51 protein-coding genes, 3 tRNA genes, 3 rRNA genes and 1 pseudogene (2 of these 58 only partly in view) are annotated in these 57,671 nt (G+C 52.4%); 17 read left to right on the forward strand and 41 right to left on the reverse strand.

All coding sequences use genetic code 11. The features are described 5' to 3' along the window. The 3 genes from fadE to AC3ITF_RS17895 form a co-directional block, all read left to right on the forward strand. Positions 1-1,916: the 3' portion of an acyl-CoA dehydrogenase FadE gene (gene fadE, locus AC3ITF_RS17885; protein ID WP_181625021.1), read on the forward strand. It extends 529 nt beyond the left edge of the window; only the last 1,916 of its 2,445 coding nucleotides appear in the window; the start codon falls outside the window, past its left edge; the stop codon is at positions 1,914-1,916. Positions 1,917-2,025: 109 nt separating this feature from the next. Continuing rightward, a complete protein-coding gene (locus tag AC3ITF_RS17890) occupies positions 2,026-2,793 on the forward strand; it encodes an amidohydrolase (RefSeq protein ID WP_115259360.1) in 768 nt (255 codons plus the stop codon). A 155-nt stretch (positions 2,794-2,948) separates the two neighbouring features. After that, on the forward strand, positions 2,949-3,359 hold the full coding sequence (locus AC3ITF_RS17895; protein ID WP_096758202.1) for a Spy/CpxP family protein refolding chaperone: 411 nt from the start codon (positions 2,949-2,951) through the stop codon (positions 3,357-3,359). Between the two features lie 26 nt (positions 3,360-3,385). Here the strand turns inward: AC3ITF_RS17895 and AC3ITF_RS17900 are convergent, their stop codons facing one another. The 9 genes from AC3ITF_RS17900 to AC3ITF_RS17940 all read right to left on the reverse strand — a co-directional run bounded on the left by AC3ITF_RS17900 (position 3,386) and on the right by AC3ITF_RS17940 (position 12,485). After that, positions 3,386-4,099 (reverse strand): EAL domain-containing protein, encoded by a 714-nt coding sequence (locus tag AC3ITF_RS17900; RefSeq protein WP_489175901.1) that lies wholly within the window; start codon positions 4,097-4,099, stop codon positions 3,386-3,388. Position 4,100: 1 nt separating this feature from the next. Next, on the reverse strand, positions 4,101-5,768 hold the full coding sequence (locus tag AC3ITF_RS17905; protein WP_135912545.1) for an O-antigen ligase family protein: 1,668 nt from the start codon (positions 5,766-5,768) through the stop codon (positions 4,101-4,103). 1 nt (position 5,769) lies between these two features. Further along, positions 5,770-6,312: a fimbrial protein gene (locus AC3ITF_RS17910; protein ID WP_135912546.1), complete on the reverse strand. Its 543-nt coding sequence runs from the start codon at positions 6,310-6,312 to the stop codon at positions 5,770-5,772. Positions 6,313-6,321: 9 nt separating this feature from the next. Then, a complete protein-coding gene (locus AC3ITF_RS17915; protein ID WP_117341998.1) occupies positions 6,322-7,386 on the reverse strand; it encodes a fimbrial protein in 1,065 nt (354 codons plus the stop codon). Continuing rightward, entirely contained in the window at positions 7,383-7,988 is a 606-nt protein-coding gene (locus AC3ITF_RS17920; protein WP_117341997.1) for a fimbrial protein, read from the reverse strand. Before AC3ITF_RS17920 ends, AC3ITF_RS17915 begins: the two co-directional genes overlap by 4 nt. A 13-nt stretch (positions 7,989-8,001) precedes the next feature. Continuing rightward, the gene (locus tag AC3ITF_RS17925) at positions 8,002-8,778 is read right to left on the reverse strand and encodes a fimbrial biogenesis chaperone (RefSeq protein ID WP_153879462.1); all 777 of its coding nucleotides are present in this window, start codon (positions 8,776-8,778) and stop codon (positions 8,002-8,004) included. 26 nt (positions 8,779-8,804) lie between these two features. After that, positions 8,805-11,276: a fimbria/pilus outer membrane usher protein gene (locus tag AC3ITF_RS17930; protein WP_174360526.1), complete on the reverse strand. Its 2,472-nt coding sequence runs from the start codon at positions 11,274-11,276 to the stop codon at positions 8,805-8,807. A gap of 42 nt (positions 11,277-11,318) precedes the next feature. Then, positions 11,319-11,867 carry a fimbrial protein gene (locus AC3ITF_RS17935; protein ID WP_489175902.1) on the reverse strand — a complete coding sequence of 183 codons (549 nt, stop codon included), beginning with the start codon at positions 11,865-11,867 and terminating at the stop codon, positions 11,319-11,321. Between the two features lie 69 nt (positions 11,868-11,936). Further along, positions 11,937-12,485, reverse strand: coding sequence for a fimbrial protein (locus AC3ITF_RS17940; RefSeq protein ID WP_117341993.1), 549 nt, complete (start codon positions 12,483-12,485; stop codon positions 11,937-11,939). Positions 12,486-13,134: 649 nt separating this feature from the next. On the opposite strand from AC3ITF_RS17940, the gene AC3ITF_RS17945 reads away from it, so the two are divergent. Together AC3ITF_RS17945 and AC3ITF_RS17950 are read left to right on the forward strand one after the other, a co-directional pair. Further along, the gene (locus AC3ITF_RS17945) at positions 13,135-13,923 is read left to right on the forward strand and encodes a winged helix-turn-helix domain-containing protein (protein WP_117341992.1); all 789 of its coding nucleotides are present in this window, start codon (positions 13,135-13,137) and stop codon (positions 13,921-13,923) included. Position 13,924: 1 nt separating this feature from the next. Then, positions 13,925-14,443, forward strand: coding sequence for a FidL-like protein (locus AC3ITF_RS17950; protein WP_117341991.1), 519 nt, complete (start codon positions 13,925-13,927; stop codon positions 14,441-14,443). Between the two features lie 155 nt (positions 14,444-14,598). Here the strand turns inward: AC3ITF_RS17950 and AC3ITF_RS17955 are convergent. Next, positions 14,599-14,675, reverse strand: a tRNA-Asp gene (locus AC3ITF_RS17955). Positions 14,676-14,808: 133 nt separating this feature from the next. After that, positions 14,809-15,537, reverse strand: coding sequence for a DNA polymerase III subunit epsilon (gene dnaQ, locus AC3ITF_RS17960; RefSeq protein WP_181883346.1), 729 nt, complete (start codon positions 15,535-15,537; stop codon positions 14,809-14,811). On the opposite strand from dnaQ, the pseudogene rnhA reads away from it, so the two are divergent. Then, positions 15,491-16,067 (forward strand): annotated as a pseudogene (gene rnhA, locus AC3ITF_RS17965) (ribonuclease HI). The gene dnaQ and the pseudogene rnhA sit on opposite strands and share 47 nt — an antisense overlap. Here the strand turns inward: rnhA and AC3ITF_RS17970 are convergent. Further along, positions 16,064-16,786: a class I SAM-dependent methyltransferase gene (locus AC3ITF_RS17970; RefSeq protein ID WP_135912552.1), complete on the reverse strand. Its 723-nt coding sequence runs from the start codon at positions 16,784-16,786 to the stop codon at positions 16,064-16,066. The pseudogene rnhA and the gene AC3ITF_RS17970 overlap by 4 nt on opposite strands. Before the next feature lie 33 nt (positions 16,787-16,819). Here AC3ITF_RS17970 and gloB point away from each other — a divergent pair, with 33 nt between their 5' ends. Both gloB and mltD read left to right on the forward strand, forming a co-directional pair. Then, complete coding sequence (gloB, locus tag AC3ITF_RS17975) at positions 16,820-17,575, forward strand: hydroxyacylglutathione hydrolase (RefSeq protein WP_117341990.1); 756 nt, start codon at positions 16,820-16,822, stop codon at positions 17,573-17,575. A gap of 71 nt (positions 17,576-17,646) precedes the next feature. Next, a complete protein-coding gene (gene mltD, locus AC3ITF_RS17980; RefSeq protein ID WP_174360524.1) occupies positions 17,647-19,005 on the forward strand; it encodes a murein transglycosylase D in 1,359 nt (452 codons plus the stop codon). 49 nt (positions 19,006-19,054) lie between these two features. Here the strand turns inward: mltD and AC3ITF_RS17985 are convergent, their stop codons facing one another. The 3 genes from AC3ITF_RS17985 to AC3ITF_RS17995 all read right to left on the reverse strand — a co-directional run bounded on the left by AC3ITF_RS17985 (position 19,055) and on the right by AC3ITF_RS17995 (position 22,011). After that, the gene (locus AC3ITF_RS17985; RefSeq protein WP_115259369.1) at positions 19,055-19,825 is read right to left on the reverse strand and encodes a class I SAM-dependent methyltransferase; all 771 of its coding nucleotides are present in this window, start codon (positions 19,823-19,825) and stop codon (positions 19,055-19,057) included. A gap of 78 nt (positions 19,826-19,903) precedes the next feature. Continuing rightward, the gene (locus tag AC3ITF_RS17990) at positions 19,904-20,704 is read right to left on the reverse strand and encodes an endonuclease/exonuclease/phosphatase family protein (RefSeq protein WP_115259371.1); all 801 of its coding nucleotides are present in this window, start codon (positions 20,702-20,704) and stop codon (positions 19,904-19,906) included. A gap of 131 nt (positions 20,705-20,835) precedes the next feature. Further along, the gene (locus AC3ITF_RS17995) at positions 20,836-22,011 is read right to left on the reverse strand and encodes an MFS transporter (RefSeq protein ID WP_137363201.1); all 1,176 of its coding nucleotides are present in this window, start codon (positions 22,009-22,011) and stop codon (positions 20,836-20,838) included. A gap of 105 nt (positions 22,012-22,116) precedes the next feature. Here AC3ITF_RS17995 and yafC point away from each other — a divergent pair, with 105 nt between their 5' ends. Then, positions 22,117-23,031, forward strand: coding sequence for a DNA-binding transcriptional regulator YafC (yafC, locus tag AC3ITF_RS18000; RefSeq protein WP_096758211.1), 915 nt, complete (start codon positions 22,117-22,119; stop codon positions 23,029-23,031). Between the two features lie 29 nt (positions 23,032-23,060). On the opposite strand, the gene dkgB is transcribed toward yafC, so the two are convergent. The 7 genes from dkgB to gmhB form a co-directional block, all read right to left on the reverse strand. Continuing rightward, positions 23,061-23,864 carry a 2,5-didehydrogluconate reductase DkgB gene (gene dkgB, locus AC3ITF_RS18005; protein WP_489175903.1) on the reverse strand — a complete coding sequence of 268 codons (804 nt, stop codon included), beginning with the start codon at positions 23,862-23,864 and terminating at the stop codon, positions 23,061-23,063. Positions 23,865-24,027: 163 nt separating this feature from the next. Next, a tRNA-Asp gene (locus tag AC3ITF_RS18010) sits at positions 24,028-24,104 on the reverse strand. Between the two features lie 55 nt (positions 24,105-24,159). Further along, a 5S ribosomal RNA gene (gene rrf, locus AC3ITF_RS18015) occupies positions 24,160-24,275 on the reverse strand. Positions 24,276-24,369: 94 nt separating this feature from the next. Further along, positions 24,370-27,279: ribosomal RNA gene (locus tag AC3ITF_RS18020) — 23S ribosomal RNA — on the reverse strand. Between the two features lie 217 nt (positions 27,280-27,496). Continuing rightward, positions 27,497-27,571, reverse strand: a tRNA-Glu gene (locus tag AC3ITF_RS18025). An 88-nt stretch (positions 27,572-27,659) separates the two neighbouring features. Beyond that, positions 27,660-29,201, reverse strand: a 16S ribosomal RNA gene (locus tag AC3ITF_RS18030). Together the 16S, 23S and 5S rRNA genes with 2 tRNA genes alongside form the textbook arrangement of a ribosomal RNA operon. A 367-nt stretch (positions 29,202-29,568) precedes the next feature. Further along, complete coding sequence (gmhB, locus tag AC3ITF_RS18035; RefSeq protein ID WP_115259377.1) at positions 29,569-30,135, reverse strand: D-glycero-beta-D-manno-heptose 1,7-bisphosphate 7-phosphatase; 567 nt, start codon at positions 30,133-30,135, stop codon at positions 29,569-29,571. 189 nt (positions 30,136-30,324) lie between these two features. Here gmhB and metN point away from each other — a divergent pair, with 189 nt between their 5' ends. From metN to proS, 6 genes are all read left to right on the forward strand, one after another. Further along, positions 30,325-31,356 carry a methionine ABC transporter ATP-binding protein MetN gene (gene metN / locus AC3ITF_RS18040; RefSeq protein WP_096758214.1) on the forward strand — a complete coding sequence of 344 codons (1,032 nt, stop codon included), beginning with the start codon at positions 30,325-30,327 and terminating at the stop codon, positions 31,354-31,356. Continuing rightward, the gene (locus tag AC3ITF_RS18045) at positions 31,349-32,002 is read left to right on the forward strand and encodes a methionine ABC transporter permease MetI (protein WP_003018471.1); all 654 of its coding nucleotides are present in this window, start codon (positions 31,349-31,351) and stop codon (positions 32,000-32,002) included. Before metN ends, AC3ITF_RS18045 begins: the two co-directional genes overlap by 8 nt. A gap of 45 nt (positions 32,003-32,047) precedes the next feature. After that, a complete protein-coding gene (metQ, locus tag AC3ITF_RS18050; RefSeq protein ID WP_096758215.1) occupies positions 32,048-32,863 on the forward strand; it encodes a methionine ABC transporter substrate-binding lipoprotein MetQ in 816 nt (271 codons plus the stop codon). Positions 32,864-32,979: 116 nt separating this feature from the next. Continuing rightward, complete coding sequence (gene rcsF / locus AC3ITF_RS18055) at positions 32,980-33,384, forward strand: Rcs stress response system protein RcsF (RefSeq protein ID WP_096758216.1); 405 nt, start codon at positions 32,980-32,982, stop codon at positions 33,382-33,384. Next, on the forward strand, positions 33,381-34,088 hold the full coding sequence (gene tsaA / locus AC3ITF_RS18060; protein ID WP_181688454.1) for a tRNA (N6-threonylcarbamoyladenosine(37)-N6)-methyltransferase TrmO: 708 nt from the start codon (positions 33,381-33,383) through the stop codon (positions 34,086-34,088). The genes rcsF and tsaA overlap by 4 nt, the downstream gene beginning before the upstream one ends. Positions 34,089-34,198: 110 nt before the next feature. Then, the gene (proS, locus tag AC3ITF_RS18065) at positions 34,199-35,917 is read left to right on the forward strand and encodes a proline--tRNA ligase (protein WP_181631549.1); all 1,719 of its coding nucleotides are present in this window, start codon (positions 34,199-34,201) and stop codon (positions 35,915-35,917) included. A gap of 42 nt (positions 35,918-35,959) precedes the next feature. On the opposite strand, the gene nlpE is transcribed toward proS, so the two are convergent. The 3 genes from nlpE to AC3ITF_RS18080 are packed head-to-tail and all read right to left on the reverse strand — an operon-like array spanning position 35,960 to position 37,654. After that, complete coding sequence (gene nlpE / locus AC3ITF_RS18070; protein ID WP_489176455.1) at positions 35,960-36,658, reverse strand: envelope stress response activation lipoprotein NlpE; 699 nt, start codon at positions 36,656-36,658, stop codon at positions 35,960-35,962. A gap of 31 nt (positions 36,659-36,689) precedes the next feature. Beyond that, positions 36,690-37,112: an alternative ribosome rescue aminoacyl-tRNA hydrolase ArfB gene (gene arfB, locus AC3ITF_RS18075; protein WP_096758220.1), complete on the reverse strand. Its 423-nt coding sequence runs from the start codon at positions 37,110-37,112 to the stop codon at positions 36,690-36,692. Beyond that, on the reverse strand, positions 37,112-37,654 hold the full coding sequence (locus AC3ITF_RS18080) for a YaeQ family protein (RefSeq protein WP_115259385.1): 543 nt from the start codon (positions 37,652-37,654) through the stop codon (positions 37,112-37,114). The genes arfB and AC3ITF_RS18080 overlap by 1 nt, the downstream gene beginning before the upstream one ends. 188 nt (positions 37,655-37,842) lie before the next feature. Between AC3ITF_RS18080 and AC3ITF_RS18085 the strand changes: the two genes are divergently transcribed. Continuing rightward, a complete protein-coding gene (locus AC3ITF_RS18085) occupies positions 37,843-38,043 on the forward strand; it encodes a YaeP family protein (protein WP_096758222.1) in 201 nt (66 codons plus the stop codon). Next, positions 38,030-38,290 (forward strand): Rho-binding antiterminator, encoded by a 261-nt coding sequence (rof, locus tag AC3ITF_RS18090; protein WP_096758223.1) that lies wholly within the window; start codon positions 38,030-38,032, stop codon positions 38,288-38,290. The genes AC3ITF_RS18085 and rof overlap by 14 nt, the downstream gene beginning before the upstream one ends. Before the next feature lie 83 nt (positions 38,291-38,373). On the opposite strand, the gene tilS is transcribed toward rof, so the two are convergent. The 16 genes from tilS to ispC all read right to left on the reverse strand — a co-directional run. Beyond that, positions 38,374-39,666, reverse strand: a complete 1,293-nt coding sequence (gene tilS / locus AC3ITF_RS18095) for a tRNA lysidine(34) synthetase TilS (RefSeq protein WP_135912559.1) — start codon at positions 39,664-39,666, stop codon at positions 38,374-38,376. 61 nt (positions 39,667-39,727) lie between these two features. Further along, positions 39,728-40,117 carry a VOC family protein gene (locus tag AC3ITF_RS18100; RefSeq protein ID WP_135912560.1) on the reverse strand — a complete coding sequence of 130 codons (390 nt, stop codon included), beginning with the start codon at positions 40,115-40,117 and terminating at the stop codon, positions 39,728-39,730. Between the two features lie 53 nt (positions 40,118-40,170). Beyond that, positions 40,171-42,321: a lysine decarboxylase LdcC gene (gene ldcC / locus AC3ITF_RS18105; protein ID WP_135912561.1), complete on the reverse strand. Its 2,151-nt coding sequence runs from the start codon at positions 42,319-42,321 to the stop codon at positions 40,171-40,173. A 100-nt stretch (positions 42,322-42,421) separates the two neighbouring features. Continuing rightward, complete coding sequence (gene accA / locus AC3ITF_RS18110; protein ID WP_096758227.1) at positions 42,422-43,381, reverse strand: acetyl-CoA carboxylase carboxyl transferase subunit alpha; 960 nt, start codon at positions 43,379-43,381, stop codon at positions 42,422-42,424. Positions 43,382-43,393: 12 nt separating this feature from the next. Beyond that, complete coding sequence (gene dnaE / locus AC3ITF_RS18115) at positions 43,394-46,876, reverse strand: DNA polymerase III subunit alpha (protein ID WP_096758228.1); 3,483 nt, start codon at positions 46,874-46,876, stop codon at positions 43,394-43,396. A 36-nt stretch (positions 46,877-46,912) separates the two neighbouring features. Then, positions 46,913-47,509 carry a ribonuclease HII gene (gene rnhB / locus AC3ITF_RS18120; protein WP_115259391.1) on the reverse strand — a complete coding sequence of 199 codons (597 nt, stop codon included), beginning with the start codon at positions 47,507-47,509 and terminating at the stop codon, positions 46,913-46,915. Beyond that, positions 47,506-48,654, reverse strand: coding sequence for a lipid-A-disaccharide synthase (lpxB, locus tag AC3ITF_RS18125; protein WP_135912562.1), 1,149 nt, complete (start codon positions 48,652-48,654; stop codon positions 47,506-47,508). The genes rnhB and lpxB overlap by 4 nt, the downstream gene beginning before the upstream one ends. Beyond that, positions 48,654-49,442 carry an acyl-ACP--UDP-N-acetylglucosamine O-acyltransferase gene (gene lpxA, locus AC3ITF_RS18130; RefSeq protein WP_096758231.1) on the reverse strand — a complete coding sequence of 263 codons (789 nt, stop codon included), beginning with the start codon at positions 49,440-49,442 and terminating at the stop codon, positions 48,654-48,656. The genes lpxB and lpxA overlap by 1 nt, the downstream gene beginning before the upstream one ends. A 3-nt stretch (positions 49,443-49,445) precedes the next feature. Next, positions 49,446-49,901, reverse strand: coding sequence for a 3-hydroxyacyl-ACP dehydratase FabZ (fabZ, locus tag AC3ITF_RS18135; protein ID WP_000210739.1), 456 nt, complete (start codon positions 49,899-49,901; stop codon positions 49,446-49,448). A gap of 103 nt (positions 49,902-50,004) precedes the next feature. Continuing rightward, positions 50,005-51,030: a UDP-3-O-(3-hydroxymyristoyl)glucosamine N-acyltransferase gene (gene lpxD / locus AC3ITF_RS18140; protein WP_115259393.1), complete on the reverse strand. Its 1,026-nt coding sequence runs from the start codon at positions 51,028-51,030 to the stop codon at positions 50,005-50,007. A gap of 3 nt (positions 51,031-51,033) precedes the next feature. After that, positions 51,034-51,519 carry a molecular chaperone Skp gene (gene skp, locus AC3ITF_RS18145; RefSeq protein ID WP_115259395.1) on the reverse strand — a complete coding sequence of 162 codons (486 nt, stop codon included), beginning with the start codon at positions 51,517-51,519 and terminating at the stop codon, positions 51,034-51,036. 122 nt (positions 51,520-51,641) lie between these two features. Next, the gene (gene bamA / locus AC3ITF_RS18150) at positions 51,642-54,056 is read right to left on the reverse strand and encodes an outer membrane protein assembly factor BamA (protein WP_117342283.1); all 2,415 of its coding nucleotides are present in this window, start codon (positions 54,054-54,056) and stop codon (positions 51,642-51,644) included. Positions 54,057-54,085: 29 nt separating this feature from the next. Beyond that, entirely contained in the window at positions 54,086-55,438 is a 1,353-nt protein-coding gene (gene rseP / locus AC3ITF_RS18155; RefSeq protein ID WP_115259398.1) for a sigma E protease regulator RseP, read from the reverse strand. Between the two features lie 11 nt (positions 55,439-55,449). Further along, on the reverse strand, positions 55,450-56,307 hold the full coding sequence (gene cdsA, locus AC3ITF_RS18160) for a phosphatidate cytidylyltransferase (protein WP_115259400.1): 858 nt from the start codon (positions 56,305-56,307) through the stop codon (positions 55,450-55,452). 12 nt (positions 56,308-56,319) lie between these two features. Next, positions 56,320-57,078, reverse strand: a complete 759-nt coding sequence (ispU, locus tag AC3ITF_RS18165; protein ID WP_115259402.1) for a (2E,6E)-farnesyl-diphosphate-specific ditrans,polycis-undecaprenyl-diphosphate synthase — start codon at positions 57,076-57,078, stop codon at positions 56,320-56,322. Between the two features lie 188 nt (positions 57,079-57,266). Then, a protein-coding gene (gene ispC / locus AC3ITF_RS18170) for a 1-deoxy-D-xylulose-5-phosphate reductoisomerase (protein WP_489175904.1) crosses the window boundary here: on the reverse strand, positions 57,267-57,671 show its final stretch. It continues 792 nt past the right edge of the window; only the last 405 of its 1,197 coding nucleotides appear in the window; the start codon falls outside the window, past its right edge — the gene reads right to left on this strand; it ends in the stop codon at positions 57,267-57,269.

A 57,671-nucleotide genomic window follows, 5' to 3' on the forward strand; every position in this document is an offset into this window, starting at 1 on the left:
AATTCTCTGCTTATGCACAGGCTCGCGTACTGCAAAAACTCTCCGGCGTCTCCGGGATCCTGGCGATCACCGTTGGCGTACCTAACTCATTAGGCCCGGGTGAACTGCTGCAACATTACGGCACCGAAGAACAGAAAAACCATTATTTGCCGCGTCTGGCGCGTGGTCAGGAAATCCCTTGCTTTGCGCTGACCAGCCCGGAAGCGGGCTCCGATGCAGGGGCGATTCCGGATACCGGCGTAGTTTGCATGGGTGAATGGCAGGGTCAGCAGGTGCTGGGTATGCGCCTGACCTGGAACAAACGCTATATCACGCTGGCCCCTATCGCCACCGTGCTGGGCCTGGCGTTTAAACTCTCCGACCCGGAAAAACTGCTGGGCGGCGAGGAAGATCTGGGCATTACCTGCGCGCTGATCCCCACCTCAACACCGGGCGTAGAAATTGGTCGTCGCCACTTCCCGCTGAACGTCCCGTTCCAGAACGGTCCGACGCTGGGTAAAGATGTTTTTGTACCGATTGATTACATTATCGGTGGCCCGAAGATGGCCGGTCAGGGCTGGCGTATGCTGGTGGAATGTCTGTCTGTGGGGCGCGGCATTACGCTGCCATCTAACTCGACAGGTGGCGTGAAATCGGTTGCCATGGCAACAGGTGCCTATGCGCATATTCGTCGCCAGTTCAAAATCTCTATCGGCAAGATGGAAGGTATTGAAGAACCGCTGGCGCGTATTGCCGGTAACGCCTACGTGATGGACGCCGCGGCGTCGCTGATTACCTACGGTATTATGCTCGGCGAAAAACCAGCGGTACTTTCCGCCATCGTGAAATATCACTGTACCCACCGCGGGCAGCAGTCAATCATCGATGCGATGGATATCACTGGCGGTAAAGGCATTATGCTGGGCGAAAGCAACTTCCTGGCGCGTGCTTACCAGGGCGCCCCGATCGCCATCACCGTTGAAGGTGCCAATATTCTGACCCGTAGCATGATGATCTTCGGCCAGGGGGCAATTCGTTGCCATCCGTACGTGCTGGAAGAGATGGCGGCGGCGCAGAACAACGATGTGAATGCGTTCGATAAGCTGCTGTTTAAGCACATTGGTCACGTCGGCAGCAATAAGGTACGCAGTTTCTGGCTCGGTCTGACGCGCGGGCTTACCAGCAGCACGCCAACCGGTGATGCCACCAAACGTTACTACCAGCACCTGAACCGTCTGAGTGCCAACCTGGCATTACTCTCAGATGTCTCCATGGCCGTGCTGGGCGGTAGTCTGAAGCGTCGCGAGCGTATCTCCGCGCGTCTGGGCGATGTGTTAAGTCAGCTGTATCTGGCTTCCGCCGTGCTGAAGCGTTATGACGACGAAGGCCGCCATGAAGCCGACCTGCCGCTGGTTCACTGGGGCGTACAGGATGCGTTGTATAAAGCGGAACAGGCGATGGACGATCTGCTGCAAAACTTCCCGAACCGTTTCGTTGCCGGGCTGCTGAATGTGGTTATCTTCCCGACCGGTCGCCACTACCATGCGCCTTCTGACAAACTGGATCATAAAGTTGCCAAGATTTTGCAGGTGCCGAGCGCAACCCGTTCACGCATCGGTCGCGGTCAGTACCTGACGCCAAGCCAATACAATCCGGTCGGCTTGTTGGAAGAAGCGTTGCTGGACGTGATTGCCGCCGACCCTATCCACCAGCGTATCAGCAAAGAGCTGGGTAAAAACCTGCCGTTTACCCGCCTGGATGAACTGGCGCGTAACGCGCTGGCAAAAGGGTTGATTGATAAAGACGAAGCCGCGATTCTGGTGAAAGCGGAAGAGAGCCGTCTGCGCAGCATCAACGTGGATGATTTTGACCCTGAGGAGCTGGCGACCCAGCCGGTAAAGTTGCCAGAGAAAGTGCGTAAAGTCGAAGCGGCATAGCGATCGCGCACGACTTCCAGCCCCGCTTAACGCGGGGCTTTTTATTGCCACATTTTCGGTAATGCTCATGCTACAGTGTCAAAATGCTGTTCAACGAGGAGCCTCGATTGTGCCTGGTTTGAAAATTACCCTACTGCAACAACCACTGATCTGGATGGATGGCCCGGCTAACCTGCGCCATTTCGACCGACAGCTTGAAACCATCACCGGACGAGACGTCATTGTATTGCCCGAGATGTTTACCAGCGGCTTTGCGATGGAAGCGGCCAGCACGTCGCTTACGCAGGAAGAGGTTGTTCGCTGGATGCACGCCAAAGCGCAGCAGACAAATGCGCTAATCGCCGGCAGCGCCGCGTTACAGTCAGAACGTGGCCCGGTAAATCGTTTTTTACTGGTAGAACCCGAAGGATGCGTTCATTTTTATGATAAACGCCACCTGTTCCGCATGGCGAACGAGCACCAGTATTATCAGGCTGGAGAAGAACGCGTCATTGTTCAATGGCGCGGCTGGCGTATTTTACCGCTGGTCTGTTATGACCTGCGGTTTCCGGTATGGTCACGCAATCGCGAGGATTATGACCTGGCATTATATGTCGCAAACTGGCCTGCACCACGCTCACTGCACTGGCAGGCACTGCTGGTCGCCCGGGCAATTGAGAACCAAGCTTATGTAGCAGGATGTAACCGGGTTGGTAGCGATGGCAATGGCCATCATTATCGCGGGGACAGCCGGGTAATTAACCCGCAAGGGGAAATTATTGCCACCGCCGAGGCGCACCAGGCCACGCGGATTGATGCTGAGCTGTCGCTTACAGCATTGCGGGAGTATCGCGAGAAGTTTCCAGCCTGGCAGGATGCCGACCCGTTTACGCTATAGAGATATATCTTCTCTCCCGTTACGGAACGGTTTCCCCGTGGCGGGATTGTTTCACTCCGTAACTAACCGCAAAACAAATTCGCGTGGCGACATGCCTCAGGCAACGTATTCTGAAAATGATAATCACACGTAAATTCCCTTATCAGGATATCAAAATGAAGAAATTTGTACGCATGACTTTGCTGGCTGCTACCCTGGCGGGTGCCTCCTTTAGCACACTTGCAGCAAACGTATCCAACGTTCCGGCCCCGGCCCAGGATCCAGTGGTACAGCACCTGAAACTGAGCAATGACCAGGTGGCGCAGATTAAAAAGCTGCACCAACAGCTGGAAACCAATGTCAGCCAGATTTCGGTGAACGACGTTAAAGACGGCGTGCTGATTGACGTGATCAAGTCCGGAAAATGGGATGATGCCGCTGTTAAGAAACAGCTTGCCGCGTTCAGCAACATCGAACAGCAGGCACGTTACTACCGCGTGAAATACTACTTTGACCTGAGCAAAGTCCTCACGCCTGAGCAGCGTAAGCTGGTGCAAAAAGATATCGCACAGACGCTGGGCGAGTAATGGCATAAGCCTGAACCAGCAATGGTTCAGGCTGTCAGCTCAGGCATTATTTCTTGCGCAAACAGAAATCCCTGCACAGCATCGGCACCGCTTACGCGACAGATGGCATAATCCTCCTGCGTTTCCACCCCCTCGATCACCACCCGCTCGCCCAGCCCGCGAAACTGGTTGATGAGAACTCTCAGCTGCCACTCCGATTCTCTGAACTGATGAAACATTCCGCTTTCAATTTTGATGGCATCGAACCGAACCCCAGACAGTCGCCAGACAAAAAATAGCTCGGGCGATACATCATCCAGCCAGACGCGGAACCCGTGGCGCACCAGGGCTCTTATCGCAATACACACCGCCTGCTGTTCTGACTTTTCCAGACGCATCATGGTGCCTGGGTCCTGAATTTCGATCACAATACGCCCTTGATGCGCCCGTTTAATCAATCGTGTCACCCACGACATGCAGGTCAGCATCCGGACAGACACATTCAGGGAGTAGCTTCCCGGCAGCGCCAGTACCCGCTGCATTTGCCAAAGAAAGAGTTGCTGCTTCGCGGTTGTGGAAAGGTGCTTGAAAAAGAGATCCAGCGGTAACGACGTCCGAACCTGACTCAACACCTCACGGACATCCAGCGAGGCGTCATCAAAAAAATGAATGCGCTGTAAACGGATCCCGGTTATCCGCAGCAGCTCGGCATTGCGGGGACGTGCGGGTAGATATTGAGCCTGTTCGTTTGGTCTGTTCATGTCATTCCATTTTTTGATTAAAAGGGCGTCGGGCATCCTGCAGCCAGGGGATACGGCGATCGTTCGGGTATTCACGATAAAAGCGTGCCGCCAGACGACGTGCTGCGGGCATGTCGCGCTGCTTGAGCGCCAGCAAGATTTGGATGTAGGAGACGTTCGGGTCAGGATGAACACGTACATAGTCAGGCGCCCAGCGTTGAACGTGCGCCAGCCAGCGGGTATCCCGGGTTCGCTGATAACGTTGCACATCGCCCATTGCAACATCAAACCGGTAGCGACTGACCAGCAACCAGCCCCCTACCGGGATCGATTTGGCCAGTCGCCACTGCTCTGCCCGCCGCTCCACCATCGTCAACTGCTGCTGCGTTTGTAGCGTGAGGAGCAATACCGGTGTTAAAAGCAAAAATGTAATAAACGCGGTCACGCACATCCCTTTCGTCACCGACAGCGCCAGCCGATACGCGTTTTCCGTGCGATCCGCACAACGTAGCAGCAGGATCAGCAGCAGCCAGTGAGGCGTCGACTGCCTGACGGGATATTCAGTCAGCATATGAATCGCCACCGGCAGCGCCGCCACCATGCAGGCGCGGTGCCAGCGATCGCCACGCCGCCAGAGCCAGAACCCTCCGGCAATAAAACAGAGCGTGCCCGCCAGTCCGACCATGCCGCCTTCGACCATCCATAGCACCAGCTCGTTGTGCGGGTGCGACATGCTGCTCAGTCCCAGATGGCCCGCGCGGTCAAGAAACAGAGCGGGAAAGCTGCCGATGCCCCAGCCCGTCCACGGTCGCGCCATAAACAGGGCCAGCGACGTTTTCAATACCGTCCAGCGCACCTGCGATGACGTCAGGTGCTCGACCGTCGCAACGGACATAACATGGCGCGCGGCCGCTCCTGCTAGCATTCCGACCACCAGCGGCAGCACAAGAAGCAGTAACGTCCGCCGCCGGGCGGGGAAAATCACCAGCAGCAGCGCTTCACCGACGAACAGTGACAAATACCCGGTTTGCGACTGTGATTCATGCAGCACAAACCCCATCACACCAAGGGCAAACACCATGGCGATTCTCTTTCTGCCGCGTAGTCGCAGGGCCAACACTACCGACAGCAGGGTGCCGCAGGCGGTGAAGCTGGCCATCAGGTTAACCTGCTGAAAAATGCCGTAGGGCCGCGTACTGCGCCACCAGGCAAACTCCCAGTAGCCCACGCCCGGTAGATGCCAATACTGATAGACGAAGACGAGGCACTCGATAAGGCTGGCTCCCCATAACAGCGCCAGTAATGTCGTCAGGGTGTTCGCCGCCAGCGGAATTTGCAGCACCACCAGATAAACCAGCACACCGCCCAACAGCGCCCCAGCCACCAGCAGTGACTCAGGTTGCCAGACAGCGGGCGTCATCAGACAGAGCAACGTCAGAATAAGTGAGCCTGCGATAAACCCGACGGCAGGCAAGGTGACGCGCCAGACCTGGCGAGGGGGTCGTACGGATACGCAGCCGGCTAATACAACCGCGTAGATCCATGCCAAAATATTGAGCGGTAACGACAGGCTGCTGCCGCCATTATTCGGCCAGTAAAGGTGCATTGCCCCGCACCAGTAAAACAGGCTGAGCCCGAGAAATACTCTCTGCGCAGGCAGCGGGGCAAGGCGATTCAGTGTGTTTTTCATACTATTGATAGTTCAGCGTCCAGGTCCCACTGGCGCTAAAAGGACCGTACTCAAGGGACTGATTTTTCAACGCTGTCGGCTGGGCCTCGACCCACGCCAGAAAATTCAGCGTCATCGATCCTTTGGTAATGTCTGTCACTGACGTACTCTCATCAAGCCGGATTGCCGCGCCGTCTTCTTCGCTCATCCCTATGCCGATCCCTGATGCGCCCCCCTGCTCGTGACTATCCAGTGCCAGATGATCGGGCAGTTCCGCATCTTCAGTGCCGCCGAAGGTCACGGAGATCCCACGAAAGACATCAGGATCGCAATCACGGAGCTGAATACTGAATTTTTCCGGCTTACCGCGCCCGGCAAGATAAAGCTCCTGGGTCGCGATTTGCCCGAAATCGACCTCGATTTTGTCGCCACCCGGCGCAATACTACAGGCCAGCGCCCTGATGGTGCCGTGGAAGTGCATATCGCCGCCGACCAGTTTGGTGTCGGCCTGCACCGTACCGCCGATCAGCAGCGCGCTGAGCGTGATTAACGTCCTGAATATCATGGCATTACCTTACTGAAACTGCGCAACAACGGTGGCCGAAGCTTCAAACTCCCCCACCTTAACGCTACCCACGCCTGGCTTCGCTACCGGCGCGGCGGTGAGGTTCCAGTCGCCCTGATTCTGGTAAAAGCCCTTGACGTTATAGAACTGATTCGGCACCACAATGCTTCCACTCTCATCCTTCAGGACAATACCGAGGTCGTCGCGTTTTTCTCCGCTGCTGAGGGTGCCGAGGAAATGATCGTTAAACCCCGCCGTGCCTGAAGCCGTGGTGGTTTGTACGCCCAAATTGATGTTCAGCGCCCCTTGATCAAAACTGCCGCCTTCGCAGGACACATGAATCGGGATCGACTTGCTGAAATTGGAACCATTGAGCCGGGCGGCAGAACCGGGCAAATCGCCAAATTCGATACTGATTTTATCGCCCCGGTTAAAGGTGCATTTATCCGGCACGGTAATCAGCCCGGATTTAATCACCACGCGGGAAATCGCCGTTGTGGGTGTGGGTCCACCGCTTCCCATGCGCCCGGCGACCTCCAGCAACGACTGAGAAGTGATACTGATACCGTTAATAATGGGTTTGGTGACAATAAACGTCACTTTCCCTTTCGAACCACTTTCAACATTACTGGCGCGCACGTAGCCCTTTCGCTTTTTGCAGGTGTTGCTGTTGTTGCGGTTTGAAACATTGGTAAAGGGAGCCTGGACATATTTCTTATAGCCCCCGGCGACCCATACCTGAACATCGACATCCAGATACTCATTGAGTCGGAAACGGTTCGCCCCCTGACTTGAAGGTGGCATCGTGGTGGTGGTGGTGTAGTAAATAGGTTCTCGTGAGATATCGGCCTGCTGGCAATAAAAATTCACTACATACCAGCTCCCCAGATTCCATGGAAACGGCTCCGTTCGACCACCAACGTGGTTTTTGCTGACATCCAGCGAACTCAGTTCAATATCGTACTGATGCGGTGCCCCGCCCTCTGGTTCACCCTCTCCCTGGCTAAATGCGTGCGCCGTCAGCGGACAGCAAGCCAGCGCTGTCCAGAACAACGTTTTATGCCAAACGCTCATAGATACTCCAGCTTAAGTCTCACCAGACCGCGAAATTCACCAGCGCTGACCTCGCGCCCGATAGACTCCAGCGCGGCAAGAAAGTGAATAGCGTTATCTCCAGGTTTGAGGATCCACATGCGCTGCGGTTGGCTTAGATGGATCGGTTGCTGACGTTCGGTCATCAGCCGAATGCCTGCTCCTCGCACATTGCCATGGATCCGGGCCAGATCGCTGTTTCCCGGAGAACTGTCGGCCATCAGCGTCAGCGAGACGCCACGCTCCACCGTGCTGTGCGCCAGCTTAGGCATTTCGCTGGCCTGCCCGGGAAAATCCTGCAGGGCATGACCTGAGCCCTTTAAGCAGTCGTTCAGATACAGCGTGACCAACACCGAATCGCTACGATCGCCTCCCTGGTGAAACCGGCGGGCAGAAATATCGCCAAGGTTGATGGTTTGATCGCGCGATGCCATATCCAGCACGCACGGTGAGACATAAACACGACCGTGAAAGCGAACGTTGCCATACTCGCCGGACACATGGCTCATATCCTGACGGCCGCTTTTGGCCTGAACCATCCCGGCCACTCCCAGCATCAGCAGGGCGCAAAGCATTTTTTTCATTTACCGAGTCCTGTTACCGGGGCTGTTGCTCCATCGGCAATGCCTGACACACATTGCCTGTACAGCGGTATTTCAGTTCGGGATGGCCGCCAAAATCGTTCACGTACATCATGCTGAACTGGCTGACATCGCCCTCTTTCACGCTGAAATCGAGAGACGACTTAGGCGAGATCATTATTCCGGGGAAGTCAGTCAGCCTGCCGCCGCCCTGCGCTTCCGGCTTGCGGCTCAAGCCAATTAAGGTCACGAAGTAAGGCGTCGGGTTATTCACGGTCCAGCGGGCACCCTGCTTGTGGAACACCAGCTGGTTTTGCCATACCGCTCCGGGTGTTTCAGGCACAATTGCCGACGGACGGTAAAACAGTTTGATGCGTGACTGCATCGCCAGTTGCAGCACGTTTGGCTTATCTGGCTTAGGTGGAATCTCACGAACATTCAGATAGAACAGGCTTTCGCGATCCTGCGGCAATGCGTTAATGCCGCCGGTTTTTGTTACCCGGGCAATGCCCTTTTGCCCGCCATTAATGCGCTGCAACGGCGGCAAAACCATCAGCGGCGAGGTGATTTTTGTCCCGCTCGCGTCCTCCACCCATGACTGCGCGAGGAATGGAATGCTCGGGCTCGTATTGCTTAAGTTCGCACTAACAGAGCGCGCATCGCCGGTGATGATCAGCCGGGTACGGTCAAGCGCAATGCCCGCCCACGCGGAATGGATGTCCGCGGCAAACAGCAAACCGCAGGCGACCGGCTTCAGCCAGCGCTGCACGGAGTAAATAGCTTGGTTATTCATGGTTCGCTTCATTCAGGTAGTTAATATTATTCACAAGGCAACAGGACGTTACCTTCCGGGTTAGGTTGCAAAGGCACCGCCAGATAGCACTGCGCGCGCCCTCCCCAGGCAACGGAAAGGCGTTCGGCAGGTTTCACACCAGCAATCCAGGCCTCACCGTTTTCCATCACCATGGCGACACTCACGCCGTTGGCGTTAAACACCTCGGCGCCAAACGGTGGTACCGAGCCATCTTTCATACGCAGTTGGGCCATCATTTTTAGCCCCTGTGCGACGGCAAAGCGCTGATAGCCAATCGCTCCTTCGGTCAGGGTGTTGGTGACGATGGCTTTGGCTGCGGAAATATCCTCATCCATTGTGTCCACGTCGATACGGGTATCAAAGCTGTGGTAACTCACGACATCCGGTACCACGGCAATGCCAAAGCGGTTCGAGTGTGCCTGTTCGCCGTTCAGCGGCACGTTAGCGACGCCGTCGGTGTCAACCATTACGCGGGCGGTATTCATCGATGCCTGGCTATTGTGGAGCGCCGCGCCGTGACGGGTTGCAGTAAAACCACCACGCAAGGTGCCGCCCACGGAGAAGTAGCGTGACTGCTGCCAGCTGACATTAGATTCCAGCTCGGCCATCATGCTCCGGTGCTGGTAGTAGCCGTCAAAGGCGGTATGGCCTTCGCCGGAGAGTCCGGCGCGCAGGCGCCACGGATTATTTCGGTCACGGTTATCGGAATACGAAACCATCTGGCTGGTTTGGTTGCCGTTGTTCTGCAGCTCATAGTCCATTGAGCGGCTATCGCTCCACGGAATAGACAGCGAGAGCGAGAGGCTGTCATCCCGTTTTCCCTGGTACTCGGAGCGATATGCGGCAAGGTTGGTGCTGATCCCCTGAATGCCTGCAAATGAAAAGCTATGACCCACCGACAGCCCATAGCGATCCTGCGAACGGCGATCCCAGTAGTTCTGGTGGGTATAGGTCAGATACAGCGTCGTGGAGAGGCGCGGATCGTCTGCAAAGAAGGTCTTATTACCGGTGATGGTGTACATCTCTTTCTCGTTCCCGGCGCTGTTATTATTTTTATATTGCTCATCGAGAAACTGCGAGAAAGAACGGAAGCTACGCTGTGAAAAACGATAACCGGCAAAAGTGATGGCGCTGTTGTATTCATCGAAGGTTTTGGCATAGCTCAGCTTAAAGGACATGCCTTTTTGTTCGTCCTGATGCTTCACCCGGCTGACGGATTGCGTCGCATCAGCCGACAACGCACCCAGCCAGCTCAGATCCCGCCCGATGCCCATCGACCAAGCGTTGTAGCGTTCACCTGTTAGCAGTGCCCCGCCGTACAGGGACCAGGCATTACTCACTCCCCATGAAAAATCACCGCTGTAAAATGCCGGCCCCTGGACATCATGGTTATAGAGTGAAGGCTTACCGACGGCGGTGTTGTAGCGAACATAGCCCGGACGTGTCAGGTAAGGAATATCAGCGGTATTGACCTGAAAAGTTTGCACGCTGCCATCTTGCTCTTCTACCCGCACATCCAGCGTGCCGCGTACCGAAGCATGCAGATCCTGAATATTAAACGGCCCCGCAGGAACGGTCGTTTGGTAGATCACGCGCTTCTGCTGGCTGACGGTCACTTTGGCGTTACTGCGGGCAATGCCGTGAACTTCAGGCGCGTAGCCTTGCAAATTTGGCGGTAGCATACGCTCGTCGCTGGCGAGGTTAACCCCGGTAAAGCGAACAGAATCAAAGACCTGAGAATTCAGATAGATTTCACCCACCGTCAGCTTCGCAGCCTGCATGGGCAATGGACGATAGGCGTAGATCTGATCCCAGTTAATCTGCCCGTGCTGATTATCAGAAGAGTAATCGGCCTGATACTGCCCGCGAAAACGCCAGCCACCAAGGTTGAACCCCGTTTGCCCATAGCCCGACAGCGAGCGGTAATGACCTCCGCCTTGTTCGTAGTGGGTGGCCTGACCCGACACGCTGTAATCAAAAATCAGCCCCGCGACGCCATTATCCCAACGTTCCGGCGGCGTCCAGTCAGGATCGGTATATTTCATCCATGCCTGCGGCACGGTAATGTCCAGAAGTCCGGCACTGTTATTCAACACCACGCCCGGCAGGCGGGATATGTCATGACAGGTCGCGGTAATCGGATGAATATGCGCCAATGCGTCTTCTTTGAGCGCAAGTAATTCGAGCTGTAGTGGTGACAGGCACGCCAGAGATTTATGTTTATTGTCAGGATCGGTGATATAGCGAATCGACTGCTGTGGGATCTCCTGCCCGTTAATACGAACATCCAGCAAATATTCCCCGGGGGTGACAAAGTTGCCTTCAGAAAAGCGCTGCAAATCTACGTTTTGCCTGTCGCTGGCATCCAGGACGTCGGTATTAAATTCAATAGCCTCATCCGCCTCAGCCCATGAAGCGCTGCAGACCAGAGCAATAATAAGCGCCAGACGTTTTTTATCTGTTTTCAGCGTAATCATTTTCGTTCGCAAACCTTCAGATACCCAAATTGCCGGAGCAGCTCAGAGATAATTCACAACAAAATGCGTAACCGCAGTAAATTCGCCGGATGTCATTCGTCCGTCGCGGGAGATTAAATAAGCTGTAAAATTGAGCGTATTTTTTCCAGGGTTTAGGACATAATCCGGAGAAGGCTCCCCCAGATGAATTTGCTGTCCGGTGCTATCAAATATTTCTATCGCTAAATCTTCAGTCGTCGACTGCACGCTCAGATAATCAGGGTTGTCGCGATCGGGCATGCCGGAAAAAGTGATATTTGCGCGCTGAAACACATTCTCTGAATGTCGAGAATCCCCTAATGAACATCCCAGCAAATGAATACTGAAACCATGCGCAGAGACTTTTTCTGGTCTCCCGGATATATCCCGAGCGGAGATATCATTAAATTCAACCAACAACGAACGATCGCGCGGTTCGACATAGCAAGCAGCCTCAATAATATGTCCCCGCATGCGCATTTTTCCGGGCGTGCTGGCGACAGGCGCAGTGCCAGCCATGACCCACGCAGGCGAGATAAAGATAAAAAGCAGTAACGTTCGCCATCCAGGCATAACCGCATTTCCTTTCATTTATTCGCGGGAAGGCGTAAGCAGGCGCATTAATGCGCCTGCTGCAGACCATTACTGGTAGTCAATCTGGAAATTAACGGTAGATTCAAAATCACCCGGTGTGACCGCTGCGGAGGCATTATTTGCCTGCAGGTAAGCCACAAAATCGATGTCACTTTCACCATCGGTAATATTAACCTGAGAGGCAGCTTCACCCCATTTTACATCCTGGTTGCCGCTATCAATCATACCGATGCCCGCACCCTGTGCAGTACCTGAAGTAAATGCAGCCAGCGCGCTATTGTCCTGGTCAATTGTTGCTGGGGTATATGTTACGGTTGCGGTTTTGGCGACAGTGGTATCACAGCCCTGCAGAACGATTTTGGCGTGTTTAACACCAGCACGCTGGTTGTCTTTTAACTGAGACGTTGGGATTTCACCAAAGTTTACCTGTACCGGGCTGGATTCCGGTGCCAGGCCACATGCTGAATTCACCAGTGAACCGGTGAAATGAATTTTACCGTTGGTCGGCTCTACACTTTTTGCAGCGAAAGCAGAAGAGGCAGTAAAAGTCATTCCTGCCATCAGTGCACAGACGACGGCCACATTTTTCATTTTCATATTACTTCTAAACCTTATTTCTGTTCTGGTTATTTTGACGTGCTATTTCCACAGGCTACTTTTCCTGGGAAATATGGGTCTTCAGGTGGTAGACGCGCATTACCTTGCAAACATTCCTTCTCGAACCACCCTTGATTTTGAACGTTACTGGCATTTCATCCGAAATACCCTCCGCAGCCGTTCACGCTGTTTCGGGGCTTATATTAAATCGGCAATAAAATGAGACAACGAAAAATCGTGCTTTCAATCAAACTCAGGGAATCATGTTGCCTCCCCGCTATCACACCGATCTATCGCGCAAAAACCGCCTAAAATCGCAAGAAAACCAGTGTTAATACCTATCATTTATATCTTTTATAGTGTTTTTATCTATTGGATATTTTTTTATTTAGCTTAAAAAGGAGGAGCAATGTATTTATGAAAGTTTTGTAAAAATGCCAATGGATATCAAAAACGAGGAATGACAATAAGATAGGAGAAATGGGAAAGGATAATAGCGCACGTTCAGATAAACATTGAAATATTGTTATAAAAACATTAATAAAACGTTCAATAACACAGTCATTTTTCATAAATAAATTATGTTATGCTATTGCTTCAACCACTCGACTGTGAGATTCCATGCTTTGTTGCATCAAAGGAGATATCCGTGATTTCTCATATACCAATAAATAAGATTAAATCCGTAATTATTGGTGATGGATTAGTATTTAAACCACATAAAAATACGCTAAAAGATATCTCATCTGGTGAGATAGCCACATTGAATAATGTAGCAGTACAATTACTGATGTATTTGTTGCAAAATGGTAAAGATATCTCCACGCGCGACGAGATTCTACTCAATGTATTCCAGCATAATGGCGCTAGAGCGACAGATGCTAATCTCAATCAGCACATTTCATTTCTGCGCAAAGCAATAACGTCGACGGGGCACCCGGCAGAATACATCGTAACGATTCCGCGTACGGGATTTCGAATGGGTGACGTCAATATCAATATTCAGCAGCAAGAAGAAAAAAAGCCCCTCACCAGTACCGCTTCTTTTACATCGGTACGAAAGACAAAAAAACAAAACCGATGGCCTATAGCAATCACCGCATTAATTACCGGCATCGCCGTACTGGCAACAGCCTGGTTAACGTGGATACCAAATGAAATTGCCATGACCGATGCCTCTATTTTGCGTACCATCGATTACGAGCAATGCCGGGTACATATATTAGGGAATGCCCTCACAGACACCATTACTGAAAAGAAGGCGCTGGATATTTTTAAATCCGTCGGCATTAACCCGAACTGTTCAACCCCAAAAGAGCTGTATCTCAATACCTGGTCGAGCAACCATAATCTGGTTGACTGGTCGTTTGCGGCAGAATGCGGACTCAACCTCGGCTACTACCATTGCATCAGCCAGTATCGCCATCATGAGGAATAATATGAAACAGGAAAGCGATCGCTCTCCATTATTGTGGTCCGTCATGATTGCCATTTGCGGACTGGCGGCTATCGCTTTTCTCGTCGTCGCCGGAGATGCTAAGAAAAAGGAAATCAGTTTTTCCTGTTCCTCGGAATTCACGTCGATACTCGACATTCATAATACAAAAAAGGAGCTCAATGGGATCCTGCTGATAACCAGCTACAATTCCGGGCATCTCTCATTGTCCGTACAAGGGAAATTAAAAAGTGATGAAGGCGAGTTCAGCGTTAACCGCAAACTGTTCTTCCGTTACGCACGGCCGCTCGGCCATACCGCGGGGGTCTTCATGCTAACGCCCGAGGGACGTGAGAAATCGCCTGATGATAACGCAACGGATGCTGTGGATTATCTCTTCTTCGATGCCTACGAACGTACTGACAAACTGTATATGTTGAAGCACCTGAATAAAGAGACGGTTCTGATTGGCGATAATTTTTCACCCCGCTTTGCCTGCGTAATGAATCGCTTCTCCAGTTAAGCACACTGCGCTATTCATCAGGTTAAGGATGACCTGATGTGCTGCCGGGATCGACAGGACAGGGAGATTGATAGCCAGCCAGGGGGGGATGGGTATTTTGGGCGGATTAAAACGACGAAAGCCTGAATCATTGCTGATTCAGGCTTTCTGAATAGTGGCGGAATGGACGGGACTCGAACCCGCGACCCCCTGCGTGACAGGCAGGTATTCTAACCAACTGAACTACCACTCCGCGTTGTGTTCCGCTTGGGAACGAAGCGAATATTACGGATTGCCTCGCCCCTCGTCAACGCTTTTTCTCACGTTTTTAATCGTTTGCTGCAAAAATCACCCGAATAGCCATTTCTGCACGGTAAACGCGCAAACTATGCCCGCCAGAGGCAACTTCCGCCCTTCTTCTGAACCAGGTCAAGGCGCGACTCATGGGCCGCTAACTCTTCATCAGTGGCGAAAACAACACGTAACTTGCCGGACTGACGCATAATCCGTTGGATCCCGGTATCATTCTGCTGCTGGCTGTCACCTTCCATGGAAAATGCCATCGTGGTCTGCCCACCGGTCATCATCAGATAAACGTCGGCCAGAATCTGAGCATCGAGCAATGCGCCGTGCAAGGTACGCTTGCTGTTGTCTATCTCATAACGCGAGCATAGTGCATCAAGGCTGTTACGCTTGCCAGGAAACATCTTCCTCGCCAGCGCCAGGCTATCGGTCACTTTACAGAAGGTGTTCGTTTTCGGGATATCGCGATGGAGCTTTGCAAACTCATAATCCATAAAGCCGATATCAAACGATGCGTTATGGATGACCAGCTCCGCACCGCGGATGTAGTCAAGAAACTCATCGGCAACATCAGCAAAAGTGGGCTTATCGAGCAGGAATTCATCCGCGATGCCGTGTACGCCAAACGCTTCCGGGTCCACCAGCCGATCGGGCTTCAGGTAAACGTGAAAGTTATTGCCGGTCAGGCGTCGGTTCACCACTTCAACCGCACCGATCTCAATAATCTTGTGGCCTTCGTAGTGGGCACCGATCTGGTTCATACCGGTGGTTTCGGTATCGAGGACGATCTGCCGTGTAATTCCAGTGCTCATAGCGGTCATTTATGTCAGACTTATCGTTTATATCGATCTCTAAAACAGGAAGTCTACCAGAGATGCTTAAACAGGTAGAAATTTTCACCGACGGTTCTTGCCTGGGAAATCCAGGGCCCGGCGGCTACGGGGCAATTTTACGCTTTCGCGGGCGAGAAAAAACCTTTAGCGAAGGATACAACCTCACCACCAACAATCGCATGGAGCTAATGGCGGCTATCGTCGCGCTGGAAGCACTTAAAGAACAATGTGAAGTGGTGCTCAGTACCGATAGCCAGTATGTGCGCCAGGGTATCACCCAGTGGATCCACAACTGGAAAAAACGCGGCTGGAAAACCGCAGACAAAAAACCGGTCAAGAATGTCGATCTCTGGAAACGCCTGGATGCGGCGCTGGGTCAGCACCAAATCAAGTGGGAATGGGTCAAAGGCCACGCGGGCCACCCGGAAAACGAACGCTGCGACGAGCTTGCCCGCGCCGCGGCGATGAGTCCTACACAGGATGATGTTGGGTATCAACCCGAAGCTTAAGCGTCCGGTTTACGGTATTGCCGGGTTGCACCAACGGCCTGGCGGATACGCGCTTTGCTTTTGTTTTGTTTCATTGGGTTAAGCGTAAGCGGGATAGTTCGCTTGCGCGCGACCACCAGTTGCATACATCCCAACGCCGGAATATGCGCACTTAACATTTTTCCCCCGTGCTTCTTCCAGGGCAAAACGTGAAAACGGCTGACGTGCAGCACTTCGAAATTCAGCAACGAAAGCCAGTCCAGCTGGCGCATCAGCGTAAACATCCGGCTGTTGTAAGGTGATGTTTTACGTAATACCGGTACCAGCTTGCGCAGGCCCATCAGGCTGACCGGATTGAATCCGCTCAGTATTAACCAGCCGTCATCGATAAGCACACGATCGGCCTCGCGCAGTAAGCGATGCGGATCGAAACACCACGGCAGCGTATGCGCCAATAGGCAGACATCAACAGATTTATCGGCAAAGGGAAGATGCAGAGGATCCGCCAGCACCTGCATCGGCGAGCCTTGCGAAGAAACATTGACTTGATGAGAAACCGCGCACGCTTCGGAATTGATTTCTGCGCTTAAATTACCAATCTTAAGCAGATGAAAACCGTACATTTTTGCAAACCACGGGTTAAGCTGATACTCCAGCGCCTCACGATAGTGTTCGCCCCAGGGTAAATCATCCCAGCTCACGGGCGCTACGACAGTTTGAGGGAGCCTTGCCGGTTTCATCACAACCTTCCGTTTCGCATTGAGAGGTAATTTATGAATCTTAACAGTATTCCCGCCTTTGATGACAATTACATCTGGGTCCTGACCAATAATGAGAATCATTGCCTGATTGTCGATCCTGGCGAGGCGGCTCCGGTGCTACAAGCCATTGCTGAGCACAACTGGGTGCCAGAGGCTATTTTACTTACCCACCACCATCATGATCACGTTGGCGGCGTGAAAGAACTTGTGCAGCGCTTTCCACAAATAGTGGTCTATGGACCTGCTGAAACACAAGATAAGGGAACCACACGTGTAGTCGAAGAGGGTGATATCGCACTCGTTTTAGGGCATGAATTTAGCGTATTTGCCACGCCGGGTCACACTTTAGGACATATCTGTTACTTCAGCCACCCTTATCTGTTTTGCGGCGACACGCTGTTTTCCGGCGGCTGCGGCCGGCTTTTTGAAGGCACAGCATTACAAATGTATCAATCACTTAAAAAAATAAGTGCCCTTCCGGATGATACGTTAATTTGTTGCGCACATGAGTACACTTTAGCAAATATGAAGTTTGCCTTAAGCATTCTCCCGCACGATCCGTCTATAAATGATTATTATCGTAAAGTTAATGAGTTACGCGTAAAAAACCAAATGACACTACCCGTAATTCTGAAAAATGAGCGCAGAAATAATATTTTTTTAAGAACGGAAGATATTGATTTAATTAATGAAATCAACAAAGAAACAATATTGCAACAACCTGAAGCGCGTTTTGCGTGGTTAAGGTCAAAGAAAGATACGTTCTGACAATTCCGGGTTGCCTTTTGAAAACTTCGCCGTTATGATCGGTCGTCTTTTAAGCAACTATTGACACACACATGAAGGCAAAAGCGATATTACTCGCCTCTGTCCTGCTTGTTGGGTGCCAGAATACTGGTAACGTCCAACAACACGCACAGAGCCTTTCTGCAGCTGGTCAAGGGGAAGCAGGAAAGTTTACAAGCCAGGCGCGCTGGATGGACGATGGGACATCTATCGCCGCCGATCAGGATTTGTGGGCTTTCATTGGTGACGAGCTAAAGATGGGAATTCCGGAAAACAACCGGATTCGCGAACAGAAACAGAAGTATTTACGCAATAAGAGCTATCTCCACGATGTAACGTTACGGGCAGAGCCGTATATGTACTGGATAGCCGGGCAAGTTAAGAAACGTAACATGCCGATGGAGCTGGTACTCCTACCCATAGTGGAGAGCGCTTTTGATCCTCACGCAACGTCTGGCGCCAATGCCGCAGGCATTTGGCAGATCATTCCGAGCACGGGGCGCAATTATGGTTTAAAGCAGACCCGCAATTATGATGCACGTCGCGACATTGTGGCTTCCACCACTGCCGCGTTGGACATGATGCAGCGTCTGAACAAGATGTTTGATGGCGACTGGCTGCTGACCGTTGCTGCTTATAATAGCGGTGAAGGTCGCGTGATGAAGGCAATGAAAGCGAACAAATCTCGTGGCAAGCCCACCGATTTTTGGTCACTCCCTCTGCCTCAGGAAACGAAGCAGTATGTGCCCAAAATGCTGGCATTGAGTGATATTCTCAAGAACAGCAAGCGTTATGGCGTGCGTCTGCCAACCACAGACGAAAGCCGCGCGTTGGCACGTGTTCGCTTGAACAGTCCGGTTGAGATGGCTCAGGTTGCCGATATGGCGGGTATTTCCGTCAGCAAGCTGAAGACCTTCAATGCTGGCGTGAAAGGCTCCACGTTGGGTGTCAGCGGCCCGCAATATGTGATGGTGCCAAAGAAGCACGCGGAGAAACTGCGTGAGTCCCTGGCGTCAGGCGAAATTGCAGCCGTACAGTCAACGCTGGTCGCGGATAACACGCCGCTGAACAGCCGTAGCTACAAGGTTCGCTCTGGCGATACGCTTTCCGGCATCGCTTCACGTCTTGGCGTGAATACGAATGAGCTAAAGCAGTGGAATAATCTGCGTAGTTCGACTCTGAAAGTGGGCCAAAGCTTGACCGTAGGTGCAGGCACCAGCGCGCAGCGACTGGCTAAAAACAGCGATAGCATTACCTATCGTGTACGTAAGGGCGATTCGCTTTCGAGCATTGCTAAACGTCACGGGGTCAACATCAAGGATGTGATGCGCTGGAATAACGATACCGACAATCTGCAGCCGGGCGATCAGCTGACGTTGTTTGTGAAAAACAACGGTATGCCGGACTCCTGATAGCAGTATAAACATTAAGGCACTGGTTTCCCCCCAGTGCCTTTTTTATTTATGCCGCTTTATGCGCCTCAACCATAATCGTGTCACTGGTGAACGACCCGTCCTGCTGTAACGCGAAGTAGGCCTGCACTTCGGCAGACGCACTCTGCTGGTATAAACGAACCGCGTCAATCAACACCTGCGGGGTACGCATCCGCGCGACCCATGAGCTAAACGCCAGCGGCAGGCGGTCCGTCAACACCGTATCGGCAATCAGATTGGCATCATTCATCAATGACAGCCACTCACCGCTGGAATAGTTGCGCACATGTGAGGTATCGCGTAACGCTTCAACGGTTTGCAGCCAGATGTCCCGCACCGGGTGCCCAGGTGACATGACATCCATCACAATCACCACACCGCCAGGTTTCAATACACGATTCACTTCTCGCAGCGCGCGTCCGACATCATGCCAGTGATGCGCAGAATAGCGGCTAATCACCACATCAAAAGAGCCATCCTCAAACGGCAGGCTTTCGGCATATCCTTGCCGGGTAGCGATATTGTCTAATCCCTTCTCTTTTGCCGCCTGCGCGACCACGTCGAGCATCTGCGCCGATAAATCATACGCCACGACCTGTTTTACCTGATGTGCCGCCGCAAAGCTGGCGTGTCCCGCACCACATCCCATGTCGAGAACGCTGGCCTGTGGAAATGCCGACAGCCTTTCCGCCAGCCGTTGTAAATCACGGCCAGAGGCGTGTACCGTGCTGGTTAAATAGGCATTCGCTTGCGAGCCAAACTGCTTTTCGACGTTGTCATGATGAGAGCGTGTAGTCATTGTGTTGTCCTTCGGTTGTGGTGAAAGATAAAGGACAGCACCCTAACAGGCCTGCCCCACGGCAGACCTGACACACCTTTATTGTTCAGGCTTGCCGGGACTAAATTCAACGAGTAGTGGATTGTGATCGGATGCGCGCGTCACCAGCACAGAGGCTTCACTGACGTTCAAACCACGATAGAACACAAAATCGAGCGGGCGACCAAACGCACGTCGGCGCTGATCGTCGGTAAAGCGCACCTGGCGTAGCGACATTTCACGGGCGAAACGGTACAACGCATTCATCCGTCGACGGCTCCAGGCGTTGAAATCACCGGCCATAATCACCGGGCCGCTGTGATGAGCAATCTGATCGCCAATGGGAAGTAACTGCTTACTATAGACATCCACCCCGAGGCTGAAGTTAACCGCGTGGATGTTCACCACCATCAATAAACGTGAGTCTGGCAGGGGATATACCGTCACCAGCGCCGACTTTGCCAGCCGTAAAATAGGCTCACGTTCGCGTAGAGGGCAGCAGTAAACAGGATGTGCCGCCGACAGCGTCATGACGCCAGAGGGGTGCTGAGGCAGCACAAAGGCGGGAACCTGATCGGCAGCAAGATAGTTAGCGGTCGCAAACTGCACCAGTTCCGGCGTGGTTTGGGCTTCCTGCAATAACACCAGATGCGCGTCTTTGCCAAAGTTCTTCAGCACCGACAACCATTCTGCCCGCTGCTGTTTAAAAATATTCCACACCAGCACGCGAATACGGTCTTCACTGCTTAAGGGAACGCCGGCGGGTAATGCCTGACCAATATGCGCAAACGACCGTGGCGGTAAGATCCGCTCAACGGGTTGTCCGGCAACATAGCGCATAGCATAGGTGTTTTTTCGCACTGTAGACTTTCAAACCTCTGTAACGTCAACCAGTCCGCAGCCGGACTGGTTCTTCAGTTATAGGGACTTTAAGGCTTACTTTCAACGAGCAATTGCAGTTTGTTTTGTAAGTGGGTACTTACATCAATGAGTTATCCCAGCGTGATCCGCGCAGGTTTATCAAGACGACCGCTGATGCCCATCAGTAAGAAAGCAGCCAGTACGATAAGCGCGCCAATCCACGGCGTCTGCGCTAAGCCATAATGCTCTACCGTTTGCCCGCCAATCACCGAACCCAGTGCAATACCGACGTTAAACGCCGCAATGTTCAGTCCGGAGGCGACATCAACTGCATTGGGGGTAAATTGTTCCGCTTTCTGCACAACATAAACCTGTAATCCCGGTACGTTACCGAAGGCAAAGATCCCCATCACCAATATCGTTACCAGCGCCGCGTACTGCGTGGATGCCGTTAACTGGAATAGCATCAGCAGAACAAACAGTGCAGCAAAAATGAACTTCAATGCAGGGACTGCACCATGTTTATCCGCCAGTTTACCGCCCCAGATATTACCGATAGCCACAGAGACGCCGTATCCCAATAAGATCCAACTTACCGCTGTCGGGGAGAATCCGGCCAGATCCTGCATCATCGGTGCAAGGAAGGTAAACGCCGTAAAGACGCCACCATAGCCCAGCGCCGTAACCGCATAAATCAACAGCAGACGAGGATGGGTTAAGACTTTCACCTGATCGCGGATGCTGGCGGCAGCCCGACCTGGAATATTCGCCGGGATCAGCAACTGGCTGCTAATTAGCGCAATGACGCCCAGCATTGAGACTGCGAGGAAGGTTTCACGCCAACCAAAATGCTGACCGATAAATGTGCCCAGCGGGACGCCCGTCACCAGGGCCACCGTTAAACCGCCAAACATAATGGCGATGGCCGAAGCCGCTTTCTCTTTAGGCACCAGACTTGTTGCAATGGTTGAACCAATCGAGAAGAACACGCCGTGTGCAAGACCGGTCAACAGACGGGCGACAATTAAGGTCATATAGCCCGGAGCCTGCCAAGCCAGCAAATTACCGGCAGTAAACAGCACCATCAGCGCAACCAGCAGCTGTTTACGCGGCAGGCTCCCTGTCAGAGCGGTCAGCACTGGTGCGCCAATCGCCACCCCCAGCGCATAAATTGAAACCAGCATCCCCGCAGAAGGCAAAGAGATGGCCAGTTGTTCAGCAATAGTCGGTACCAGGCCGACAATCACAAATTCGGTCGTGCCAATGGCGAAGGCACTTATAGTCAGTGCGAATAAAGCGAGTGGCATAAATAAACTCCATATCATCAGTAATCAGATGACATGCAGTATGCCGGGATGCTTTAATAACAAAAATATTCAAAATCTCAATATAATTTTGCTTCAGGTGCAAAAATGAAAGCAACCTCAGAAGAACTGGCGATTTTTGTGGCTGTCGTGGAAAGCGGTAGCTTTAGCCGCGCCGCAGAGCAGTTGGGACAGGCCAATTCTGCCGTCAGTCGGGCCGTAAAAAAACTGGAGATGAAACTGGGCGTCAGCTTGCTCAATCGGACCACCCGACAGCTAAGCCTGACTGAGGAAGGTGAACGTTACTTCAGGCGCGTACAGCTAATCTTGCAGGAAATGGCCGCCGCAGAGACGGAAATTATGGAGTCTCGCAATACGCCGCGTGGCTTGCTGCGCATTGACGCCGCAACGCCGGTTATGCTGCATTTCCTGATTCCGCTCATCAAGCCCTTCCGCGAACGCTATCCTGAGATGACGCTGTCGCTGGTCTCTTCAGAGACGTTCATCAATCTTATTGAACGAAAAGTGGATGTAGCTATACGTGCAGGCACGCTGACTGACTCGAGCCTACGCGCACGTCCATTGTTTACCAGCTATCGTAAGATTATTGCTTCGCCTGACTATATTGCGAAATTTGGTGTTCCAGAGAGCGTCGAAGCGCTTAAGCAGCACCTGTGTCTCGGTTTTTCTGAACCGGTTTCACTCAATACCTGGCCGATTGCCTGCAGCGATGGGCAGCTTCATGAGGCTGAATGCGGACTATCTTCTAACAGCGGCGAAACGCTAAAACAACTTTGTCTGAGCGGAAACGGTATTGCCTGTCTTTCAGATTATATGATTGATAAGGAGATCGCACGAGGTGAACTGGTCGAATTGTTGGCGGATAAACGCCTGCCAGTAGAGATGCCGTTCAGCGCTGTTTACTACAGCGATCGGGCAGTAAGCACTCGCATTCGGGCATTTATCGACTTTTTGAGTGAACATATAAGAACAGCTCCCGCAGGAGCTGTGAAAGAGGGTTAAAGGGCACAGAGGGTCGCTGGGTCAGGTCATTAGTCCCACTCGGGTGCCAGACCTTCCGGGCTAACCAGACGATCGTTGCAGTCCAGCGCCGCGATCGCCGCGTTGTCTTCAGCATCCAGACGCAGATCCAGCGCCAGCAGGTTACTGGCCAGGTTTTCTCGCTTGGTCGAAGAAGGGATCACCGAGTATCCCTCACCCATCGCCCATGCCAGAATCGCCTGAGCCGGTGTCGCATTATGTTTCGCGGCAATACCGGCAATGACTTCATCTTTCAGTGCCTTACCGTATGCCAGCGTCATGTAAGACGTGATGTGGATACCGTGCGCTTTGGCCCAGTCAACCACCTGACGGCTTTGCAGATACGGGGACAGCTCAATCTGGTTGGTCGCGATGTTCTCTACGCCCACTGCAGCAATGGCTCTTTTCATTAGCGGAATGGTAAAGTTAGAGATACCAATTTCGCGAGTCAGGCCCTGTGCTTTAGCTTCCAGTAATGCATGCATAAATTCTTCAACAGAAACCGCATCGTTTGGTGAAGGCCAATGGATCAGCGTCAGATCAACGTAATTGGTACGCAGTTTCTTCAAACTCTCTTTCAGGCTCGGGATCAGTTTTTCTTCGCTGAGATTCTCAATCCAAATCTTGGTGGTGATATACAGCTCACTGCGCGGCACACCACTTTCAGCAATCGCCTGACCAACCGCGGCTTCGTTATCATAGATTTGTGCGGTGTCGACGGCCCGATAGCCCAGTTCCAGAGCCGTTTTAACAGAAGCGATAACGACGTCGTCTTTCAGGCGAAAAGTACCTAAACCGAATGCAGGGATAGTCATAAATGTCCTCTTTTTAATCACAGTCTTCGTTAGTCGGAGGAGTATGGCCTTCTAACGTGTAGATAAAAAGAGCGTATAACGCAGAGGATTTTTGCAGATTTAGCAATAATTGAATGACAGCAAAAGAAAAAGCCCTGAGCGTTAACTCAGGGCTTTCAATAAGTGGCGGAACGGACGGGACTCGAACCCGCGACCCCCTGCGTGACAGGCAGGTATTCTAACCAACTGAACTACCGCTCCACCGAATTTCTTTGTCACTACCCGGATTTTTCATCCCGGTTTACTGCAATTTGATGCCTGGCAGTTCCCTACTCTCGCATGGGGAGACCCCACACTACCATCGGCGCTACGGCGTTTCACTTCTGAGTTCGGCATGGGGTCAGGTGGGACCACCGCGCTACAGCCGCCAGGCAAATTCTGTTATCAGACCGCTTTTGCGTTCTGATTTTATCTGTATCAAGCTGAATTTGATGTCTTTCTTTCGCCAAAACATCTTTGGCGTTGTAAGGTTAAGCCTCACGGTTCATTAGTATCGGTTAGCTCAATGTATCGCTACACTTACACACCCGACCTATCAACGTCGTAGTCTTCAACGTTCCTTCAGGACTCTCAAGGAGTCAGGGAGAACTCATCTCGGGGCAAGTTTCGTGCTTAGATGCTTTCAGCACTTATCTCTTCCGCATTTAGCTACCGGGCAATGCCATTGGCATGACAACCCGAACACCAGTGATGCGTCCACTCCGGTCCTCTCGTACTAGGAGCAGCCCCCCTCAATTCTCCAGCGCCCACGGCAGATAGGGACCGAACTGTCTCACGACGTTCTAAACCCAGCTCGCGTACCACTTTAAATGGCGAACAGCCATACCCTTGGGACCTACTTCAGCCCCAGGATGTGATGAGCCGACATCGAGGTGCCAAACACCGCCGTCGATATGAACTCTTGGGCGGTATCAGCCTGTTATCCCCGGAGTACCTTTTATCCGTTGAGCGATGGCCCTTCCATTCAGAACCACCGGATCACTAAGACCTGCTTTCGCACCTGCTCGAGCCGTCACTCTCGCAGTCAAGCTAGCTTATGCCTTTGCACTAACCTCCTGATGTCCGACCAGGATTAGCTAACCTTCGTGCTCCTCCGTTACTCTTTAGGAGGAGACCGCCCCAGTCAAACTACCCACCAGACACTGTCCGCAACCCGGATTACGGGTCTACGTTAGAACACCAGCCATTAAAGGGTGGTATTTCAAGGTTGGCTCCATGCAGACTGGCGTCCACACTTCAAAGCCTCCCACCTATCCTACACATCAAGGACCAGTGTTCAGTGTCAAGCTATAGTAAAGGTTCACGGGGTCTTTCCGTCTTGCCGCGGGTACACTGCATCTTCACAGCGAGTTCAATTTCACTGAGTCTCGGGTGGAGACAGCCTGGCCATCATTACGCCATTCGTGCAGGTCGGAACTTACCCGACAAGGAATTTCGCTACCTTAGGACCGTTATAGTTACGGCCGCCGTTTACCGGGGCTTCGATCAAGAGCTTCTCCTTACGGATAACCCCATCAATTAACCTTCCGGCACCGGGCAGGCGTCACACCGTATACGTCCACTTTCGTGTTTGCACAGTGCTGTGTTTTTAATAAACAGTTGCAGCCAGCTGGTATCTTCGACTGATTTCAGCTCCACGAGCAAGTCGCTTCACCTACCATCAGCGTGCCTTCTCCCGAAGTTACGGCACCATTTTGCCTAGTTCCTTCACCCGAGTTCTCTCAAGCGCCTTGGTATTCTCTACCTGACCACCTGTGTCGGTTTGGGGTACGATTTCGTGTTACCTGATGCTTAGAGGCTTTTCCTGGAAGCAGGGCATTTGTTACTTCAGCACCGTAGTGCCTCGTCATCACACCTCAGCGTTATACAGAAGTCCGGATTTACCTAAACTTCCCGCCTACATGCTTAAACCGGGACAACCGTCGCCCGGCTAACATAGCCTTCTCCGTCCCCCCTTCGCAGTAACACCAAGTACAGGAATATTAACCTGTTTCCCATCGACTACGCCTTTCGGCCTCGCCTTAGGGGTCGACTCACCCTGCCCCGATTAACGTTGGACAGGAACCCTTGGTCTTCCGGCGTGCGGGTTTTTCACCCGCATTATCGTTACTTATGTCAGCATTCGCACTTCTGATACCTCCAGCACCCCTCACAGGACACCTTCAACGGCTTACAGAACGCTCCCCTACCCAACAACACATAGTGTCGCTGCCGCAGCTTCGGTGCACAGTTTAGCCCCGTTACATCTTCCGCGCAGGCCGACTCGACCAGTGAGCTATTACGCTTTCTTTAAATGATGGCTGCTTCTAAGCCAACATCCTGGCTGTCTGTGCCTTCCCACATCGTTTCCCACTTAACTGTGACTTTGGGACCTTAGCTGGCGGTCTGGGTTGTTTCCCTCTTCACGACGGACGTTAGCACCCGCCGTGTGTCTCCCGTGATAACATTCTTCGGTATTCGTAGTTTGCATCGGGTTGGTAAGTCGGGATGACCCCCTAGCCGAAACAGTGCTCTACCCCCGAAGATGAATTCACGAGGCGCTACCTAAATAGCTTTCGGGGAGAACCAGCTATCTCCCGGTTTGATTGGCCTTTCACCCCCAGCCACAAGTCATCCGCTAATTTTTCAACATTAGTCGGTTCGGTCCTCCAGTTAGTGTTACCCAACCTTCAACCTGCCCATGGCTAGATCACCGGGTTTCGGGTCTATACCCTGCAACTTAACGCCCAGTTAAGACTCGGTTTCCCTTCGGCTCCCCTATACGGTTAACCTTGCTACAGAATATAAGTCGCTGACCCATTATACAAAAGGTACGCAGTCACCCTGATAAATCAAGGCTCCCACTGCTTGTACGTACACGGTTTCAGGTTCTTTTTCACTCCCCTCGCCGGGGTTCTTTTCGCCTTTCCCTCACGGTACTGGTTCACTATCGGTCAGTCAGGAGTATTTAGCCTTGGAGGATGGTCCCCCCATATTCAGACAGGATACCACGTGTCCCGCCCTACTCTTCGAGTTCACAACACATGCGATTTTGTGTACGGGACTATCACCCTGTACCGTCGGACTTTCCAGACCGTTCCACTACCACACATGCTGATTCAGACTCTGGGCTGCTCCCCGTTCGCTCGCCGCTACTGGGGGAATCTCGGTTGATTTCTTTTCCTCGGGGTACTTAGATGTTTCAGTTCCCCCGGTTCGCTTCGTTAAGCTATGTATTCACTTAACGATAGTGTGTCGAAACACACTGGGTTTCCCCATTCGGAAATCGCCGGCTATAACGGTTCATATCACCTTACCGACGCTTATCGCAGATTAGCACGTCCTTCATCGCCTCTGACTGCCAGGGCATCCACCGTGTACGCTTAGTCGCTTAACCTCACAACCCGAAGATGTTTCGTAAAACACATCGTGTTGCGAAAATTTGAGAGACTCGAACACACCATTTATCTGTTCTTATTACGGAGAACAGACACAGTGTGTCGTTTCAATTTTCAGCTTGATCCAGATTTTTAAAGAGCAAATATCTCAAACGTAACTCACTGAGTTAGTTTTGAGATATCGATAGGTTGTGCCTTTCACTCACGACCAGCAAGTGGCGTCCCCTAGGGGATTCGAACCCCTGTTGCCGCCGTGAAAGGGCGGAGTCCTAACCGCTAGACGAAGGGGACACGGAGTGTCACGACTTCGCAGCCGTCTTGCTTCTTTACTTTTCATCAGACAATCTGTGTGAGCACTACAAAGAACGTTTCTTTAAGGTAAGGAGGTGATCCAACCGCAGGTTCCCCTACGGTTACCTTGTTACGACTTCACCCCAGTCATGAATCACAAAGTGGTAAGCGCCCTCCCGAAGGTTAAGCTACCTACTTCTTTTGCAACCCACTCCCATGGTGTGACGGGCGGTGTGTACAAGGCCCGGGAACGTATTCACCGTAGCATTCTGATCTACGATTACTAGCGATTCCGACTTCATGGAGTCGAGTTGCAGACTCCAATCCGGACTACGACATACTTTATGAGGTCCGCTTGCTCTCGCGAGGTCGCTTCTCTTTGTATATGCCATTGTAGCACGTGTGTAGCCCTACTCGTAAGGGCCATGATGACTTGACGTCATCCCCACCTTCCTCCAGTTTATCACTGGCAGTCTCCTTTGAGTTCCCGGCCGAACCGCTGGCAACAAAGGATAAGGGTTGCGCTCGTTGCGGGACTTAACCCAACATTTCACAACACGAGCTGACGACAGCCATGCAGCACCTGTCTCAGAGTTCCCGAAGGCACCAAAGCATCTCTGCTAAGTTCTCTGGATGTCAAGAGTAGGTAAGGTTCTTCGCGTTGCATCGAATTAAACCACATGCTCCACCGCTTGTGCGGGCCCCCGTCAATTCATTTGAGTTTTAACCTTGCGGCCGTACTCCCCAGGCGGTCGACTTAACGCGTTAGCTCCGGAAGCCACTCCTCAAGGGAACAACCTCCAAGTCGACATCGTTTACGGCGTGGACTACCAGGGTATCTAATCCTGTTTGCTCCCCACGCTTTCGCACCTGAGCGTCAGTCTTTGTCCAGGGGGCCGCCTTCGCCACCGGTATTCCTCCAGATCTCTACGCATTTCACCGCTACACCTGGAATTCTACCCCCCTCTACAAGACTCTAGCCTGCCAGTTTCGGATGCAGTTCCCAGGTTGAGCCCGGGGATTTCACATCCGACTTGACAGACCGCCTGCGTGCGCTTTACGCCCAGTAATTCCGATTAACGCTTGCACCCTCCGTATTACCGCGGCTGCTGGCACGGAGTTAGCCGGTGCTTCTTCTGCGAGTAACGTCAATGAATGCGGTTATTAACCACATCCCCTTCCTCCTCGCTGAAAGTACTTTACAACCCGAAGGCCTTCTTCATACACGCGGCATGGCTGCATCAGGCTTGCGCCCATTGTGCAATATTCCCCACTGCTGCCTCCCGTAGGAGTCTGGACCGTGTCTCAGTTCCAGTGTGGCTGGTCATCCTCTCAGACCAGCTAGGGATCGTCGCCTAGGTGAGCCGTTACCCCACCTACTAGCTAATCCCATCTGGGCACATCCGATGGCAAGAGGCCCGAAGGTCCCCCTCTTTGGTCTTGCGACGTTATGCGGTATTAGCTACCGTTTCCAGTAGTTATCCCCCTCCATCGGGCAGTTTCCCAGACATTACTCACCCGTCCGCCACTCGTCACCCAAGGAGCAAGCTCCTCTGTGCTACCGTTCGACTTGCATGTGTTAGGCCTGCCGCCAGCGTTCAATCTGAGCCATGATCAAACTCTTCAATTTAAGTTTGATGCTCGTGAATTAAACTTCGTAATGAATTACGTATGTTCACTCAGAGACTTGGTATTCATTTTTCGTCTTACGACGTTAAGAATCCGTATCTTCGAGTGCCCACACAGATTGTCTGATAAATTGTTAAAGAGCAGTGCAACACGGCTTTCGCTCACTGTTGCGAGGTGGCGTATACTACGCTTTCCTCTTTCAGAGTCAACCGTTTATTTTCAGGTTTTTCTCTTCAACCGAACCGGCTGTTTGTGTGAAGTGATTCACATCCGCCGTGTCGATGGAGGCGCATTATAGGGAGTCGACTCAGGAAGACAAGCGGAAAAATGCATTTTTGTTTCAACCGCTCACCTTTTATCCATAACGCTTACTTTTGCTGCTTTTTTATCGCCAATGGCAGGTCAGCCAGGCTATTTATCACTAAATCAGCCGCATTTTCTGCTTCTGGCGTGACAGGCTTACCCGTGCGCACCAATACTTTGGTCCCAACGTTAGCAGCGGCTGCTGCCTGCATATCTTCTATTTTGTCGCCCACCATATAGGAAGCCGCCATATCTATGTGCAGGAACTCTTGCGCAGAGAGAAGCATTCCTGGATGCGGTTTACGACAGTCGCAAACCTGGCGGTACTCTTCTACCGTTCCCTGCGGGTGGTGAGGACAATAGTAGATGCCATCCAGATCAACATCACGATCGGCCAGCGACCAGTCCATCCACTCCGTCAGCGTTTCAAACTGCGCTTCAGTAAATTTACCGCGGGCAATACCCGACTGGTTAGTCACGACGATAAGTGCATAGCCCATCTGTTTAAGTTCACGCATGGCATCAATAACGCCGTCGATAAACTCGAACTCGTCGATCTCATGTACGTAACCGTGGTCCACATTAATGGTACCGTCACGGTCGAGAAAAATTGCAGGTACAGACTTTGCCACCTTTTATAGCTCCTGAATAAGGCATGTTGCTCTAGTATCGCATGTTTCGGCAGGCAAGAAAGTGCTCATCGTGCAAAGCCAGATTGATTTAGACGTCTGGATGCCTTAACATCCATCTTATTAACGACGTCGACCGTACCAGACAGACGAAAATGCCACGGCTAACTTAATTACGATAATAAATAACCCATGATTAAACTTTCGAATATCACCAAAGTGTTCCAGCAGGGGACGCGCACCATTCAGGCATTGAACAATGTCAGCCTGCATGTTCCTGCCGGACAGATTTATGGCGTTATTGGCGCCTCAGGTGCCGGTAAAAGTACGCTCATCCGCTGCGTTAACTTACTTGAACGCCCAACGGAGGGCAGTGTACAGGTCGGCGGTCAGGAGCTCACTACGCTTTCTGAATCCGAGCTGACCAAAGCTCGCCGTCAAATCGGCATGATTTTCCAGCACTTTAACCTGCTGTCTTCCCGCACGGTATTTGGTAACGTCGCGCTTCCACTGGAGCTGGACAACACCCCAAAAGAAGAGATCAAACGTCGCGTTACCGAGCTACTGGATTTAGTGGGCCTTGGCGATAAGCACGACAGCTATGCCGCCAACCTTTCAGGCGGCCAGAAACAGCGTGTCGCCATTGCCCGTGCTCTGGCAAGCCAACCGAAGGTATTGCTGTGCGATGAGGCCACCAGCGCACTCGATCCGGCAACGACCCGTTCGATTCTGGAATTACTGAAAGACATTAACCGCCGTCTTGGGTTAACCATCCTGCTGATTACCCATGAGATGGACGTCGTAAAACGTATTTGTGACTGCGTGGCGGTTATCAGTAACGGTGAACTGATCGAGCAGGACACGGTGAGTGAAGTGTTTTCACATCCGAAAACGCCGCTGGCGCAGAAATTCATTCAATCCACGCTGCATCTGGATATTCCAGAAGATTATCAGGAACGCTTAAAAGCAGAACCAGAAGCCGATAGCGTCCCGATGCTGCGTATGGAGTTTACCGGCCACTCTGTCGATGCCCCACTGCTTTCCGAAATTGCTCGCCGCTTTAATGTGAACAACAACATTATCAGTGCGCAGATGGATTACGCCGGTGGCGTCAAGTTCGGCATCATGCTGACTGAAATGCACGGCGCACAAGAAGATACACAAGCGGCCATCAACTGGCTGCAGGAACACCATGTAAAAGTAGAGGTACTGGGTTATGTCTGAGCCAATGATGTGGCTGCTAGTTCGCGGCGTATGGGAAACGCTGGCAATGACCTTTGTGTCCGGTTTTTTTGGCTTTGTGATTGGCCTGCCCGTCGGCGTACTGCTGTACGTCACGCGTCCGGGGCAAATCATCGAGAACGCGAAGCTCTATCGTACGCTGTCAGCGCTGGTCAATATTTTCCGCTCCATCCCATTCATTATACTGCTGGTATGGATGATTCCATTTACCCGCATGATTGTCGGCACCTCGATCGGTTTACAGGCCGCTATCGTCCCGCTGACCGTGGGTGCCGCACCGTTTATTGCCCGAATGGTAGAAAATGCGCTGCTGGAAATCCCGACCGGGCTGATTGAAGCCTCAAGAGCGATGGGCGCTACGCCGTTACAGATCGTGCGTAAAGTGTTACTACCAGAAGCGTTGCCAGGCCTGGTGAATGCGGCAACGATCACGCTGATTACCCTGGTCGGTTACTCAGCAATGGGCGGGGCCGTCGGTGCGGGCGGTCTTGGGCAGATTGGCTATCAATACGGTTACATTGGATACAACGCTACCGTGATGAATACAGTACTGGTATTACTTGTCGTTCTGGTTTATTTAATTCAGTTATCCGGCGATCGCATCGTCCGGGCGGTCACGCACAAGTAACGTTACACACAACACAGAAAAACTCATTAAGAAAAGGAAATAAGCATGGCGTTCAAATTCAAAACCTTTGCGGCAGTTGGAGCCCTAATCGGTTCTCTGGCACTTGTGGGTTGCGGTCAGGATGAAAAAGATCCAAACCACATCAAAGTGGGCGTTATTGTTGGCGCAGAGCAGCAGGTTGCCGAAGTCGCACAGAAAGTGGCGAAAGAAAAATACGGTCTGGACGTTGAACTGGTCACGTTCAACGATTACGTCCTGCCTAACGAAGCGCTGAGCAAAGGCGATATCGATGCCAATGCCTTCCAGCACAAACCATACCTGGATCAGCAGATCAAAGATCGCGGTTACAAACTGGTTGCTGCAGGCAATACGTTCGTCTACCCAATTGCTGGCTATTCCAAAAAAATCAAATCACTGGATGAACTGCAGGACGGTTCTCAGGTAGCGATTCCAAACGACCCGACTAACCTCGGTCGTTCCCTGCTGCTGCTGCAGAAAGTGGGCCTGATCAAACTGAAAGACGGCGTTGGCCTGCTGCCAACCGCGCTGGATGTGGTTGAAAACCCGAAAAACCTGAAACTGGTAGAGCTGGAAGCACCACAGCTGCCGCGTTCACTGGACGACGCACAGATCGCGCTGGCGGTTATCAATACCACCTACGCCAGCCAGATCGGCCTGACCCCGGCAAAAGACGGTATCTTTGTTGAAGATAAAGACTCCCCGTACGTAAACCTGATCGTAACTCGCGAAGACAATAAAGATGCTGAGAATGTGAAGAAATTCGTTGAGGCGTATCAGTCTGACGAAGTTTACGAAGCGGCAAACAAAGTCTTCAATGGCGGCGCTGTTAAGGGCTGGTAATTTTAGGCTGTTTCCAAAATCTGTAATATCATCAGGACGGGCGCTTGCCCGTCTTGTCATTTATGCAAGCACCTGATTCAATATCTGACGTTTAGATCATTCATTGAGGAAATATTATGCGTGCTTTACCGATCTGTTTAGTAGCACTCATGTTGAGCGGCTGTTCTATGTTAAGCAGATCCCCTGTTGAACCCGTTCAAAGCACTACGACCCCGCCGAAAGTGGAGCCAGAAAAACCAAAAGCACCGCGTGCCACACCGGTAAGAATTATCACCAACGCTGAAGATCTGGTTGGTAAACCATTCCGCGATCTGGGTGAAGTCAGCGGTGAATCCTGCCAGGCATCAAACCAGGATTCTCCTCCAAGTATTCCAACCGCACGCAAACGCATGCAGATAAATGCCTCTAAAATGAAAGCGAATGCGGTATTGCTGCACAGCTGCGAAGTGACCAGCGGAACACCGGGTTGCTACCGTCAGGCGGTTTGCATTGGTTCTGCACTGAATATTTCGACGAAATGAGCCACTTTCAGTTCGAGCAAATAGGCTTTATCCGCTCTCCCTATAAAGAAAAATTCGCCGTTCCACGCCAGCCAGGTCTGGTGAAAAGTGCCAACGGCGAACTGCATTTGCTCGCACCGTATAACCAGGCCGATGCCGTTCGCGGCCTGGAAGCGTTCAGCCATTTGTGGGTGATTTTTGTTTTTCACCAGACAATGGAAGGTGGATGGCGGCCAACCGTACGCCCGCCCCGACTTGGCGGCAACGCCAGAATGGGCGTCTTTGCTACACGTTCGACCTTTCGCCCTAACCCTGTCGGCATGTCGCTGGTCGAACTAAAAGGTATTGTCTGCCAGAAAGATAACGTCGTCCTACAACTGGGCAGTCTGGATCTGGTCGACGGAACTCCGGTGGTCGATATCAAGCCCTACCTGCCGTTTGCTGAAGCACTACCCAATGCCACCGCCAGCTATGCACAGCATGCGCCAGTCGCGGAAATGGCGGTCGGTTTCACCCCTGAGGTTGAGCAACAACTTCTGATGATGGAAAAACGTTATCCGCTGCTAAAAACATTTATTGGTGAAGTGCTGGCACAGGACCCGCGTCCTGCGTATCGTAAGGGTGAAGAGACAGGCAAAACGTACGCCGTCTGGCTACACGATTTCAACGTGCGCTGGCGCGTGACGGCAGAGGGTTTCGAAGTCTTTGCGCTCGAACCCCGGTAATTTCGCACCCTTCTCTTTTGACATCCCTTTCTCGCTGGTAAACTAAACCACTTTTTTTGTGTCAGGCTCGCGTTGAGCCTGTTCGATCGTTCAACTGGAACCGTAACAACATGCGTACTAGCCAATATCTGCTCTCCACTCTGAAGGAGACACCTGCCGACGCCGAGGTTATCAGCCACCAGCTGATGCTGCGCGCCGGGATGATTCGCAAGCTGGCCTCCGGGTTATATACCTGGCTGCCGACCGGCGTGCGCGTCCTGAAAAAAGTCGAAAACATCGTGCGTGAAGAGATGAACAACGCCGGTGCTATCGAGGTGTTAATGCCGGTAGTTCAGCCTTCTGAACTGTGGGAAGAGAGCGGCCGTTGGGAACAGTACGGCCCGGAACTGCTGCGTATTGCTGACCGCGGCGATCGTCCATTCGTACTCGGCCCAACGCATGAAGAAGTGATCACCGACCTGATCCGTAACGAGCTCAGCTCCTACAAACAGCTGCCGCTGAACTTCTACCAGATCCAGACTAAATTCCGTGACGAAGTGCGTCCGCGTTTCGGCGTCATGCGCTCCCGTGAATTCCTGATGAAAGATGCGTACTCTTTCCATACGACTCAGGAATCTTTGCAAGAAACCTACGACGCAATGTATGCCGCGTACAGCAAGATCTTCAGCCGTATGGGTCTGGATTTCCGTGCGGTACAGGCTGACACCGGTTCTATCGGCGGTAGCGCTTCTCACGAATTCCAGGTTCTGGCGCAGAGCGGCGAAGATGACGTGGTGTTCTCTGACAGCTCCGACTTTGCTGCCAACATCGAATTTGCAGAAGCCGTAGCACCAAAAGAACCGCGCGGCGCCGCCACGCAGGAAATGACGCTGGTCGATACGCCAAACGCGAAAACCATCGCTGAGCTGGTTGAGCAGTTCAATCTGCCGATCGAAAAAACCGTTAAAACGCTGCTGGTGAAAGCGGTCGAAGGCAGCAGCTACCCGCTGGTTGCGCTGCTGGTTCGTGGCGATCACGAACTGAACGAAATCAAAGCAGAAAAACTGCCGCAGGTTGCCAGCCCGCTGACCTTCGCCACCGAAGAAGAAATTCGTGCCGTAGTCAAAGCAGGTCCTGGCTCGCTCGGTCCAGTGAACATGCCAATCCCGGTAGTTATCGATCGTACCGTTGCGGTCATGAGCGACTTCGCAGCAGGTGCTAACATCGACGGTAAACACTATTTCGGTATTAACTGGGATCGTGATGTCGCCACGCCAGAAGTGGCTGACATCCGTAACGTCGTTGCCGGCGACCCGAGCCCGGACGGCAAAGGCACACTACTGATTAAACGCGGTATCGAAGTCGGTCACATCTTCCAGCTGGGTACCAAGTACTCTGAAGCAATGAAAGCTTCCGTTCAGGGCGAAGATGGTCGTAACCAGATTCTGACCATGGGCTGCTACGGTATCGGGGTGACTCGCGTTGTTGCTGCCGCTATTGAACAGAACTTTGACGATCGCGGCATTGTCTGGCCGGACGCCATCGCGCCGTTCCAGGTGGCGATTCTGCCGATGAACATGCACAAATCCTACCGCGTACAGGAACTGGCTGAGAAGCTTTACGCTGAGCTACGCGCGCAGGGTATCGAAGTGCTGATGGACGATCGTAAAGAACGTCCAGGCGTGATGTTTGCCGATATGGAACTGATCGGTATTCCGCACACCATCGTGCTGGGCGACCGTAACCTCGATAACGATGATATCGAGTACAAATACCGTCGTAACGGCGAGAAACAGCTGATTAAAACCGGCGACATCGTCGACTATCTGATTAAAGCCATTAAAGGCTAATACAGCAAAAGGCCCTGATCATCAGGGCCTTTTTTTCAGAGATTAATTACACCCTTTACCGGGTATAAACTTCGCGTCTTTATCCGCCATCAGCGTTTTCACCTTCTCGCCCGTATCCGGGTTCGCCTCCTGCGTGAAATGTCCTTCAAGGGTCAACAAGACCGATTGGCCAGTTTCCGTGCGAGCAGCTAAATAGCCGCGTTCAAGCTGGGCATTATTTGCTACCGGCATACGCTTGCCCGTCGCACAGTCGGTAAAGACAGCCGCATCCGCCATGTAGAAATACATCCCACGCATCGGCATTGGCGTGACGGGCAAACTGGCTGACACCGGCTCAAGGGTATAGTTGAACTGCGATTCGATCGGATTACCTTCACGATCGAGCATTTCCAGCGCCTCACCTTTTGCCCGGTAGTAAAACTTCTCACCTTTGCTGTCGGTCAACACCAGCTTATCCGCCGTGCGTGCCCAGGTGCCATAGGAGGCAAAGGAAGACGGTTCATCCCGTACGCCCTGATACCGTTCGTTCATCACCCAGGTCCCGTCTTTTTCCAGGAACAGCGAGGTTTCAATCCCTTCGCAGTCGGCGCAGGGCAAGATGCCACGCCAACTTTGCTGCATCGGTTTTAATTCTGCCGCCCGCGTCGACTGCAATGCTTCGACGTCAGTACGATTATTACAGCCGATCAAGGAAAAGAGCGTGCATACAGCGACCACTGACAATATTGCTGTTTTCACTATAAAATCCTTATGATTTTTTTATTCCTGTTCGTCAGTCCTGCGAACGACGAACTTTCCCGCGCAGCGCCTTCACGGTGGATTTTTGCGCCTTCGATGACAACCGGCGCTCTTTCGAAGCGCGCGTAGGACGCGTTGCCTGGCGGCTTTTTTGCACTGCGGTTAATTCTTTAATCAACGCCACCAGCCTGGCCAGAGCCGCTTCCCGGTTGAGTTCCTGACTGCGATATTCCTGCGCCTTAATGATGATGACGCCATCGGCAGTGATCAGATGATGACTGGCCGCCAGCAAGCGTTCCTTGTAATACTCTGGCAGGCCAGAGGCCCGAATGTCAAAGCGCAAATGGATGGCGGTCGAGGTCTTATTAACGTGCTGCCCACCCGCACCCTGTGCCCGGATAGCCGTGATTTCCAGCTCATTATCAGGGATAGAGACGTTTCGGGAGAGAACGATCATCAACGCTGCTGCCACGCGGTCAGATGAATTTCCAGATTGTTCTGAGAGTCTGACAACCAGATAGCCCCATCCTGGATGGTCGCCTGCAACGTCATAGTACGCCCGGCAAAGTCGCTCAGCTGCGCCAGCTGTTCGTCATCCAGATACCAGACAGTCAAATTTTTAAACTGTGCGCACTTATTCTGGTTTTGCTGCCACCAGATTTGCGCCGCCCGACTGTTATAGGTAAACAGAGCAACTTCCCCAGACTGAGTACAGGCCTTCTTAATCCGACGCTCATCCGGCAGGCCGAGTTCAATCCATAAATCAATGCCCAGATGATCGTTACGCAGCCATGCTTCTGGCTCATCTTCTGCGCTCAAGCCCCGCGTAAACTGTAACCGCTCATTGGCATATTTAATCCATGCCAACAGGCGCAGCATCATGCGTTCCTGGGTTTCAGAAGGGTGACGCGCCAGCGTCAATGCCGCGTCAAGAAACTGGTTGCGGTCAAGATCCGCCACGTTGACAACGGCTTTATAAATTGTCGCTTTAAGCGCCATGAGAGAACTCCTTTCGAATCAGGCGCACATTGTAGCGAAAACTACGCCAAAAGGCTGCTAACAGCTCTTCTATCAAGGCGCTGATATTGCTTGAATGAGTATGGTATAGTCACCTTGCTAAACAGAGTTTATCTTCGTAGGCTTAGACTTGCATCCACGGTTAAGTCAGAGTACTGACAGGAGGGCATGTGGAAAAATATTGTGAGTTAATACGCAAGCGGTACGCGGAAATCGCCAGCGGAGACTTAGGGTATGTCCCGGATGCGCTGGGTTGCGTATTGAAAGTGCTGAATGAAGTGGCGGAAGACAGCGCCCTTTCAGAGTCGGTCAGAGAAAAAGCGGCCTATGCTGCCGCGAACTTACTGGTGAGCGATTATGTCAATGAATGAAACGTATCAACCCATTAACTGTGATGATTACGACAATCTTGAGCTCGCCTGCCAGCACCATTTATTACTGACGCTGGCGCTGAAAGATGGCGAAGTGCTGCAGGCGAAAGCCAATGACCTGGTTTCACGCAAAAATGTGGAATATCTGGTTGCAGACGTCTCTGGAGAATCACGTGAGCTTCGTCTCGACAAGATTGCCAGCTTCAGCCACCCGGAAATCGGTACCGTGGTGGTTAGCGAATCCTGATTATTTTGTTGCCGGATGGCGGTGCAAGCACCTTATCCGGCCTACTTTCCATGCGATACGTAGGCCTGATAAGCGCAACGCCATCAGGCATGCCATACCAGATTCACGCCTTCTTCCCCTTCCGCCAGTCCTTCCCGCGTAACAAAGACACCGGCTGCCGCAATCAGCGTTTCGCCGTAAAACAGTAACGGCGTGGTATCGCGTCGCCAGGGCGGAATTCCCTGCTCCTGCCATATTTTTTTGAGCTTACGCCCACCGTTACGCCCGACAATGTGTAATAACCCGGGCGCTTTAAAGCGAATACTGACCGGTTCACCCACGTGCGGCATACGTAATTTTCCCGTTGGGAGTAACTGTACGTCTCCCAGCCCGGCAGGCAGCGTCAGCGGTGTTTGCCAGCATGACCACGGGATGGCAGTTTCACTTTGCCCGGTAACGGATTTCACCCACCACAGCTGTGACTGATAGCGGCGGATTTCATATTCGCCTACGCACAAGCACGGCGCAGCATCTTCCCGTGCCAGCACCACTTCCTGCCAGATTCGCGCCAGCGCATCCCGGGATGGCATCGGTGCATTCAGCCCTGCCAGCCAGCGACGAAGCAGCGCTGCACGTCGTACATCGCTCATCGTCATTAATGGCTCAACTAAAAGGGTGTCCTGCTCGGTGACACACTCCGCTAAATCATTGGCAAGTAACTCATCCAACAAACGTTCCTGCTCGGCACACAGCACCGCACTGCGGGCCGCCGCGTCAGCAAAGTGCGGCCAGCGCTGTTGCAGTTGCGGGATTATACGTAGCCGCAGAAAATTGCGATCGTAGGCATCATCCTGATTACTTTCATCTTCAATCCAGCGTAGTCCATGCTCCAACGCCCAGCGTTCAAGCGCGTCACGCGTTTGCGCCAATAGCGGGCGAATAAGCTGGGTCCCAGCAAACGGTGAACTTTCCCCCATTGCAGAAAGTCCGGCCGGGCCGCTGCCGCGTTTGAGCGCCAGCAAAAAGGTTTCACACTGGTCATCAAGATGCTGGGCGGTCATCAGCACTTCACCCGGCAGCAGCGTCCGGGCAAAAGCCTGATAGCGCGCCCGCCGGGCCTGCGCCTCTATCCCCAGCCCGTCATCCTGAAGATGCACCCGTTCAACCACCAGCGGCACCTGCCATTGTGCACAAACCGATTCGCAGTGCGTCACCCATTCGTCTGCGTGCGGACTCAATCCATGGTGGATGTGGATAGCGCGTAGCACGACGTCGGGGTGTTGTTTTCGCCACAGCACCAGTTGGTGCAACAGCACGGTCGAGTCGAGGCCACCGCTAAAGGCCACCAGGATATGGGGAGATGTCAGAAGTGAAGTGTTTAGTGTGAGTGTCGTCATGATGAGTACTTACTAGGGTATTGCCCGGCACGTTACCGGGCTACCGTTACAATGACAAGCCTTACTGCTCGTATAATTCAAGTGGTAATCCATCCGGATCGTTGAAAAAAGTAAAGCGTTTGCCGGTAAAGGGGTCGACACGTACTACCTCACATTTCACATTATGATTTTCCAGATGGGCTATCGCCTTTTCCACATCATCCACGCTGAACGCCAGATGGCGTAACCCGCAGGCTTCCGGTCGACTGGGACGGCAAGGTGGAAATGGAAAAGAAAAAAGCTCAATCACGTACTGCCCGTTCAGCGCCAGATCGCCTTTCCAGGAGTCGCGCTCTTCCCGGTAGACCTCGCTCATCAGCGTAAAGCCCAGCACGTCGCAGTAAAATGCCTTACTCACCGCGTAGTCCGTCGCAATAATGGCAATATGGTGAACCTGTTTTAATCCCAGCATAGCGTCTTAGCCTCTTTAGTTTTCTTTTCGCACGTTACTCGTCCACGGTCGGTTCAGGCAAGCTGCGATGCCATTTTTAGGACTCTCACACGGTACACGCCGTCCTCACCCAGTTTAGCGCCATGAATATCCGTGTCGAATCCGGGATAATGATGGCCGACAGAACACAGCATCAACAGGAAATCGAGCACCGCCCGGCTGTCTTCGGTGATCATTTCCCCCGGCATCAGCAACGGTACGCCGGGAGGATAAGGCAGGATCATATTTGCAGAAATGCGCCCCACCAGTTGGTCAAGCGTCACCGTCTCCACCTCGCCTTTGATCTGCCGCTGCCAGGCCTGATGTGGCGTCATTTTCATTTCCGGTAGGGTGTCAAATGCCCGTAGCATTAGCCCGGAGAGATCGTGTTGGCGGATCAGATTATGGATCCCCTGTGCCAGATCCTGAATACGCATATTGCGATAGAAATCCGGATCTTCAGCATACAAATCTGGCAGCATATTCTTCACACGCAAATTCAGATCGTACGAACGTTTGAACTCTGTCAGCCCGCGCAGCAACCCCATCGCCCGGGTTTTATCAATGCCAATGCTGAACAAAAATAACAGATTATACGGACCCGTTTTCTCCACCACGACACCGCGTTCGTCGAGGAATTTCGCCACCAGCGCCGCCGGGATCCCTTCGTCACTCATGTTTCCCTGTTCATCCATCCCCGGTGTCAGAATAGTCACTTTCACCGGATCGAGGAACATGTGGTCGGCGTCGGCATCGGTAAACCCATGCCAGTCTTCACCCGGCGCAACGGGCCAGCATTCCGCTTCATCCACCTTTTCCGGCTGCCAGATATCAAAGAACCAGCCGTCCGATTCTTCCCGCAGTCGCTGTACTTCTTTGCGAAAATGCAGCGCACGCTCAACGGAGCGATTGATTAAGCGCTTGCCTGAGTTGCCGCGCAGCATTGCCGCCGCCGTTTCTATTGACGCGACAATCGGGTAGCTCGGCGACGTCGAGGTATGCATCATAAAGGCTTCATTAAAGGTCTCTTCATCGTAGTCACCTTTAATGTGGATCAGAGAAGCCTGCGACAGCGCCGCCAGCATCTTATGGGTCGACTGGGTTTCAAAGATAACCTTACCAGGTACTCGTTCGCCGCTCATGCCGCTTTTCCCCTGATAGATCGGGTGAAAATGAGTGTATGGCACCCAGGCCGAGTCAAAATGAATAGACGGCACGTCCAACGTCTGTTTGATCCAGTTGGTGTTATACAGCAGACCGTCGTAGGTAGAGTTGGTGATCACCGCATGTACTGGCCACTGGGCCTGGGCGGTCTCTCCGACTTTGCGCTCAATACTCTCACGGGTAAATTCACGCTTAGGGATACCGCCAAGAATACCCAGCGCATTACGCGTGGGCTTCAGCCAGATGGGTACCACGTCGCTCATCATCAGCAAATGCGCCAGTGATTTATGACAGTTACGATCGATCAGTAGCGTACTTCCGGTCGGGGCTGCATACATACCGACAATTTTATTCGACGTCGAGGTGCCATTCGTCACCATATAGCTCTGCTCTGCCCCAAAGGTGCGGGCGATATATTCTTCGGCCTCCAGGTGCGGGCCAGTATGGTCCAGCAGCGAACCCAATTCGGTCACGGAAATGGAGACGTCGGCCTTGAGCGTATTGCCGCCAAAAAAGTCATAGAACAGGCAGCCCACTGGGCTCTTTTGGTATGCCGTCCCCGCCATGTGCCCCGGCGTACAGAAGGTATACTTCCCTTCTTTCACGTAGGTGAACAACGCCCTGGTAAACGGCGGAGTGATGTTATCGAGGTATTCATTGGTGTACTGGCGAATACGGGTGGCAATATCGTCAGACTGGCCTAGAGCATACTCGAAAAACCACAGCGCCATGCGCAGGTCGTGTGCGCTGACATCCATCGTCGAATGGGTATTGATAAAGGCGTAAAGTGGCAGGTATTCGTTAAGCTGGTTGATATCGCTACACAGCTCCAGGCTGTACTTATCCCAGTCAAAAATGACGCCGCAAATTCGCGGGTTATGCTCAATAAATTTCAGCAGGTCGACGCTATTCTGCGGCCAGATAATCTGAAATCCCTGCTGCAGTAGTGCACGTTCAAGTTCCTTGATGGGCTCATCTTTATAAAAGACGCCATGCGGTCCCATGATGGCAATGATATTCATGCGTTCCTCCTGGAAAAACCTTAGTTAATCATAGCCTGGTCAAACCGCAGGTAAAAAAAAAGGGCCACAGCGTTGTGGCCCTTTTCAGAATATATGCAGTTTACGCGTAACCGTAGCTCATCAGTCGCTGGTAACGGCGATTTTTCAGCTCTTCCGTACTTAACACATCGAGATCGGCCAGATCGGCCAGCAGCTGTGCTTTCAGCGACGCAGCCATGACTTCTGGATTACGATGCGCCCCGCCCAGCGGTTCCGGTACGATAGAATCGATCAGCTTCAGCTCTTTCAGACGCGGGGCAATAATGCCCATCGCTTCTGCCGCCAACGGCGCTTTGTCTGCGCTTTTCCACAGAATGGATGCACAGCCTTCCGGGGAGATAACAGAATAGGTGCTGTATTGCAGCATATTCACTTTATCGCCCACGCCGATCGCCAGCGCGCCACCGGAGCCACCTTCGCCGATAACGGTGCAGATAACCGGTACGCTCAGACGTGACATTTCACGCAGGTTACGCGCAATCGCTTCAGACTGACCGCGTTCTTCCGCGCCCACGCCCGGATAAGCCCCAGGGGTGTCAATGAAGGTAATGATCGGCATCTTGAAACGTTCGGCCATTTCCATCAGGCGCAGCGCTTTGCGATAGCCTTCCGGTGCTGGCATGCCGAAGTTACGACGAATTTTTTCTTTGGTCTCGCGGCCTTTCTGATGACCAATGATCATCACTGGACGACCATCAAGACGCGCGATGCCGCCGACGATAGCTTTATCATCCGCGTAGGCACGATCGCCCGCCAGCTCATCAAATTCATCAAACGCCAGGCGGACGTAATCCAGGGTGTACGGACGCTGTGGATGGCGAGCCAGCTGGGCTACCTGCCATGCGCCAAGATCGGCAAAGATTTTGCGCGTCAGTTCTACGCTTTTTTCACGCAGGCGATGCACTTCTTCATCGATGTTAATATCCAGTTTCTCATCCTGACGGCTCACCGCAGTCAGAGAATCGATTTTTGCTTCCAGCTCTGCAATCGGCTGTTCAAAATCAAGGAAATTCAGACTCATAGTATTCCTGTATTAGTCAAACTCCAGTTCCACCTGCTCCGAACCAATAAGGCCACGGAGATCGTTCAGTAAACGATCGCTCGGAGAGACACGCCACGTTGCGCCAAAACGCAACCGCGCACGTGCATCCGCCCTCTGATAGTAGAGATGTACTGGAATTGTCCCCGAGCGGTGGGGTTCCAGAGACTGACGGAGTCGGTTTAAAAGCTGGTCATCAATTTGCCTGTCCGTCAGCGAGATAGCAAGCCCGCGAGCGTATTTTTCCCGGGCTTCGTCAATATCCATGACTTCACGGGCCATCATTTTAAGCCCACCGCTGAAGTCATCAAAGCTGACCTGTCCGCTGACGATAAGTATGCGGTCTTTTTCCAGCAAATGCTGGTATTTATCCAGGGCATCGGTAAATAACATCACTTCCAGACGCCCAGAACGGTCATCCAGCGTGCAGATGCCGATACGATTGCCGCGCTTGGTGACCATTACCCGCGCAGCAATGACGAGCCCCGCAGCCGTGGTAACTTTACCACGTTCTGTCGGATGCATGTCTTTCAGCCTGTGGCCTCCGACATAGCGCTCAATTTCTTTTAAATACTGGTTGATGGGGTGTCCCGTCAGGTAAAGCCCTAACGTTTCACGCTCACCATCTAATACCACCTGCTCCGGCCACGGCGTGCAGTTGGCATAGGATTGTTCAATTTGTTCCGGCTCTTCGGCCAGAACGCCAAACATATCGGCCTGACCGATGGCTTCGGCTTTTGCGTGCTGATCGGCGGCTTTAAGCGCGTCGTTCAGCGAATTCATCAGTGCGGCGCGATGCGGGCCAAGGCGGTCAAACGCCCCGGACATGATCAGTTTTTCCAGCACCCGGCGGTTTAGCTTTTTGATATCCGTACGGGCACAGAGATCGAACAGCTCGCGGAAATAGCCACCTTTGTTACGCGCTTCAATAATAGCTTCAATGGGGCCTTCACCCACGCCTTTTATCGCGCCGATGCCATACACAATCTCGCCATCATCATTTACGTGGAAATGATACAGCCCGGAGTTGATATCCGGCGGCAGGATTTTCAGCCCCATACGCCAGCATTCATCCACCAGCCCGACCACTTTCTCAGTGTTATCCATATCGGCGGTCATTACCGCGGCCATAAACTCGGCGGGGTAATGCGTTTTCAACCATAGCGTCTGGTAAGACACCAGCGCATAGGCTGCGGAGTGCGATTTGTTAAACCCGTACCCGGCGAATTTCTCCACCAGGTCAAAGATTTTGATCGCCAGCTCACCGTCTACGCCGCGCTTTCTCGCCCCTTCTTCAAAGGTGCCGCGCTGCTTGGCCATTTCTTCCGGCTTTTTCTTACCCATCGCACGGCGCAGCATATCCGCGCCGCCAAGAGTATAACCAGACAGCTCCTGGGCAATCTGCATGACCTGTTCCTGATACAGGATAATGCCGTACGTCGGCTCCAGAACAGGTTTCAGGCACTCATGCTGCCATTGTACATCCGGGTAGGATATCTCTTCTCGCCCGTGCTTACGGTCGATAAAGTTATCTACCATTCCCGACTGCAGTGGGCCTGGGCGGAACAACGCCACCAGGGCTATCATATCTTCGAAGCAGTCAGGCTGCAGGCGTTTGATCAGATCCTTCATGCCGCGAGATTCAAGCTGGAAGACGGCGGTTGTCTCCGAGCGCTGCAGCATATCAAAACATTTTTTATCGTCGAGCGGGATGGCGGCGATGTCAATCGGCTCCAGTCCCTGCTTTGCCCGACGCGGGTTGATCATTTTCAGCGCCCAGTCAATGATCGTCAGCGTACGCAGACCCAGGAAGTCAAACTTAACCAACCCGGCGTATTCCACGTCGTTTTTATCAAACTGAGTGACCGGATGAAGACCTTCTTCATCACAATAGAGCGGAGCAAAGTCGGTAATTTTAGTGGGCGCAATAACCACGCCGCCCGCATGCTTACCGGCATTACGCGTGACGCCTTCCAGCTTACGCGCCATGTCGATCAGCGCCCTGACCTCTTCGTCCGCTTCGTAGATCTCTGGCAGCTGCGGCTCTGCCTCAAAGGCTTTTGCCAGCGTCATCCCCGGATCGGGTGGCACCAGTTTAGAAATCCTGTCGACAAACCCGTACGGATGCCCCAGTACGCGGCCCACGTCGCGGATAACCGCTTTTGCGGCCATTGTACCAAAGGTAATAATCTGTGATACCGCGTCTCGACCATACATTTCCGCCACATGTTCAATCACCTGGTCGCGTTTCTCCATACAGAAGTCAACGTCGAAGTCAGGCATCGAGACACGTTCCGGGTTAAGGAAACGTTCGAACAGCAGGTCAAATTCCAGCGGATCAAGATCGGTAATTTTTAGCGCATAGGCCACCAGTGAGCCGGCACCGGAACCACGGCCAGGTCCGACCGGCACGCCGTTGTCTTTCGACCACTGGATAAACTCCATGACGATCAGGAAGTAGCCCGGGAACCCCATCTGGTTGATAACCTGAAGTTCAATGTCCAGGCGTTCGTCGTAAGGTGGGCGCTTCTCTTTGCGTTCGGCTTCATCCGGGAACAAAAACGCCAGACGCTCTTCCAGACCTTCTTTCGATTTTTTAACCAGATAGTCTTCGGTGGTCATATCTCCGGTCGGGAACTGCGGCAGGAAGTATTCACCCAGACGCACCGTCACGTTACAGCGCTTGGCTATCTCGACGGTATTTTGCAGCGCTTCCGGAATGTCGGAAAACAGCTCGCACATCTCTTCTTCGCTGCGCATATACTGCTGCGGCGAATAGTTGCGCGGACGTTTCGGATCATCGAGTGTGAAACCATCATGGATCGCCACGCGGATCTCATGCGCGTCAAAATCTCCGGTTTCAAGGAAGCGAACATCGTTGGTCGCCACCACCGGCAGACCCCGCGTTTCGGCCAGCGCCACTGCGGCATGCAAATAATTCTCTTCGTCCTGCCTGCCGGTACGGATCAGTTCCAGAAAATAACAATCGGGGAAATGTTCTTCATAAAACGTGACGCACTCATCAACCAGCGCGCTGTTACCGCGTAGCAAGCTCCGTCCGACGTCGCCCATGCGACCACCGGAAAGTAAAATTAAACCTTCTTTTAAATCAAGCAACCAGTCTCTGTCGATGACCGGTCCTTCGGATCCATAGCCACGTTGATAGGCTTTTGATATCAACAACGTCAGATTCTGATAGCCCGTATTATTGGCCGCCAGCACCGTTAGTTGCGTCAACTCGTCGCCAAACTGCTCGCTACGGACATGAAAATCAGCACCAACAATCGGTTTAATGCCCGCACCGTGACCCGCTCCGTAAAACTTCACCAGACCACACAGGTTGGTAAAATCGGTGATCGCCAGTGCAGGCATGCCCAACGCGGCCGCCTTTTTCACCAGCGGCCCCGTTTTTGCCAACCCATCAATCATGGAGTAGTCGCTGTGCACCCGCAGGTGGACGAAACGTGGTTCAGACATCTTCAGATTCCGGTTTACTTATTCTTGCCACAAGAATCAGGACGTGAGTCCCAGTGCGCGTTTAACAGGGCCAAAGCTGCGACGGTGGTGTTCTGTCGCGCCATGCTCTATAAGCGCCGCCAGATGAAAAGCTGTTGGGTAGCCTTTGTGCTGCGCAAAGCCGTACTGCGGGAAAACCGTATCCAGCGTCGCCATCTCCGCATCGCGGGTGACTTTCGCCAAAATAGACGCTGCGCTGATTTCCGCCACGCGACTGTCCCCTTTCACCACCGCCATCGACGGCATCGGCAATACCGGGCAACGATTACCGTCAATCAGCACGTATTCAGGCGTAATGTGCAAACCGGCCACCGCGCGCTGCATGGCCAGCATGGTGGCATGCAGAATATTCAGCTCGTCAATTTCATGCGGTTCCGCCCGTCCCAGGCTCCAGCTTAACGCTTTTTCTTTGATTTCATCGTAAAGCGCCAGACGACGCTTTTCAGAGAGTTTTTTGGAGTCGTTCAGACCGACTATCGGACGCGCTGGATCAAGAATAACAGCAGCTGTCACCACAGCCCCGACCAAAGGGCCTCGTCCTACTTCATCCACACCCGCCACTAAATGCGTATGTGGATAAACAAATTCAATCATTGTGCTAACTCCAGGACTGCATCCGCCGCCTGCTCATCGGCATTACAACGGATCTGCTGGTGCAGGTCGCGGAACGTATCGTGCATCGCATGGCTGGTTTTGCCATTCGCCAGCAACGGCTGCAGCGCTTTCGCCAACGCCTGCGGTTCGCATTCATCCTGCAACAGCTCTTTGACTAATTCTCTTCCCGCCAGCAGGTTCGGCAACGAAACATAATCGGTTTTCACCAGACGTTTCGCCAGCCAGAACGTGAAGGGTTTCATACGGTAGCCGACAACCATCGGGCACTTCGCCAGCATACACTCCAGCGCTGCCGTGCCTGAAGCCAGCAGCGCTGCATCGCTGGCAACCATCGCTTCGCGTCCCATCCCATCAAGCAGATGTACGGAAAGTTCCGGTGCTACCTCAGCTTTAATGCGCTCAAACTGTTCTCGTCGTTTGGCATTCACCAGCGGCACGACCACTTCGAGATCGGGATACTGCTGGCGTAGCAACTGTGCTGTTTTCAGAAAATCAGCGCTAAGCATCTCCACTTCAGCGCCCCGGCTTCCTGGCAATAGTGCCAGGCAGTGCGCATCATGGGGAATACCCAGCACGTCGCGAGCCGCGTTTTTATCCGGATCCAACGGCATGGCGTCCGCCATGGTGTGGCCGATAAAGCGGCACGGGACATTAAATTTGTCATAAAACGCTTTTTCGAAAGGCAGAAAGGCCAGCACCATATTGGTGGATCTGCCTATTTTGAAAACGCGTTTCTGTCGCCATGCCCACACGGAAGGGCTGACGTAATGAATGGTTTTAATGCCCTGTTTTTTCAAGTTCCCTTCAAGGGTAATATTAAAATCAGGTGCATCAATGCCAACGAAAACGTCCGGCTTGAGATCGGTCAAACGACGAGTCAGATCGGCGCGAATATGCAGTAAACGGCGCAGGCGTCCGAGCACTTCAACAATGCCCATCACCGCCAACTCTTCCATTTCGTACCATGCTTCACAGCCTTCGGCCTGCATCAGCGGACCTGCCACGCCAACAAAACGGGCATTGGGTACACGCGCCTTGAGTGCGCGAATTAATCCTGCACCAAGAATATCGCCGGAGGTTTCTCCGGCGACGAGGGCAATCGTTAATGGACGCTGCTCAGTCATTAACGAATCAGGCCACGCGTTGAGCGCTCAAAGAAATCACTGAAAGCCTGAACATCCGGGTACTGCTTCGCCAGCTCGGCGATTTCCGGCTTCACTTCTTCCAGAGTTTTACCACTGCGATACAACGCTTTATAGGCGTTACGGATCGCGGTAATCGCTTCACGGGTGAACCCGCGACGCTTCAGACCTTCGATGTTGACGCCAAATGGCGTGGCATGATTACCTTGGGCGATAACGTACGGCGGAACGTCCTGAGCAACACCAGAACAACCACCAACCATCACATGTGCGCCGATGATGCAGAACTGATGCACCGCCGTCATCCCGCCGATGATAACGAAATCATCCAACGAAACGTGTCCGGCAAGCGTGGCGTTATTCGCCAGAATACAGCGATTACCAATCGTACAATCATGCGCAACGTGCGCGTTGATCATCAGTAGGTTATCGCTGCCCACCTTCGTCAACCCACCGCCTTGCACTGTGCCACGATGAATGGTGACGCTTTCGCGGATGCGGTTGCGATCGCCAATTTCCACGCGGGTCGGTTCGCCAGCATACTTCAGATCCTGGTTTACTTCGCCGATGGAGGCAAACTGATAGATCTCGTTATCGCGACCAATTTTAGTATGGCCATTCACGACAACGTGAGACTTCAGTACGGTACCCTCACCAATTTCAACATGGGGTCCAACAATACAAAAAGGTCCAATGTGGGCATTGGCACCAATACTGGCGCCCTCTTCCACAATGGCGGTCGGGTGAATAAAGGCGGATTTATCAATCACGTATTAGGCCTCCCGGCTACGGGCACACATCATCGTTGCTTCGCACACAACTTTACCGTCAACCAGTGCAACCCCTTTAAAACGGGTCAGGCCACGGCGCGTTTTCTCGAAAGTGACTTCCATGATCATCTGATCGCCAGGTACGACAGGACGCTTGAAGCGTGCTTCATCGATACCAGCGAAATAATACAGCTCGCCTGGCTCCAGTTTTCCTACGCTTTTAAACGCCAGAATACCCGTTGCCTGGGCCATTGCTTCCAGAATCAGCACGCCAGGGAAAATCGGTTTACCCGGGAAGTGGCCCTGGAAGAAAGGCTCGTTAACGGATACATTTTTCACTGCGCGCAGAAAACGACCTTCTTCAAAATCCAGCACACGATCAACCAGCAAAAACGGAAAACGGTGCGGCAGAAGTTCTAAAATCTCTTCAATTTGCAGAGTATGAGTGTTAGTAGTCAAAATACTCTTCCTGTCAAAATATACTAAAAGGCAATAATAACACGGCCTGTCGCAATCGTATGAATGGGACAGGCCGAAAAGTCAGACGTGCAAAAAAGGTGCTTTAGTCTTGTTGATTAACCTTGCGCTCAATCGCTTTGAGGCGCTTGCTCATATCATCAATATTCATCACCAGTGCAGCTGTTTTACGCCATACCTTGTTGGGCTGTAGCGGAATGCCTGAGGAATAGACGCCTGGTTCGGTGATAGGACGCATCACCATACCCATACCAGTGACCGTGACTTTGTCGCATATTTCCATATGCCCATTGATCACACTGGCGCCGCCAATCATGCAGTAACGGCCAATCTTCAGGCTGCCCGCCATAATGACGCCACCGGCTACCGCCGTATTGTCGCCAATCACAACGTTATGCGCAATCTGGCACTGGTTATCAATGATAACACCATTGCCGATCACGGTATCGTCCAGAGCGCCACGATCGATGGTCGTGCAAGCGCCGATCTCGACACGATCGCCAATAATTACGCGACCAAGCTGTGGGATCTTCACCCAATTACCACGATCGTTCGCATAGCCAAAGCCGTCAGATCCGACAACGGTGCTGGACTGGATCAGGCAATGTTCACCGATCTGGATATCGTGATAAATCGTCACATTCGCCCACAAGCGTGAACCTGCGCCGATTTTTGTGTTTTTTCCGACGAAACAGCCTGCACCGATAACCACGTTATCGCCCAGTTCTACGCCAGACTCGATGACCGCATTTGCGCCAACAGAGACATTGCTACCCAGCTTTGCCGTCGCATCAATCACTGCACTGGGTGCAATGTTCTGTGCCGGCTGAGGCGTGGTATCTAAAATTTGCGCCATTCGCGCATAGGTCAGGTAGGGGTTCTTCACTACCAGCGCAGCACTCTTAGCAAAAGGAAGATCGTCCTGCGTCATCACAACGGCAGAAGCCTGGCAAAGGCTTAAATGCTCACGGTACTTAGGATTCACCATGAACGTAATATTGCCAGTTTGCGCAGATTGCATGGACGCTACGCCGGTGATGACGATATCGCCATCACCGTGTAATTCTGCATCCAACTGCTCTGCTAAATCAGCCAGTCGAATTGAAGGCATTACTTATTTAACCTGTTTCAGTACGTCAGCGGTGATGTCTTTAACATCGCTGCTGTTGTAAGCAACGGTGTTTGCGTCAACGACCAGATCGATGCTCTGGCTGCTAGCGACAGATTTCACGGCTGTCTGGATACGCGTAACCAGTTTGCCACGTTCTTCGTTGGAACGACGTGCACGATCCTGCTCAAAAGCTTGCGCTTTCTGAGAGAAAGTCTGGCGCTGAGCCATAACGTCTTTTTCCAGCTTAGTACGATCGCTACCTGCTTTCATGGATTGCAGACGCTGCATTTTAGATTGCAGATCGGATTCCATGCGCTGCAGTTCGCTGGCGCGGCCTTTGAACTCGTTTTCCAGCGTATTAGAAACACCAGTCTTCTGTGCAACCTGTTGGAACAGGCTACCCATATTGACGATTGCAATTTTGTCAGCAGCCTGTGCGGACGTTGCCATCGCTAAACCGAGACCTGCAGCTAATAACCACTTTTTCACAATAAACTCCTTACCATCCCATTTGCACCCGAAGGTACAGTTCTTTGCGTGGCCAGGCGACCCCATGCAGGATCGCCTAAAGTCATCGCTACACTACCACTACATTCCTTTGCGCAGAACAATTACCAGGTTTTACCAATGTTAAACTGGAACTGTTCTGATTTGTCTCCATCGTACTTTTTGAACGGCTGGGCGTAGGAGAAGACCAACGGCCCTAATGGGGACATCCATTGTAACGCGATACCCGCAGACATACGGATATTGTTCGGATCGCTGTAGTCTGGATAGCCAGAATACTTCGCAGAATCCCAGTTGGTATCCCAGACGGTACCCATATCCCAGAAGAAGGAGGTACGGACTGAGTTAGCATACTTGTCGCTAATAAACGGCGTTGGGGTAATAAACTCCAGGCTGGCGACAGCCATGGCGTTACCGCCCACTGCATCGTCTGATTCACACGGTGACTTATTGGTGGTGTCACATTCGTTGTCATAATCGTCATCATCATTATAACGATTTGCCGGTAAATAGACGGCTTTTGGACCAATGGTGTTGGACTGGAAGCCACGCACGGTGCTGGAACCACCGGCATAGAAGTTCTCATAGAACGGCATTTCTTTGCCGCTTAATCCATCACCATAACCCCACTTGGTACGACCCAGAACAACCCATTTATGGTCGTCATCAATCGGTACGTAGGTCGCGGTATCCAACGTCGCTTTGTAGTATTCGTTATCAGAACCCGGAACGGTGACTTTACCGTTCAGGTTAATACGCGTACCTTCCGTTGGGAAATAGCCACGGTCCAGCTTGTTATACGTCCAACCGTAGTTGAAGGTGAAATCGTCTGATTTGAAGCTATCCGCATCAGGATCTTCACCCATGGAAACCAGATAACGTTGCATTGCAACCTGTGGATCCATGTTAGACAAGGAGTTATGCACGTAACCCAGGCCCGCACGCAACGTGTTGTATTCGTTGATCGGGAAGCCCAGCGTGACGTCTGTACCATAACTTTTGTTGGTGTAGTCAGACAGGTCTGCATCATCCGCTTCAAAGTCGTTATAGAAGACGCGGCCACCAAGGCTCACACCATCCACGGTGAAGTACGGGTTGGTCACAGACAATTCAGTATAGGTCTGGTAATCGTTTTTGGTGCCGTTAATGCCGACAGAATACCCGGTACCTAACCAGTTATCCTGCTGAACGCCCGCCTGGAAGCTCACGCCGCTTTCGGTACCGTACCCGACGCCGAAGTTAAAGCTACCGGTGTTACGTTCTTTCACCTTGTAGACCACATCAACCTGATCCGGACTGCCCGGAATACGCTGAGTATCGGTGTCGACTGTTTCGAAATAGCCCAGACGATTCAGACGCTCTTTACCTTGATCGACCAGATCGCTACCCAGCCAGGCACCTTCCATCTGGCGCATTTCACGACGCAGGACGGAGTCTTTAGAGGTATCGTTACCTTCAAAGCGGATCTTACGCACATAGAAACGGTTACCCGCATCCACGTTTACGCGCAATTTAACCGTCTTATCGGCATCGTTGATTTCAGGCTGCGACTGTACGCGCGGGTAGGCATAACCATAGCGACCCAGAAGCTTCTTGATATCATCTTCCATTTTGGTCACTTTGGTGCCGTTATAGAGTTCACCCGGTTCGATTTTCGTCAGGCTCTCAATTTCGGCAGAGTGTCCAGCCAGGTTACCGCTCACCTGTACCCCAGAAAGCTTGTACTGCTCGCCTTCTGTAATGTTGACGGTGATGTAGATACCTTTCTTATCCGGCGTCAGGCTGACCTGCGTGGAGTCGATATTGAAGCGAGCATAGCCGCGATCCAGATAGTAACTACGCAGGGTTTCAAGGTCGCCCGCCAGTTTCTGTTTCTGGTATTTACGATCGCCCACCACGTTCCACCACGGCACTTCATCGCGTAGTTGGAAGTGAGAGATCAATTCGTCGGTTGTAAAGGCATGGTTACCGACGATATTGATCTGTTGGATCTTCGCCGAGACACCTTCCTGGAACACCAGTTTGAGGTCAACGCGGTTACGCGGCAACGGCGTCACCACCGCTTTCACACTGGCGCTGTACTTACCGACGCTATAGTAAAAATCTTCCAGGCCTTTTTCGATATCGGCAAGCGTGGTGCGATCGAGAGACTCGCCAACACGCACGCCAGACGCCTCGAGGTTTTGCTTCAGCATGTCATCTTTAACCGATTTGTTACCGGAGAAAGTGATGCTGGCAATCGTCGGGCGTTCTTTTACCTGAACCAGAAGGGTATCACCATCGCGCAGGACGCGGACATCCTCAAAGTTACCGGTGGCGAACAGAGCACGAATGGTATTACTGATATCTTCATCATTAACCGTGTCGCCTGTGCGCACCGGCATACTGAGGAGAGCCGCACCAACGGCGACTCGCTGTAGGCCTTCGAAATGAATGTCCTTCACGACGAACCCTTCAGCACCGTATACGGTGGCGCTGCTAAACAGCAGCGACGCTATGAGCAACTTTTTCATCGCCATCGTTATTATGCGTTCTTCCTAACACTCTCTTACAACCGAGAGAAATCATTGAAAAGTGCAAGCCCCATTAACAACACTAGCAAAATCGAGCCAATGCGATAACTAAAGTCTTGAACCCGCTCGGATACCGGACCGCCCTTCAGCTTTTCAATCGCCAGGAACAGCAGATGCCCCCCGTCAAGAACGGGCAACGGAAACAGGTTAATTATCCCTAAGTTCACGCTGATAAGCGCAAGGAACATCAGGTAATAAATCCCCCCGAACTCCGCTGACATCCCAGCCCCCTGGGCGATAGAAATCGGCCCACTGAGGTTGTTCAGTTTCACATCACCGGTAATCAATTTTCCCAGCATACTGACCGTCAACTTCATCAACTGCCACGTTTTATCCGAGGCTTCGAGGATGGCGCCGAATGGTCCATACTGGCGTACAGTCTTATACTCATCAGGCAGAGGAATAATTTTAGGCACGACACCCGCAAATCCCTCTTCCTGACCGTTACCCGGTTTTGAGTCCGGAGTTAACGTCAAAGACAAGGAACTCCCCTGCCTTTCAATTTCTAGCGCTAACGGCTTATTCGGATTATCACGCACCAGCGTCACGAACGTCATCCATTGCGTGAGCGGCTGACCATTGACTTTAACGATCCTGTCGCCAGCTTGCAAACCCGCCTTACTTGCTGCGGAGTTAATCTGTACTTCTGACAGCACCGGTTCAATCTGCGGACCGCGTGGACGAATCCCTAAACTCGTAACGGGATCCTGTTTGTCTGGCTCAAATGCCCATTGGCGCAAATCCAGCGTTTTGTCCTGTCGCTGGTTGCTGCCAAACGGCGCCACGCTAAGAATGGTCTGCTCATCGCCAATTTTAGCGACCAGCTGCAATCTCACGGTATCCCAATCAGGGGTTTCGATACCATCAACCGCTTTTAGTTCCGTACCTGGCTGAATTTGCGCCTGTGCGGCAATCGAGTTGGGTGTTATTTCACCCACAACCGGACGAACACCAGGGACGCCGATGATAAACACCAGCCAGTAAGCAAAAATAGCGAAAAGGAAGTTTGCAATCGGACCTGCGGCAATAATGGCCGCACGCTGCCCAACCGTTTTGTTGTTGAACGCGTGGTGGCGCAGTTCCGGCACCACCGGTTCTGCACGCTCATCCAGCATTTTGACGTAGCCGCCGAGAGGGATCAGGGCGATGACGTATTCGGTACCCAATCTATCAGTGCGCCGCCACAGCGCCTTTCCAAAACCAATGGAAAAACGCTCAACGCGAACACCACAGCGCCGGGCAACCCAGAAATGACCAAATTCATGCACGGTGATAAGCACACCGAGTGCGACGATGAATGCAGCCAGATTCCAGAGAATACTCAGCATAAGACCATCCGTTAAAGCGTCCTGAAAACCAGTAACAGCAAGCAAGCAAAGACCGGTACCGCAGCCGTCAGACTATCAATACGATCCAGAATGCCGCCGTGCCCTGGGATTAAGTGGCCACTGTCCTTAATACCTGCTTCACGCTTAAACATACTCTCAGTCAAGTCACCCAGCACCGAAGCCAGGACCGCAACAATAGAGCAAATGAGCAAGGTGACAGGCGCGACATCAAGATTCGCCCACATACCATAACCCCATGAGATCACAGCCGCAGTGGCGAGTCCGCCAATAAAACCTTGCCAGGTTTTACCCGGAGAAACCTTCGGCGCCAGTTTATGTTTACCAAATAACTTGCCAAACATATACGCACCGGAATCCGCTCCCCAGACGAGGATCATGACATACAGCAGCCATACTGCGCCACTATAATGATTCTCATCATAATGCCAGGCACGTAGCGCCAGCATTCCCCAAAAGAAAGGGATAATGGTTAAGATGCCGAAAATGATGCGTAATATCTTTGAATTACGCCAGACAGTCGCCGAACCTGGGTAAAATAACACCAGCAATAGTGCAACGCCCCACCAGCCCAACGACGCCCAAAGCGACACTTCGACCAACGGTTGATGAATATTATGATGATATTCAGGCAGTAAAAACAGCATCAGTGCCAGCAAAAGCCCGCACAGAACCGCCAGCCAGACTCGCTGTGTGCGAGTGGTGAAACCGCTTAACTGTCCCCACTCCCACGCGGCCAACATACATACGACCAGCGTAACAATGGCGAACCCCACCGGCGGCAATAAAAACAGCGCCGCGATGACAACGGGTATTAAAACAAAAGCAGAAATCAGGCGATACTTCAGCAAAAGCGACCCCCATCAGGCTTTTTCATCACCGGGTTCGGTCCCGCCGAAACGACGCTCTCGATTAGCAAAGGCATGCAGCGCACCTTCAAAGTCTTGTTCATCGAAATCGGGCCAGAGAACATCCGTAAAGTAAAGTTCAGCATAGGCAATTTGCCACAGCAAAAAATTACTGATGCGATGCTCTCCCCCAGTCCTTATCACTAAATCCACAGGAGCCAGTTCATTCATACAAACTTGCTGACCAAGCATTTCTTCGTCAATTTGCTCAGGGCGCAGCAGACCGTCTTGCACCTGTTGCGCCAGTTGCCTGACTCCCTGGACAATGTCCCAACGTCCGCCGTAATTCGCAGCAATATTCAGCGTTAACCCCGTATTCTGGGCTGTAAGCGCTTCCGACTTGCGAATCCGTTCTTGCAAACGTGAGTTAAATCGACTGATATCCCCGATAATACGCAGACGAACGTTATGGCGATGCAGGTTTTTCACTTCACTATCAAGTGCCCACACGAATAATTCCATTAACGCGCTCACTTCCTGCGCAGGTCGGTTCCAGTTCTCACTGCTAAAGGCATACAGCGTTAACGCATCAATACCGTTATTGGCAGCAAAAGAGACAGCCCGGCGGACGGATTTTGCTCCGGCCTTATGCCCAAAGGCGCGAATCTTCCCTTGCTTTTTCGCCCAGCGGCCATTGCCATCCATAATAATGGCTACATGGCGACAGCCATGTGCTGGCAAATTTTCGCTTAATGGTTGAGTTGCAGACAACATAACGCGTTTTTAGTCCCTGAAAGGATTTAACGGTACTCAGGAATACTGAAGCCTCTACACAAAAAAGCCGTGTCAAACCACGGCTTACCCGACCGAAAAAATGCCAATACCTGTGATCGGGTGGCGCAGACTATATCACTGAAGCCCAACGCTAACAAATAGCACGAATCTCTGTAGAGGGATTATCATCAGCTTGAGAGTCGCATCACTTGTTTTCTGGCGACGTCCCGTGCAACGGCATCAACCCTCAACACGTCATCAACGTTCTGGGGTTCCTGCAAATCCATCTTATCCAGTACGGATAAATTGAGCTCGGCAATATCGGTAAATCGAATTTGTTGCGCCAGAAATGCGGCAACGGTAATTTCATTCGCAGCGTTCAGCGCGGTAGTCGCCGCTTGCCCTTGCTCAAACGCATCCATCGCCAGTTTCAGGCACGGATAGCGTTGGTAATCCGGCGCGGAAAACGTCAACGCGCTCAGTTTGCAAAAGTCGACAGGCTTCACACCAGATGTGACGCGTTCCGGCCATGCCATAGCATGGGCAATAGGCGTGCGCATATCAGGCTCACCCAGTTGTGCCAGAACGCTACC

The sequence above is a fragment of the Citrobacter sp. KH_055_1 genome (assembly GCF_057838705.1).

Coding starts and splice junctions, on each gene's coding strand:
- AC3ITF_RS17895 (WP_096758202.1), top strand. CDS start 2,949: ATGAAGAAATTTGTACGCATGACTTTGCTGGCTGCTACCCTGGCGGGT.
- AC3ITF_RS17900 (WP_489175901.1), bottom strand. CDS start 4,099: ATGAACAGACCAAACGAACAGGCTCAATATCTACCCGCACGTCCCCGC.
- AC3ITF_RS17905 (WP_135912545.1), bottom strand. CDS start 5,768: ATGAAAAACACACTGAATCGCCTTGCCCCGCTGCCTGCGCAGAGAGTA.
- AC3ITF_RS17910 (WP_135912546.1), bottom strand. CDS start 6,312: ATGATATTCAGGACGTTAATCACGCTCAGCGCGCTGCTGATCGGCGGT.
- AC3ITF_RS17915 (WP_117341998.1), bottom strand. CDS start 7,386: ATGAGCGTTTGGCATAAAACGTTGTTCTGGACAGCGCTGGCTTGCTGT.
- AC3ITF_RS17920 (WP_117341997.1), bottom strand. CDS start 7,988: ATGAAAAAAATGCTTTGCGCCCTGCTGATGCTGGGAGTGGCCGGGATG.
- AC3ITF_RS17925 (WP_153879462.1), bottom strand. CDS start 8,778: ATGAATAACCAAGCTATTTACTCCGTGCAGCGCTGGCTGAAGCCGGTC.
- AC3ITF_RS17930 (WP_174360526.1), bottom strand. CDS start 11,276: ATGATTACGCTGAAAACAGATAAAAAACGTCTGGCGCTTATTATTGCT.
- AC3ITF_RS17935 (WP_489175902.1), bottom strand. CDS start 11,867: ATGCCTGGATGGCGAACGTTACTGCTTTTTATCTTTATCTCGCCTGCG.
- AC3ITF_RS17940 (WP_117341993.1), bottom strand. CDS start 12,485: ATGAAAATGAAAAATGTGGCCGTCGTCTGTGCACTGATGGCAGGAATG.
- AC3ITF_RS17950 (WP_117341991.1), top strand. CDS start 13,925: ATGAAACAGGAAAGCGATCGCTCTCCATTATTGTGGTCCGTCATGATT.
- dnaQ (WP_181883346.1), bottom strand. CDS start 15,537: ATGAGCACTGGAATTACACGGCAGATCGTCCTCGATACCGAAACCACC.
- AC3ITF_RS17970 (WP_135912552.1), bottom strand. CDS start 16,786: ATGAAACCGGCAAGGCTCCCTCAAACTGTCGTAGCGCCCGTGAGCTGG.
- gloB (WP_117341990.1), top strand. CDS start 16,820: ATGAATCTTAACAGTATTCCCGCCTTTGATGACAATTACATCTGGGTC.
- mltD (WP_174360524.1), top strand. CDS start 17,647: ATGAAGGCAAAAGCGATATTACTCGCCTCTGTCCTGCTTGTTGGGTGC.
- AC3ITF_RS17985 (WP_115259369.1), bottom strand. CDS start 19,825: ATGACTACACGCTCTCATCATGACAACGTCGAAAAGCAGTTTGGCTCG.
- AC3ITF_RS17995 (WP_137363201.1), bottom strand. CDS start 22,011: ATGCCACTCGCTTTATTCGCACTGACTATAAGTGCCTTCGCCATTGGC.
- yafC (WP_096758211.1), top strand. CDS start 22,117: ATGAAAGCAACCTCAGAAGAACTGGCGATTTTTGTGGCTGTCGTGGAA.
- dkgB (WP_489175903.1), bottom strand. CDS start 23,864: ATGACTATCCCTGCATTCGGTTTAGGTACTTTTCGCCTGAAAGACGAC.
- metN (WP_096758214.1), top strand. CDS start 30,325: ATGATTAAACTTTCGAATATCACCAAAGTGTTCCAGCAGGGGACGCGC.
- AC3ITF_RS18045 (WP_003018471.1), top strand. CDS start 31,349: ATGTCTGAGCCAATGATGTGGCTGCTAGTTCGCGGCGTATGGGAAACG.
- metQ (WP_096758215.1), top strand. CDS start 32,048: ATGGCGTTCAAATTCAAAACCTTTGCGGCAGTTGGAGCCCTAATCGGT.
- rcsF (WP_096758216.1), top strand. CDS start 32,980: ATGCGTGCTTTACCGATCTGTTTAGTAGCACTCATGTTGAGCGGCTGT.
- tsaA (WP_181688454.1), top strand. CDS start 33,381: ATGAGCCACTTTCAGTTCGAGCAAATAGGCTTTATCCGCTCTCCCTAT.
- proS (WP_181631549.1), top strand. CDS start 34,199: ATGCGTACTAGCCAATATCTGCTCTCCACTCTGAAGGAGACACCTGCC.
- arfB (WP_096758220.1), bottom strand. CDS start 37,112: ATGATCGTTCTCTCCCGAAACGTCTCTATCCCTGATAATGAGCTGGAA.
- AC3ITF_RS18080 (WP_115259385.1), bottom strand. CDS start 37,654: ATGGCGCTTAAAGCGACAATTTATAAAGCCGTTGTCAACGTGGCGGAT.
- rof (WP_096758223.1), top strand. CDS start 38,030: ATGTCAATGAATGAAACGTATCAACCCATTAACTGTGATGATTACGAC.
- tilS (WP_135912559.1), bottom strand. CDS start 39,666: ATGACGACACTCACACTAAACACTTCACTTCTGACATCTCCCCATATC.
- AC3ITF_RS18100 (WP_135912560.1), bottom strand. CDS start 40,117: ATGCTGGGATTAAAACAGGTTCACCATATTGCCATTATTGCGACGGAC.
- ldcC (WP_135912561.1), bottom strand. CDS start 42,321: ATGAATATCATTGCCATCATGGGACCGCATGGCGTCTTTTATAAAGAT.
- accA (WP_096758227.1), bottom strand. CDS start 43,381: ATGAGTCTGAATTTCCTTGATTTTGAACAGCCGATTGCAGAGCTGGAA.
- dnaE (WP_096758228.1), bottom strand. CDS start 46,876: ATGTCTGAACCACGTTTCGTCCACCTGCGGGTGCACAGCGACTACTCC.
- rnhB (WP_115259391.1), bottom strand. CDS start 47,509: ATGATTGAATTTGTTTATCCACATACGCATTTAGTGGCGGGTGTGGAT.
- lpxB (WP_135912562.1), bottom strand. CDS start 48,654: ATGACTGAGCAGCGTCCATTAACGATTGCCCTCGTCGCCGGAGAAACC.
- lpxD (WP_115259393.1), bottom strand. CDS start 51,030: ATGCCTTCAATTCGACTGGCTGATTTAGCAGAGCAGTTGGATGCAGAA.
- bamA (WP_117342283.1), bottom strand. CDS start 54,056: ATGGCGATGAAAAAGTTGCTCATAGCGTCGCTGCTGTTTAGCAGCGCC.
- rseP (WP_115259398.1), bottom strand. CDS start 55,438: ATGCTGAGTATTCTCTGGAATCTGGCTGCATTCATCGTCGCACTCGGT.
- ispU (WP_115259402.1), bottom strand. CDS start 57,078: ATGTTGTCTGCAACTCAACCATTAAGCGAAAATTTGCCAGCACATGGC.